General features: G+C 62.8%; 52 protein-coding genes and 1 pseudogene (1 of these 53 running past the window's edge). 36 read left to right on the top strand and 17 right to left on the bottom strand.

Annotated elements, in window-relative coordinates; genetic code table 11:
- The 3 genes in view from ACFOKF_RS24495 to ACFOKF_RS24485 are tightly spaced (at most 14 nt apart) and all read right to left on the bottom strand, a layout consistent with a single transcriptional unit that may run on beyond the window.
- Positions 1-275, bottom strand: the beginning of a protein-coding gene (locus ACFOKF_RS24495) for an SDR family NAD(P)-dependent oxidoreductase (RefSeq protein WP_380799180.1). It extends 580 nt beyond the left edge of the window; 275 of the gene's 855 nt are visible here — the first part of the coding sequence; it begins with the start codon at positions 273-275; the stop codon falls past the left edge of the window.
- Between the two features lie 14 nt (positions 276-289).
- On the bottom strand, positions 290-1,066 hold the full coding sequence (locus tag ACFOKF_RS24490) for an SDR family oxidoreductase (protein WP_380799179.1): 777 nt from the start codon (positions 1,064-1,066) through the stop codon (positions 290-292).
- Positions 1,063-2,064: a quinone oxidoreductase family protein gene (locus ACFOKF_RS24485; protein WP_099232531.1), complete on the bottom strand. Its 1,002-nt coding sequence runs from the start codon at positions 2,062-2,064 to the stop codon at positions 1,063-1,065. The genes ACFOKF_RS24490 and ACFOKF_RS24485 overlap by 4 nt, the downstream gene beginning before the upstream one ends.
- Positions 2,065-2,385: 321 nt before the next feature.
- Here ACFOKF_RS24485 and ACFOKF_RS24480 point away from each other — a divergent pair, with 321 nt between their 5' ends.
- The 12 genes from ACFOKF_RS24480 to ACFOKF_RS24425 all read left to right on the top strand — a co-directional run bounded on the left by ACFOKF_RS24480 (position 2,386) and on the right by ACFOKF_RS24425 (position 18,795).
- Entirely contained in the window at positions 2,386-4,965 is a 2,580-nt protein-coding gene (locus ACFOKF_RS24480) for a LuxR C-terminal-related transcriptional regulator (protein ID WP_380799178.1), read from the top strand.
- Between the two features lie 83 nt (positions 4,966-5,048).
- Positions 5,049-5,978 (top strand): BKACE family enzyme, encoded by a 930-nt coding sequence (locus ACFOKF_RS24475; RefSeq protein WP_099232530.1) that lies wholly within the window; start codon positions 5,049-5,051, stop codon positions 5,976-5,978.
- Positions 5,978-7,072, top strand: a complete 1,095-nt coding sequence (locus tag ACFOKF_RS24470; protein WP_380799177.1) for a CaiB/BaiF CoA transferase family protein — start codon at positions 5,978-5,980, stop codon at positions 7,070-7,072. Before ACFOKF_RS24475 ends, ACFOKF_RS24470 begins: the two co-directional genes overlap by 1 nt.
- 202 nt (positions 7,073-7,274) lie before the next feature.
- On the top strand, positions 7,275-9,659 hold the full coding sequence (locus tag ACFOKF_RS24465) for a TonB-dependent receptor (protein ID WP_380799175.1): 2,385 nt from the start codon (positions 7,275-7,277) through the stop codon (positions 9,657-9,659).
- A 5-nt stretch (positions 9,660-9,664) separates the two neighbouring features.
- Entirely contained in the window at positions 9,665-10,774 is a 1,110-nt protein-coding gene (locus ACFOKF_RS24460) for an LLM class flavin-dependent oxidoreductase (RefSeq protein ID WP_380799174.1), read from the top strand.
- A complete protein-coding gene (cofH, locus tag ACFOKF_RS24455) occupies positions 10,771-13,110 on the top strand; it encodes a 5-amino-6-(D-ribitylamino)uracil--L-tyrosine 4-hydroxyphenyl transferase CofH (protein WP_380799173.1) in 2,340 nt (779 codons plus the stop codon). The genes ACFOKF_RS24460 and cofH overlap by 4 nt, the downstream gene beginning before the upstream one ends.
- Before the next feature lie 43 nt (positions 13,111-13,153).
- Positions 13,154-13,810, top strand: coding sequence for an NADPH-dependent F420 reductase (gene npdG, locus ACFOKF_RS24450; RefSeq protein ID WP_099232525.1), 657 nt, complete (start codon positions 13,154-13,156; stop codon positions 13,808-13,810).
- Between the two features lie 10 nt (positions 13,811-13,820).
- Positions 13,821-14,558, top strand: a complete 738-nt coding sequence (cofE, locus tag ACFOKF_RS24445; RefSeq protein ID WP_099232560.1) for a coenzyme F420-0:L-glutamate ligase — start codon at positions 13,821-13,823, stop codon at positions 14,556-14,558.
- The gene (gene cofD / locus ACFOKF_RS24440; protein WP_380799170.1) at positions 14,555-15,481 is read left to right on the top strand and encodes a 2-phospho-L-lactate transferase; all 927 of its coding nucleotides are present in this window, start codon (positions 14,555-14,557) and stop codon (positions 15,479-15,481) included. Before cofE ends, cofD begins: the two co-directional genes overlap by 4 nt.
- A complete protein-coding gene (gene cofC, locus ACFOKF_RS24435) occupies positions 15,478-16,212 on the top strand; it encodes a 2-phospho-L-lactate guanylyltransferase (RefSeq protein ID WP_380799169.1) in 735 nt (244 codons plus the stop codon). The genes cofD and cofC overlap by 4 nt, the downstream gene beginning before the upstream one ends.
- Positions 16,145-17,065: a TIGR03619 family F420-dependent LLM class oxidoreductase gene (locus ACFOKF_RS24430; RefSeq protein WP_180275673.1), complete on the top strand. Its 921-nt coding sequence runs from the start codon at positions 16,145-16,147 to the stop codon at positions 17,063-17,065. Before cofC ends, ACFOKF_RS24430 begins: the two co-directional genes overlap by 68 nt.
- A gap of 74 nt (positions 17,066-17,139) precedes the next feature.
- Entirely contained in the window at positions 17,140-18,795 is a 1,656-nt protein-coding gene (locus ACFOKF_RS24425; protein WP_380799168.1) for an FAD-dependent oxidoreductase, read from the top strand.
- A 95-nt stretch (positions 18,796-18,890) separates the two neighbouring features.
- On the opposite strand, the gene ACFOKF_RS24420 is transcribed toward ACFOKF_RS24425, so the two are convergent.
- From ACFOKF_RS24420 to ACFOKF_RS24410, 3 genes are read right to left on the bottom strand one after another with little or no spacing between them, the layout of a single operon-like run.
- Positions 18,891-19,967 (bottom strand): LLM class flavin-dependent oxidoreductase, encoded by a 1,077-nt coding sequence (locus ACFOKF_RS24420; protein WP_380799167.1) that lies wholly within the window; start codon positions 19,965-19,967, stop codon positions 18,891-18,893.
- Positions 19,968-20,025: 58 nt separating this feature from the next.
- Positions 20,026-21,099 carry an aromatic ring-hydroxylating dioxygenase subunit alpha gene (locus tag ACFOKF_RS24415; protein ID WP_099231912.1) on the bottom strand — a complete coding sequence of 358 codons (1,074 nt, stop codon included), beginning with the start codon at positions 21,097-21,099 and terminating at the stop codon, positions 20,026-20,028.
- A 14-nt stretch (positions 21,100-21,113) separates the two neighbouring features.
- Positions 21,114-22,052 carry a Rieske 2Fe-2S domain-containing protein gene (locus tag ACFOKF_RS24410; protein ID WP_099231913.1) on the bottom strand — a complete coding sequence of 313 codons (939 nt, stop codon included), beginning with the start codon at positions 22,050-22,052 and terminating at the stop codon, positions 21,114-21,116.
- Positions 22,053-22,130: 78 nt separating this feature from the next.
- Here ACFOKF_RS24410 and ACFOKF_RS24405 point away from each other — a divergent pair, with 78 nt between their 5' ends.
- Positions 22,131-22,784: a TetR/AcrR family transcriptional regulator gene (locus ACFOKF_RS24405; protein ID WP_380799166.1), complete on the top strand. Its 654-nt coding sequence runs from the start codon at positions 22,131-22,133 to the stop codon at positions 22,782-22,784.
- A gap of 32 nt (positions 22,785-22,816) precedes the next feature.
- Here the strand turns inward: ACFOKF_RS24405 and ACFOKF_RS24400 are convergent, their stop codons facing one another.
- The 3 genes from ACFOKF_RS24400 to ACFOKF_RS24390 form a co-directional block, all read right to left on the bottom strand.
- On the bottom strand, positions 22,817-23,320 hold the full coding sequence (locus ACFOKF_RS24400; RefSeq protein ID WP_099231915.1) for an ester cyclase: 504 nt from the start codon (positions 23,318-23,320) through the stop codon (positions 22,817-22,819).
- A 41-nt stretch (positions 23,321-23,361) separates the two neighbouring features.
- Positions 23,362-23,679: a 2Fe-2S iron-sulfur cluster-binding protein gene (locus ACFOKF_RS24395; RefSeq protein WP_099231916.1), complete on the bottom strand. Its 318-nt coding sequence runs from the start codon at positions 23,677-23,679 to the stop codon at positions 23,362-23,364.
- A 90-nt stretch (positions 23,680-23,769) separates the two neighbouring features.
- Entirely contained in the window at positions 23,770-25,059 is a 1,290-nt protein-coding gene (locus tag ACFOKF_RS24390; protein WP_380799165.1) for a sulfotransferase family protein, read from the bottom strand.
- Between the two features lie 152 nt (positions 25,060-25,211).
- Here ACFOKF_RS24390 and ACFOKF_RS24385 point away from each other — a divergent pair, with 152 nt between their 5' ends.
- From ACFOKF_RS24385 to ACFOKF_RS24330, 12 genes are all read left to right on the top strand, one after another.
- Positions 25,212-26,090 (top strand): helix-turn-helix domain-containing protein, encoded by an 879-nt coding sequence (locus tag ACFOKF_RS24385; RefSeq protein WP_375284155.1) that lies wholly within the window; start codon positions 25,212-25,214, stop codon positions 26,088-26,090.
- 121 nt (positions 26,091-26,211) lie between these two features.
- Complete coding sequence (locus tag ACFOKF_RS24380; protein WP_099231919.1) at positions 26,212-27,003, top strand: SDR family NAD(P)-dependent oxidoreductase; 792 nt, start codon at positions 26,212-26,214, stop codon at positions 27,001-27,003.
- A gap of 62 nt (positions 27,004-27,065) precedes the next feature.
- A complete protein-coding gene (locus ACFOKF_RS24375; RefSeq protein ID WP_099231920.1) occupies positions 27,066-27,578 on the top strand; it encodes a VOC family protein in 513 nt (170 codons plus the stop codon).
- A 4-nt stretch (positions 27,579-27,582) separates the two neighbouring features.
- On the top strand, positions 27,583-28,347 hold the full coding sequence (locus ACFOKF_RS24370) for a tyrosine-protein phosphatase (protein ID WP_099231921.1): 765 nt from the start codon (positions 27,583-27,585) through the stop codon (positions 28,345-28,347).
- Positions 28,348-28,452: 105 nt separating this feature from the next.
- A complete protein-coding gene (locus ACFOKF_RS24365; protein ID WP_380799164.1) occupies positions 28,453-29,646 on the top strand; it encodes a DUF1214 domain-containing protein in 1,194 nt (397 codons plus the stop codon).
- A gap of 11 nt (positions 29,647-29,657) precedes the next feature.
- The gene (locus tag ACFOKF_RS24360; RefSeq protein ID WP_099231923.1) at positions 29,658-30,113 is read left to right on the top strand and encodes a nuclear transport factor 2 family protein; all 456 of its coding nucleotides are present in this window, start codon (positions 29,658-29,660) and stop codon (positions 30,111-30,113) included.
- Positions 30,114-30,174: 61 nt separating this feature from the next.
- The gene (locus ACFOKF_RS24355) at positions 30,175-31,257 is read left to right on the top strand and encodes a TIGR03857 family LLM class F420-dependent oxidoreductase (protein WP_380799163.1); all 1,083 of its coding nucleotides are present in this window, start codon (positions 30,175-30,177) and stop codon (positions 31,255-31,257) included.
- Between the two features lie 2 nt (positions 31,258-31,259).
- Positions 31,260-32,390 carry a phosphotransferase family protein gene (locus ACFOKF_RS24350; RefSeq protein ID WP_380799162.1) on the top strand — a complete coding sequence of 377 codons (1,131 nt, stop codon included), beginning with the start codon at positions 31,260-31,262 and terminating at the stop codon, positions 32,388-32,390.
- 123 nt (positions 32,391-32,513) lie between these two features.
- The gene (locus ACFOKF_RS24345; protein ID WP_380799161.1) at positions 32,514-33,701 is read left to right on the top strand and encodes a sulfotransferase family protein; all 1,188 of its coding nucleotides are present in this window, start codon (positions 32,514-32,516) and stop codon (positions 33,699-33,701) included.
- Between the two features lie 24 nt (positions 33,702-33,725).
- Positions 33,726-34,502 (top strand): SDR family NAD(P)-dependent oxidoreductase, encoded by a 777-nt coding sequence (locus ACFOKF_RS24340; protein WP_099231927.1) that lies wholly within the window; start codon positions 33,726-33,728, stop codon positions 34,500-34,502.
- Positions 34,499-35,767: a hypothetical protein gene (locus ACFOKF_RS24335; protein ID WP_380799160.1), complete on the top strand. Its 1,269-nt coding sequence runs from the start codon at positions 34,499-34,501 to the stop codon at positions 35,765-35,767. Before ACFOKF_RS24340 ends, ACFOKF_RS24335 begins: the two co-directional genes overlap by 4 nt.
- Positions 35,767-36,297, top strand: coding sequence for a VOC family protein (locus ACFOKF_RS24330; RefSeq protein ID WP_380799159.1), 531 nt, complete (start codon positions 35,767-35,769; stop codon positions 36,295-36,297). Before ACFOKF_RS24335 ends, ACFOKF_RS24330 begins: the two co-directional genes overlap by 1 nt.
- Positions 36,298-36,306: 9 nt before the next feature.
- Here the strand turns inward: ACFOKF_RS24330 and ACFOKF_RS24325 are convergent, their stop codons facing one another.
- Positions 36,307-36,936: a TetR family transcriptional regulator gene (locus ACFOKF_RS24325; protein WP_380799158.1), complete on the bottom strand. Its 630-nt coding sequence runs from the start codon at positions 36,934-36,936 to the stop codon at positions 36,307-36,309.
- 70 nt (positions 36,937-37,006) lie between these two features.
- Positions 37,007-37,279: a PRC-barrel domain-containing protein gene (locus ACFOKF_RS24320; RefSeq protein WP_380799157.1), complete on the bottom strand. Its 273-nt coding sequence runs from the start codon at positions 37,277-37,279 to the stop codon at positions 37,007-37,009.
- A gap of 145 nt (positions 37,280-37,424) precedes the next feature.
- On the opposite strand from ACFOKF_RS24320, the gene ACFOKF_RS24315 reads away from it, so the two are divergent.
- The 3 genes from ACFOKF_RS24315 to ACFOKF_RS24305 all read left to right on the top strand — a co-directional run bounded on the left by ACFOKF_RS24315 (position 37,425) and on the right by ACFOKF_RS24305 (position 40,118).
- Positions 37,425-38,753, top strand: coding sequence for a spinster family MFS transporter (locus ACFOKF_RS24315; RefSeq protein ID WP_380799155.1), 1,329 nt, complete (start codon positions 37,425-37,427; stop codon positions 38,751-38,753).
- Positions 38,754-38,871: 118 nt separating this feature from the next.
- Positions 38,872-39,729 (top strand): NAD(P)-dependent oxidoreductase, encoded by an 858-nt coding sequence (locus tag ACFOKF_RS24310; protein ID WP_380799154.1) that lies wholly within the window; start codon positions 38,872-38,874, stop codon positions 39,727-39,729.
- Positions 39,726-40,118: a carboxymuconolactone decarboxylase family protein gene (locus ACFOKF_RS24305; protein ID WP_099231932.1), complete on the top strand. Its 393-nt coding sequence runs from the start codon at positions 39,726-39,728 to the stop codon at positions 40,116-40,118. The genes ACFOKF_RS24310 and ACFOKF_RS24305 overlap by 4 nt, the downstream gene beginning before the upstream one ends.
- 53 nt (positions 40,119-40,171) lie before the next feature.
- Here the strand turns inward: ACFOKF_RS24305 and ACFOKF_RS24300 are convergent, their stop codons facing one another.
- On the bottom strand, positions 40,172-41,461 hold the full coding sequence (locus ACFOKF_RS24300; RefSeq protein ID WP_380799153.1) for an MFS transporter: 1,290 nt from the start codon (positions 41,459-41,461) through the stop codon (positions 40,172-40,174).
- A gap of 231 nt (positions 41,462-41,692) precedes the next feature.
- Between ACFOKF_RS24300 and ACFOKF_RS24295 the strand changes: the two genes are divergently transcribed.
- From ACFOKF_RS24295 to ACFOKF_RS24285, 3 genes are all read left to right on the top strand, one after another.
- Positions 41,693-42,571 carry an AraC family transcriptional regulator gene (locus ACFOKF_RS24295; protein WP_380799152.1) on the top strand — a complete coding sequence of 293 codons (879 nt, stop codon included), beginning with the start codon at positions 41,693-41,695 and terminating at the stop codon, positions 42,569-42,571.
- 147 nt (positions 42,572-42,718) lie between these two features.
- Positions 42,719-45,112 carry a TonB-dependent receptor gene (locus tag ACFOKF_RS24290; RefSeq protein WP_099231935.1) on the top strand — a complete coding sequence of 798 codons (2,394 nt, stop codon included), beginning with the start codon at positions 42,719-42,721 and terminating at the stop codon, positions 45,110-45,112.
- 74 nt (positions 45,113-45,186) lie between these two features.
- On the top strand, positions 45,187-45,990 hold the full coding sequence (locus ACFOKF_RS24285; RefSeq protein WP_099231936.1) for an SDR family NAD(P)-dependent oxidoreductase: 804 nt from the start codon (positions 45,187-45,189) through the stop codon (positions 45,988-45,990).
- A gap of 36 nt (positions 45,991-46,026) precedes the next feature.
- On the opposite strand, the gene ACFOKF_RS24280 is transcribed toward ACFOKF_RS24285, so the two are convergent.
- A complete protein-coding gene (locus ACFOKF_RS24280) occupies positions 46,027-46,392 on the bottom strand; it encodes a hypothetical protein (RefSeq protein ID WP_380799150.1) in 366 nt (121 codons plus the stop codon).
- Positions 46,393-46,508: 116 nt separating this feature from the next.
- Between ACFOKF_RS24280 and ACFOKF_RS24275 the strand changes: the two genes are divergently transcribed.
- Positions 46,509-47,732 (top strand): cytochrome P450, encoded by a 1,224-nt coding sequence (locus ACFOKF_RS24275; protein WP_380799149.1) that lies wholly within the window; start codon positions 46,509-46,511, stop codon positions 47,730-47,732.
- A 103-nt stretch (positions 47,733-47,835) separates the two neighbouring features.
- Here ACFOKF_RS24275 and ACFOKF_RS24270 read toward each other — a convergent pair whose 3' ends face one another.
- Positions 47,836-48,741: a helix-turn-helix domain-containing protein gene (locus ACFOKF_RS24270; protein ID WP_380799148.1), complete on the bottom strand. Its 906-nt coding sequence runs from the start codon at positions 48,739-48,741 to the stop codon at positions 47,836-47,838.
- A 314-nt stretch (positions 48,742-49,055) separates the two neighbouring features.
- On the opposite strand from ACFOKF_RS24270, the gene ACFOKF_RS24265 reads away from it, so the two are divergent.
- The 3 genes from ACFOKF_RS24265 to ACFOKF_RS24255 all read left to right on the top strand — a co-directional run bounded on the left by ACFOKF_RS24265 (position 49,056) and on the right by ACFOKF_RS24255 (position 52,487).
- Positions 49,056-50,027, top strand: coding sequence for a TonB-dependent receptor (locus ACFOKF_RS24265; protein WP_380799146.1), 972 nt, complete (start codon positions 49,056-49,058; stop codon positions 50,025-50,027).
- Between the two features lie 60 nt (positions 50,028-50,087).
- On the top strand, positions 50,088-51,515 hold the full coding sequence (locus ACFOKF_RS24260; protein WP_380799145.1) for a TonB-dependent receptor domain-containing protein: 1,428 nt from the start codon (positions 50,088-50,090) through the stop codon (positions 51,513-51,515).
- Between the two features lie 129 nt (positions 51,516-51,644).
- On the top strand, positions 51,645-52,487 hold the full coding sequence (locus ACFOKF_RS24255; RefSeq protein ID WP_099231941.1) for an NAD(P)-dependent oxidoreductase: 843 nt from the start codon (positions 51,645-51,647) through the stop codon (positions 52,485-52,487).
- Positions 52,488-52,860: 373 nt separating this feature from the next.
- Here ACFOKF_RS24255 and ACFOKF_RS24250 read toward each other — a convergent pair.
- Positions 52,861-54,810: pseudogene (locus tag ACFOKF_RS24250) on the bottom strand (helix-hairpin-helix domain-containing protein); the annotation flags it as partial.
- A 32-nt stretch (positions 54,811-54,842) separates the two neighbouring features.
- On the opposite strand from ACFOKF_RS24250, the gene ACFOKF_RS24245 reads away from it, so the two are divergent.
- Entirely contained in the window at positions 54,843-55,064 is a 222-nt protein-coding gene (locus ACFOKF_RS24245) for a hypothetical protein (RefSeq protein ID WP_180275675.1), read from the top strand.
- Between the two features lie 450 nt (positions 55,065-55,514).
- On the opposite strand, the gene ACFOKF_RS24240 is transcribed toward ACFOKF_RS24245, so the two are convergent.
- Positions 55,515-56,054, bottom strand: coding sequence for a phosphoribosyltransferase (locus tag ACFOKF_RS24240; RefSeq protein ID WP_099231943.1), 540 nt, complete (start codon positions 56,052-56,054; stop codon positions 55,515-55,517).
- Between the two features lie 107 nt (positions 56,055-56,161).
- Entirely contained in the window at positions 56,162-57,079 is a 918-nt protein-coding gene (locus tag ACFOKF_RS24235) for a LysR family transcriptional regulator (protein WP_223308132.1), read from the bottom strand.
- Positions 57,080-57,201: the final 122 nt, after the last annotated feature.

Genomic DNA, 57,201 nt, shown 5'->3' with positions numbered 1-57,201 from the left:
CTCATCGCGCTATGCATCAGACCATCGATCGTGGAGCGCCAGAGGTTGATGCCCTGCGCGGCGGCGGCTGCCCCCGCGATCGTCGAGAGGTCGGCCTTGAGAAAGGCGGCGTCCCGCGCGCCCGCATCCAGCATTGCATCGACCGCAGCCGCGCCGCGATCCTCGTTTCGCGCGACGAGGAGGATGGATGAGCCGTGCCGCGCCACGTTCAGCGCCGCGGCGCGACCAATGCCGTCCGTGCCGCCGACGAAAACGAAATTGCCGTTTCTCGCCATGGCGGCCCCCTCCCTCAGCCGCAGCCGACGACCCCGCCGTCGACCGGGATTTCCGCGCCGGTGACATAGGCTCCGGCGCGCGAGCACAGGAAAATGACGATGCCGGCGATATCGTCCGGCGACCCCAGCCGTTTGAGCGGAATATGCGCCAGCAGGGCAGGATCGACCTGATCCTCGTCCCGCATATGCGCCGTCATCTTGGTCGGGAAGAAGCCGGGAATGACCGCGTTGACGGTAATGTTCCGTTCGGCGAGATCGCCGGCCAGATCGCGCGTCATCATATGGACCGCGGCCTTGCTCGCGGCATAGCTGTAGGCGCTGAGCCGGGCCGTCTTCATCCCCGCGACCGAACCGATGTTGATGACCCGGGCCGGATCGCCCGGCGTTCCGGCCGCGCCGAGTTCGGGCAGCAGTTCGCGGACCATGGTGAACGGCGTCTGGACATTCACCGCCATCACGCCGGGCCAGGCCTTGTCGGGGAAGCTGTCGATCGGTCCGCCCCAGGTCTTGCCCGCATTGTTGACCAATATATGGCATTCGCCGACCGCATCGCGATACCGGGCGACGAGGTCCACCGCCGCCTCGGGCGTGGACAGGTCGGCGGGGAGCGGGATGCATGATCCCAGCGCCGCCATGTCGCGGGCGGCTTCTTCGCAAATGTCGGCCCTGCGCGATGTGATCGCGACCGTCGCCCCGGCCCGCAGCAGACCTTCGGCGATCATGCGGCCCAGGCCTTGCGCGCCGCCGGTGACCAGCGCTTTCTTGCCGGCCAGGCTGAACAGATCGCTCACATCGTCACCACGACTTTGCCGAATTTATGCTGGTCGCGCAGATGCAGCAGCGCTTCCTTCGCCTGGGCAAGCGGATAGGTCGCCTCGATCACCGGCTTGATTTCATGTTGTCCGGCAAAGGCGAGCATTTCCTTGAAGTCCTGCGGATCGCCGACCTGGCTGCCGACGATACTCGCGCTCTTCAGGAAGATGTCGGTGGCGTTGAACTTGATCTCATTGCCGGCGGTAGACCCATAGATGACGATGCGCGCGCCCGGATTGATGGCGCGGACATAGTTGGCGAAGCTGGGCGAGGGCGCGCCGTCCAGCACGACGTCGATGCCGCCGGTCAGCTTGCCGACCTGCTTGCGCCAGTCGGGATCGGTGTAGAGCAGGCCGCCCTTGGCCCCCATCGCAATGGCCCGATCAATCACGTCCTGACTTTCGCCGGTGACATAGACATTGGCGCCCTTGGCCACGGCGAAGGCCAGGCCGAATGTCGCCACGCCGCCACCCACGCCACTGATGAGCAGCGTCTCGCCCGCTTCCAGCCGCCCCTTGAACATCAGCGCGCGCCAGGAGGTCAGCGCCGTCAGCGGCATGGCGCCGGCTTCCTCGAAACTCATGAAGGCCGGCTTGGGCGCCAGATTGTCGACCGGCACGCAGATATATTCGGCGATCGTGCCGGCAAAGGGCATGCCGAGCAGGCCGAAATCGGCGGCCGGCGCATGGCGGTTGGGACCCCAGTTGCGCGCGGGATAGAGGACGACCTCGTCCCCCTCGCTGACGCCGGTCACGCCCTCGCCGATCATGTCGACAACGCCCGCGCCGTCGCAGCCCAGCGTGATCGGCACAGTCATGCCGGGATATTGGCCCTGCGTGATGAACAGTTCGCGATGGTTGATCGATGCCGCCCGCAGCGCGACGCGCACCTCTCCCGGACCAGGAACCGGGGTGTCGACATCCGTCACCACCACGGAGTCAGGGCCGTCGATCCGTTCGAGATAAAGGGCCTTCATGGTCAACCTTTCCTAATATCCTGCTCTGTGCCGCAGTCTGTATGGCAACGCTGGTTGCAGAGCGACCTTGGCTTGTTCGCTTGGAAGCTGGACAATTTTCTGCCTCACTGGGAACCTATCTGCCGATAGGAAAAAGGGATTGCGTTATAGATTCATCGCGCAGAATATATTTCGCATAACAAAACGAATCGCGCCAAGCGCGCGTCAGGAGAGAACAGCATGACTGTCGTGCCTACAGCTATCTTGCCGCCCCGTTCGACTCATAGGCCTATCCGCCGCGCTGCGTTGGTGGCGTTGACGGAGAGGGTGGCGCAGTCGCGCATGACCGCGGTGTCGGCCCCGGCTGGCAGCGGGAAAACGACCGCGATGCTGTTCTGGGCGGACGAACTCAGGTCGCAGGGGCGTCCCGTCATCTGGCTCGCGGCCAGGGCGGGCATAGAAAGCAAACGGTCCTTTCTCCAGGCGCTCAAGGCGGCCGGTATTGCGGCCGGCATGGCGTGGGATGCACTGGACAGCGACGCGTCCGACGCCAACTGGCTGTCCGTCCTCGCGACGATGGGCAGCGTAAGGCCGGTCATCATTGTGGATGACGCGCAGTTTCTGGCGAAGCCGATCCTGGAATTTCTGGCCCAATTATCCTCGAGCGCGCGCGACGCATTGACCATCATCATCGCTGCGCGCGGTACGGTCGGCCTGTCGCTGGCGCGTATGCGGGCGCTCGGATTTCTGGTCGAAGTGGGCGTCGCGGATCTGTCCTTCACCTTGGCGGAAGCGACGGAACTGGTCACGCGGTCCATCGGAACGCCGGTGGATTCGCGCGACCTTCAGGACATTGTGGGCGATACCCAAGGCTGGGTTTCCGGTATCGTCATTGCATGCGATCTCTATCGCCGCACCAGCGACAGCGCGGTCAAGCTTCGGCTGACTGGCCTGCGCCCCGAATTTGCCGAATATTTCCATGACGAAGTGGTGAGTTTGCAACCGGACGATGTTCGCCGCTTCCTTGTCGACACGTCGATCCTCGATGAACTGACGCCCTCGGCCTGCGCGGCGGTAACCGGCGACGAGAATGCCCGCGCGATGCTGGACCATGTCTTTCGCGAAGGCCTGTTTCTGAACGCGATTGACCAGGAACATAGTCGTTATGCCTATCATCGGCTGTTTCGTGAGATGGTGCTGGGCCGGCTGATCGATCGGGCGCCCGACCGCGCTGCCGTCATGCATCGGCGGGCGAGCGAATATTTTGCCGAAACCGGCCAGCTTGCCCTGGCGATCGAACATGCGCGGCTGAGCGGGGAAAAGGCGTTCCTCGCCGACCAGTTGGATCGTCTGGCTGAAGGACTGACCTATTCGGGCTATCTCTATCGCATCGACGAACTGGGCGCGGAACTGCCCTGGCCGATCCTGGCCGAACGGCCCAATCTGCTCCTGGCGCTGGCCTGGAGGCGCATCCGCCAACTGGCCTTTTCATCGGCCGACAGACTGATTTCCGCCGCGCGGCAAGCCTGTGACGCGAAGCGGGAGGCGCAGTCCCTGCCCGCGCATGAAATCGAGCAACTGGACCTGCTGATCCGCCATCGCTTCGTCATGCTGGCGGCGGCGCGCGACGACATGATCAGGGTCGAGGCCGATTCGGAGCCGCTGCTTGCCGAATTGGCCGACAGTCATGCCTATCTTAGCTGCACCTTGTTGGCGCAGCTCATGTCGGCGCGGCGCGAGCTGTATCATTTTCAGGACATGCTCAAGCTGGAGGCGGAAACGAGCCGCGCTCTGTCGCGTCCCGGTTCGGCCTTCGCATCCATCGCCCTGAAGGCATCGGTCGCGCCGACCATGATGGCGCAGGGCAAGATTCCCTTGGCGCAACGTTTTCTGGAAGAGGCCTTCGCGTTAGCCGTTGAAATCCATGGCGCGGGTTCCGGTCTGGCCGCGCTTCCCGCGCTGCCGCTGGCCGAACTGCTCTATGATGCGGGCGATCTTGAACAGGCGGCGGAGCTGGCGGAACAATATCTGCCAGTCGTGCGGCAATGGGGCTTTTCCGATCAGATGGCGTCGGGCTATCTGGTCAGCGCGCGCCTGCGGGCGGCAAGGGGCGATCTGCCCAGCGCGCTTTCTACGCTTAACGATGCGCATCTCGTGGCGATCGAATGTGGGCTTGATCGCCTGCGCTCCTTCATCGTGGCCGAAGAGGTGCGGCTTTTGATCAAGGCGGGGCAGATCGACGAGGCCGAGCAGCATTTCCTGGCGGGCGATCCGCAACTGGACGGCGAACCCATTCCCACCCTGCACCCGACGCGGCGCAATGAGAATATCGCGATCGCCTGGCTCAGGATCGAAATGCAGCGCCATCGGCTGGGCCGTGCGCGCAAGGTCGCCTATCGGTGGCTGGAATTCGTCAAGCGCGCCGGAGCGGTCCGGTCCGCCGTGATCTTCGAATTACTGCTGGCGGAAATCGCGGTGCTTCAGGGCAACCGGTCCGAGGCGCGCAGGGCCGTTCGCGCTGCCGTGGAGATGGCCGAACCGGCCGGCTGGGTGCGGGTCTTCGTCGATGAGGGACAAGTCATCGCGTCTCTGATCCTCGAAGCCTATTCGCAGGGACCGGAACTGGAAACGCCGGCCGATCGCTTCGCCGTCCGCCTTGTGTCGATGTTGCGGCGGGGGCCGCAGATCGAAGCGGAGGAAGAAGAGGAGGATGATTTCGGCCTGACCGGGCGCCTCGCCAACCGGGAAGTCGATATTTTGACGATGGTGAGCGGAGGCCTGCGCAACCGGGAAATTGGCGATCGCCTCGGCCTGACCGAAGGCACGGTCAAATGGTATATGCAGCAAATATACGACAAGCTGGGCGTGCGCCGTCGGCCGCAGGCGGTTCTGCGGGCGCGGCAGCTCGGCATTTTGCCCTGAAGCGCGCGCCGCTTCCTATCGAAGGATAGATTGCGCCGTTCGCGCAACCTGCGACCGGCGCAATCTGCGCGAAAGGAAATATTATGGCAAAACGCAAGGTCATCATCAGCTGCGCGATTACAGGCGCAATCCACACGCCCTCCATGTCGCCCTATCTGCCCGTGACGGCGGAAGAGATTGCGGAATCGGCGGTCGGCGCGGCGGAGGCGGGTGCCGCCATCATCCATCTGCATGCGCGCAATCCCGTCGATGGGCGGCCGGACCAGAATCCCGACCTGTTCGAACCCTTCCTCAAGGTCATCAAGCAGCGTACCGACGCCGTGCTGAACCTGACCACCGGCGGGCACCCCTCCATGACGGTGCAGGAACGCATCCGTCCCGCCCAGACTTTCGCGCCCGAAGTAGCCAGCCTCAATATGGGGACGATGGGCTTTGGCCTGTTTCCGATGCTGGACCGGTTCAAGACGTTCAAGCATGACTGGGAGCCGGCGGCGCTCGAAGCTTCGCGCGATCTGGTGTTCAAGAACACCTATGCCGACATCGAACATCTGCTGACCACCTTGTCGCCGCTGGGCACGCGTTTCGAATTCGAATGCTATGACACCAGCCATCTCTACAATCTGAAATATTTTCTCGATCGCGGCCTCGTAAAGGCGCCGCTGTTCATCCAGACATGCTTCGGCATATTGGGCGGCATCGGCAGTCATCCCGACGATATCATGCATATGAAGCGGACGGCCGACCGGCTGTTCGGCGACCAATATGAATGGTCCGTGCTGGGAGCGGGCGCGCGCCAGATGAGCATCGTCGCCATGGCGGCGTCGATGGGCGGCAACGTCCGCATCGGTCTGGAAGATTCGCTGTGGGGCGGTCCGGGGCGGCTGGCCGAGACCAATGCGGAGCAGGTGAAGACCGCGCGGCAGATCGTTGAGGGCATGGGGCTTGAAATCGCCACGCCGGACGAGGCGCGCGCCATGCTGGACCTCAAGGGCGCGGACCGGACGAACATCTGATGATGGAAAAAAGCGGGCCGCTGGCCGGTATTCGCCTGCTGGAGATCGACGCGATCGGCCCCGTGCCGCTCGCGGCGATGCTGCTGGCGGATATGGGTGCAGAGATCGTCCGGATCGCCCGGCCGCCATCGGCTACGGCGGGGGATTGGGACGATGTCGGTGGTGACATCCTGCACCGCAGCCGGGCGGTGACCTATCTCGATCTCAAGCAGGACGCCGATCGCGAACATCTGCTCGCACTGGTCGAGCGGGCGGACGGGCTCATCGAGGGATACAGGCCCGGCGTCATGGAACGCCTCGGCGTCGGTCCCGATGTCTGCCTTGCGCACAATCCACGGTTCGTGTTCGGTCGGATGACGGGCTGGGGCCAGTCCGGGCCGCTGGCTCTGCGGGCGGGCCATGACATCAACTATCTGTCGATCACCGGCGCGCTCCACGCGATGGGAGAGCGGCAGGGAACGCCTCCGGTGCCGCTCAATCTGGTGGGCGATTATGGCGGCGGCGCCATGTTCCTGATCTTCGGCCTGTTGAGTGCGCTGCTGGCGGCGCAACGGACGGGCCGGGGGCAGGTTGTCGACGCCTGCATCACCGACGGCGTCGCGTCGTTGATGAGCCTTTTCTACGCATGGCAGCCCAAGGGTTTGTGGGAAGATGCGCCGGGCTCCAATCTGCTGGACGGCGCGGCGCCCTTCTACCGCTGTTACGAATGCGCCGATGGGCGGCATGTTGCGGTGGGGTGTCTGGAACCCAAATTCTTTGCCCAGATGGTGGACGGACTGGGTCTTTCCGATCGGCGCTATGACCAGAACGACCGTGAAGGCTGGCCCGTGATGCAGGCTGATTTCGCTACCGCCTTCGCCAGGCGAACGCGCGACGAGTGGGCTGAAAAATTTGCGGAGACCGACGCTTGCGTGTCACCGGTACTTTCCATGGCGGAGGCGCCGGAGCACGCGCATAATCAAGTCCGGGGTACTTTCGTGACACGGAATGGCGTGGTCCAGCCCGCGCCTGCGCCACGGCTGTCGGCTACAGAAGGGAGCTTTGCCGAGCCGAGAAGGATTGAAGTTGGCGATTTGATCGCAGACTGGTCCTGACACAGGATTCCATCACTTTCGTCGCTGCCCGCTACGCATCACATGATGGGTGCGGCACAATTGCCACGATCGAAATCTTAGCGCGATATGATCGTCTGACCCTGCCGATCGATAGGTTATAACGGTACCCCAACCCTCTTTTGCTGACGGCATGTTTCGACCTGCGACGAATAGCAGGCTTGTCTACAGAGAGGATAGAGCGATGAAGTCCTACATAGTTAAGGTTGTGCTGCTTTCGACGGCCGCCACTGTCGCAACGCCCCTGTGGGGCCAGACCAACGTCGCCGAAACGCCGCAAGCCGAGCAAAGCTATCCCACCAGCGATATCGTCGTTACCGCCCGCCGCCGCGAAGAGCGGCTGCAGGATGTCCCGGTGTCGGTCACCGCCTTCTCTGCTGCGGGGCTGGAGCGAAGCAATGTCCAGACAGCCACCGACCTGAAGACCATTACGCCAGGTTTCACCTTCGCCTCCGAGGGCGGCAAGGATACGATGGCCCTGACGCTGCGTGGCATCGGTAACCTGCCACTTGGCGAGGGTACGCCCGGCGTCGTCATGTATGTCAACAACGTGGCGTTGCCTGCGGTCGGATCGAATATTCCTGCCTACGACGTGGCCGGCATCCAGGTATTGAAGGGGCCGCAGGGCACCTTGTTCGGAAAGAACACGCTTGGCGGCGCCGTCTTGATCAACACGCAGGAACCGACCTACGATTTTAGCGGCTATATCCAGGGAATATACGGCCGGTTCGATCATCGCGAGCTGGAAGGCGCCATCAATGTGCCCATCGTGGACGGCAAAGTCGCCTTGCGGGTCGCCGGCCAGATACGCCGTCAGGATCCGCGTATCCCGGCGCTCGACAGTGGTCCCGGCTTTGATGATATCCATCAGGACAGTTTCCGCGCCAGCCTGCTGCTGGAACCGACTGACTGGATCAAGAGCCTGACCATCTATGAATATAGCAAGGCGAACGAACTGGCTGGCGGCCTTAATCTCATTCGCCAGAATTTCCCTTTCGGCGTATTTTTCGGCCCGGAACTGGGCGCCGCGCTTGATGCGCAGGTTCAGGCAAATCTGCAAACGCAACGCAACAACGAATATGGTTCATTCGACGGCGGGATCAACGGTGGCTATGCCGACCGCAAGGCGCAGTCGATCATCAATAACACGTCCTTGACTTTCGGGGATATCACCGTCCGCAATATCATCGGCTATCGCAGGAATTACAGCAATCAGTTGATCAATACCGGAGCGGTTAGTCCGCTGACGCTCCCCGTCGCGCCCGGCGTCAACGTGCCTTTCACGCTCTTCTATGCATCGCAATTGGGACGGCGCGAATATTTGAGCAACGAGTTCCAGGTGCTTGGCGACTTTGGCGACCTGAACTTCATCGTCGGCGCCTATTACAACAAGGATAACAGCTATGGTGCGGCTGGATCGCAGTTCACGGCCTTCTCGGTAGGCGGCATCCCGGCCTCGCCGATCACTGCCCATGTGACCAACAGGAATAAGGCGCTGTTCGGTCAGATCGGGTACAAGATCACAGACACGCTTACGCTGAACGCCGGTATCCGGTATAGCTGGGACAAGGTCAGCGCCTGCGGCGGGGCCATTGGCACCTCTTATGTCACGGACGAAGAATGCCGTGACGTGGCGGCTCTCGGCCTGATCGATGGCGTCGGCACGGTCAGTAACAGCGGCAAGGCGCCGAGCTGGACCGTCGGCCTTGATTACAAGGTGAAGCCTGACTGGCTGCTCTATGTGGTCTCCCGCCGCGGCTATCGCGGTGCGAACGTGAATACGCCCTTCTTTGAATCGAAGTTCACAACTGGCGGCACCGATCCCAGTTGCATCTTCGGCGGCGGTATCTGTCCTGACCTGCGGCCGTTCCAGAAGACTGGCAAGGAAACCATCACCGACGTCGAGGTGGGTTCGAAAATCAATTTCGAGGCAGGCGGCGCGCGAGGCCATTTGAACCTGTCGGCCTATTATGCCAAATATAAGAATGCGCTACAGTTTCTGAACGTGACCGGGGTCGTGCCAAACGGCGCACCCGATACGCCGTCGAACACCGCTTTCGGCGCGAACATCTCCGATCAGACGATTACCGGCATTGAGTTCGAAGCGAGTGTCAGCCCGTCGCGCAACTTAACTGCGTCTTTCAACGGCGCCTTCACGAAGGTGAAGATCGACAAGGTGACGCTGCCAGCCAACCTGCCGACCGGGATCGTTTTCTCGCCGGAGAATATCAACAAATTCTCGCCGACCTTCTCGGGCACTTTCGCCATCAGCTGGACGCTGCCGTTCAAACCGGCCGATGGGGACGTCGTTTTCGATTCCGACCTGTTCACGACGGCCGATTTCGGTGGCCAGAATGGAGAGAAGCTGCCGGGCTACAATCTCGTCAATGCTCAACTTAGCTGGAAGGGCGTCGGGGGCACCGGTCTCGACCTGTCCGTCTTCCTGAAGAATGCTTTCAACGAGAAATATTATTCTGCGGCCAGCGTCCTGCTCCTGTCTTTCCCGATCAGTTCCGCATATCGGGGCGAACAGCGAACCTGGGGCATCAAGGGGCGCTACAGTTTTTAAGGCGCATGAGGGGGAGGACGACAACCTCCCCTTTACCTGCATATCGACAGGGTGGCGGCGCTCCATCTTCTTCTATGCAGGCAATTATTGAAATGGGGGAGCCTAGGTGCACGATGAAATTCGGCATTTGCAGCATGTGGGGTTCCAGCCTCGATAGCTTTCGCGAAGAAGTGAAACTGGCTTCCGACCTTGGCTTCGATCTCGTCACCGTCGGTGATTCGCCGGCGGGCTGGCGCGACCTCTATGTTTCCCTCACGCTCGCCGCGATCGAGGCGCCCAATGTCACGTTGGCGCCGCTGGTTACCTCGCCTTTCATGCGGCATCCTTTGGTGACGGCCTCCGCCCTCAGCACGATCGACGATCTTTCCGGCGGGCGCGTGGCGCTGGGTCTGGCCACGGGCGGCAGCACGGTCCTCGCGATCGGGCGTCCTCCCGCGACGCAAAGGGAAATTCGGGCGGAATTGGCGGCGCTCAGGGATTTGTTCGCCGGAAGGCCGACGGCGTGGAACGGCGTGGCTGTCAAGCCGCTCCGTTTCGCCCGCCCGATTCCCATCTATTATTCCGCCTTCGGTCCCAAGGCGCTGGCGCTGGCGGGCGAGCAGGCCGACGGCGTCATATTGTTCGCGGGCGAACGCCATCTCGACGCGCTGAAGGACCGGATCGATACCGTCCGGGCCGCGGCGCAGGCGGCGGGGCGCGATCCCCTGTCGATCGATATCTGGGTCGTTTCCTTCGCCTCGATCCGTCCCACACGGGCCGAGGCTATCGACGATCTCAAGGCGTTCATCGTCGTCAACGGCATGGCCTTCCGCACACCTGAAACCCTGGCGCGTGTCCCGACGCAGTTTCGCGGCAAGATCGATGCATTGCACGCGCGCTATGATCCGACCGAGCATGTGGTTGTGGGCGGCAGGAATGTGGCCCTGATGGAGGAATTGGGTCTGACCGAGTTCCTGGCGGACTTCGATACGCTGGCGGGGCCTGTCGATGCGGCCGTCGACATGCTGCGGCGCGTGAAGGCGATGGGTGTCTCCACCTTCATCGCGGCCTTGCCCGGGCATGCTGCGCCGCTAGAAACCATTAGCGGGCTTGCCCGAGCGCGGAGTATGATGTGACACTGGATCTACTGCATCTGAGCGAAGAAGAAGCAGCGGGCATCGCGGCGGTGCTGCGATCCCGGTCGCTGGGCGACATGATGGCGGCGGCGGAGGCGATGACGGTGGCGGCGCATGGCCGTCGCCTGACCTATTCCCGCAAGGTCTTCATTCCCCTCACCAAATTATGCCGTGACGTGTGCCACTATTGCACCTTCGCCACCACGCCGGCCCGCGCGGGTGACGCCTATCTCAGTCGGGATGAGGTGCTGGCCATCGCCCGTGCGGGCGCGGCGGCCGGTTGCCGGGAAGCCCTTTTCACCCTCGGCGATCGACCCGAGGCCCGCTATGCCGCTGCGCGCGAGGCTCTCGCGGGGCTTGGGCATGACTCGACCTTGTCCTATCTGGCCGAAATGGCGGAACTGGTGTTTCGTGAGACGGGCTTGCTGCCGCATCTCAATCCCGGTCTGATGAACGGCGAGGATTATGCGCAGTTGCGGCCGCATGCCGCTTCCATGGGCATCATGCTGGAAAGCAGCTCGGATCGCCTGTGCGCGCGGGGCGGCCCGCATTTCGGCTCGCCCGACAAGCAGCCGGCCCTGCGATTGGCCGCCATCGAGGAAGCCGGACGGGCGCGCGTGCCGTTCACGACCGGCCTGCTGATAGGCATCGGCGAAACTCGCGAGGATCAGGTGGAGGCGCTGGTCGCCATTCGCGATCTGCATCGCCGCTACGGCCATGTGCAGGAAGTCATCATCCAGAATTTCCGGGCAAAGCCGGGAACGCGCATGGCGGATCATGCCGAACCGTCGCTCAACGATCATCTCTGGGCCATCGCCGCCGCGCGGATCATACTGGGGCCCGAGATGACGATCCAGGCGCCGCCCAATCTACACGATCGCGTCGATCTGGCGCCGCTGATCCGGGCCGGCGTCAATGACTGGGGCGGGGTGTCGCCCGTGACGCCCGACCATGTGAACCCGGAGGCGCCCTGGCCGCATCTGGAGATATTGGAGGACGCCACCCGGTCCGCAGGTCGCCTGTTGATGCAGCGGCTCGCCATCGGCCCGCGCTATGCCCTTGCCGCGCGGGATTGGGCGGCGCCGGCCATCGCCACCCAGATCCTGCGCGCCATTGACGGGCGGGGATTGCCCAAGGTCGACGACTGGTCCGCAGGGCATGGCGATCCAGCGCCCGACATCATGGCGGTGGAGCCCGTTTCGGCCTCCCGATTGATCCGGTCCATCCTCGCTGCGGCGGAGCAGGGCGAACGGCTAAGCGAAGCGGATATCGTCACCCTGTTCGATGCCGAGCAGGAAGATTGTGCCGCCATCGTCGACCGGGCCGACCGGTTGCGGCGGCAGGCCGTGGGCGACACGCTGACCTATGCGGTCAACCGCAATATCAACTATACCAATATCTGCCTCTATAAATGCGGCTTCTGCGCCTTTTCCAAGGGCAGCACCAAGGCCATGCGCGGGCCTGCCTACAGGCTCGACATGGAAGAGGTCGGACGCCGCGCCGCCGAGGCCTGGGATCGCGGCGCGACCGAAGTCTGCCTTCAGGGCGGGATCCATCCCGACTATGACGGGCATACCTATCTCAATGTCCTCAAGACGGTGCGTGAGGCTGCGCCGGATATCCATATCCATGCCTTCTCGCCGCTGGAGGTGACGCATGGCGCCCGCACGCTCGGCCTGCCGCTGGAGGATTATCTGGCGCGACTGAAGGAGGCGGGGCTCTCCACCTTGCCCGGTACGGCGGCGGAGATACTGGACCCTGAAGTTCGCGATATCATCTGCCCGGACAAGGTGACGGCGGACGAATGGATCGAGGTGATGCGCGTGGCGCACGGGGTGGGCCTGCGCAGCACGGCCACGATCATGTTCGGCCATGTCGAAGAATATAAGCATTGGGCGCGCCATCTGCTCCGGATTCGCGGATTGCAGGAGGAGACGGGCGGCTTCACCGAATTCGTGCCGCTGCCCTTCGTGCATATGGAATCGCCGATCTGGCGAAAGGGGCTGGCGCGATCGGGCCCCAGCTATCGCGAAGCGGTGCTGATGCATGCGATCGCGCGCATCGTGCTGCATCCGGTGATCCCGAATATTCAGGTATCCTGGGTAAAGATGGGGCCGGAGGGGGCCGCGGCGATCCTGAATGCGGGCGCCAACGATATGGGTGGCACGCTGATGGATGAATCGATTACCCGGGCCGCTGGTGGCGTCAACGGGCAGGAATTCGGCCCCAGGGAAATGCAGGCCCTGGCGGCATCCGTCGGGCGACCTGTGCGCCAACGCACCACGCTTTACGAACCGGTGCGACCGCGTCGCGCCGTCTTGGCTGAACCATCGTGAACGATCTGCAACATCGTTCGCCAGCTCCATTGAAGGACAATATATGACTCTTCCCGCCATTGCCGTCGTCGGCGGCACCGGTAATCTGGGCGCTGCGATCGCCTGGCGCCTGGCGCGTGCCGGCTATTCCGTGACGATCGGATCGCGCAACGCCGAAAGTGCGGAAAAAGCCGCCGCGGAATTGGGGCATGGCCTGCGGGCTGGCGCCAATGTGGATGTCGTCGCGAATGCGGACATCATCATCGTGACGGTGCCCTTTGCCGCTCAGGAGGCGACGCTTCGCGACATCGCGCCGCATGTCGTTGGCAAGTTGGTCGTGGATACGACCGTTCCCCTCGTTCCGCCCAAGGTGATGCGGGTCCAATTGCCCGATGAAGGCTCCGCCGCCCAAAAGGCGCAGGCGGTTCTGGGAGAAGGCGTGACGCTCGTGTCCGCGTTCCACAATGTCGCCGCGCATAAACTGGCCAAGGACATCGATGTCGGCTGCGACGTGCTGGTCTTCGGCGACGACAAGGATGCGCGCGGTCGCATCGTGGCGCTGGCCGATGCCATGGGATTGCGGGGGCTTCACGGCGGCGCGCTGGTCAACTCGGCGGCCGCCGAAGCGCTCACGTCGATCCTCATTTTCATGAACAAGACCTATAAGGTTGACGGCGCGGGCATTCGTATCACAGGAGATTTGATCCCGCCCGAGGCTTGAGGTGTATTCGATGATCGAGATCGTACCGTTGACCGGAATTGGGGAGGTCAGACCGGGCGATGATCTGGCGGACATTCTGCATGTGGCGCTTGATCGGTGCGGCATTGAACCCCGCGCCGGCGACCTTCTGGTCGTGACGCAAAAGATCGTGTCCAAGGCCGAGGGGCGTTTCGTGTCGCTGGCTGATGTGGAGCCGGGGGAAGAGGCGCGGCGCCTGGCCGATATCACGCGCAAGGATGCGCGGCTGGTGCAACTGGTGCTGGATGAATCGAGCGCCATCCTGCGCGCTGTGCCCCACGTCCTGATCGCGCGGCACCGGCTGGGCCATGTCATGGCCAATGCCGGGATTGATCGGTCCAACATCGGGGCGGGGGAGGGCGATCGCGCCTTGCTCCTGCCGGTCGATCCCGATGGAACGGCATCGCACCTGCACGCCCGACTGGGCCTGCCCGTCGTCATCTCGGACAGTTTTGGCCGACCCTGGCGGATGGGCGTGGTGGCGGTCGCTATCGGCGCTGCCGGATTGCCGGCGTTGCTGGATCGCAGGGGCGAACTGGATCGCGACGGGCGGACGCTGGAAGTCACCCAGGTCGCCCTGGCCGATATCGTCGCGACGGCCGCCTGCCTCGCCACCGGGGAAGGCGCGGAAGGCATACCGGCGGCCCTGGTGCGGGGCTGCCTGCTGACCGGCCCGGAACGTCCCGCCGCCGATCTGGTGCGTCCCGTTCATGAAGATCTGTTCGCATGAAGCGCGTCGTTGTTCTGACCGGCGGCGTGGGCGGCGCGAAGCTGGTTCTGGGTCTGTCGCGCATTATGGCGGGCGATGGGTTGACGGCGATCGTCAATACCGGGGATGACTTCCGGCATCTGGGGCTGCATATATCGCCCGACATCGACACCCTGCTCTATACGCTGTCCGGCAAGGCGAATGGCGCGCAGGGGTGGGGGCGGGAAGGCGAAAGCTGGAGCTTCATGGCGGCCCTTCGCGAATTGGGCGGGGAGGACTGGTTTCAACTCGGCGACGGCGACCTGGCGCTTCATGTGGCGCGGACCCATGCGCTGGCGCAGGGGCGAAGTCTGTCGCAGATCACGGCGCGTTTTGCCGACCAGTGGGGCATCGCCACCCGGATACTGCCCATGAGCGACCAGACGGTAGCCACGATATTGGATACGGATCAGGGCCGGCTGGAATTTCAACGCTATTTCGTCGAACAGCGTTGCGCGCCGGCCGTGCGACACATCATGTTCGAAGGCGCGACGCATGCCGTCCCGGCCCCCGCCGTCATCGAGGCGATCCAGTCGGCCGACGCGGTGTTGATCGCCCCATCCAATCCATTTCTCAGTGTCGATCCGTTGCTGGCCGTGCCCGGCATAGGCTCGGCGATCGAACGGACCAAGGCGCCCGTCATCGCCGTGTCTCCGCTCGTCGGCGGCACGGCGGTCAAGGGCCCGACCGCCAAGCTGATGCAGGAATTGCGCATGGCGGTCGATAATGACAGCATCGCCCGGCATTATGCCGGGCTGATCGACGGCATCCTGATCGATAGCGGAGACCGTTGCGAGGCGCCGGACATCGTCGTTGGGCGTTGCGCGACCCTGATGACGACCCTGGATGACAAGATACGCGTGGCGCAGGCGGCGCTCGATCTCGCGATCGCCCTTCGTCCGTGACGGACTGGGCTGCTCTCGTCCCTTTAAAACAGGGAGTGGAAAGTAAATCGCGGCTTCGGGACGCGCTGGAACCAGCCGAGCGCATGGCGCTGGCGTCGGCGATGGCCGCACGGGTCATGACCTGTCTGTCCAAAGTGGATGCGATCAATTCCCTATATTGTCTTGCGCCGACGGTCGTGCCTGAATGGCCGTCGCATTGGTTGCCCGACAGCGGTGGGGGCCTCAATCCAGAGTTGGAGGGCGCGCGCGCACAATTGGGCAACCGCCCCTTGCTCGTGATCCATGCCGATTTGCCGCATCTCACGGTGGAAGATGTCCAGGTCTTGCTGGCGGCCGCAAACGACTGCGGCTGTGCCTTCGCGCCGGATCGGCACGGACGCGGTACAAATGCGGTGGCAATCCGGGATGCCGACCCCTTCCGCTTCGCTTTCGGGCAGGATAGTCTGATGTCCCACAGGCAGCAGCGTCCGGCAGCCGCGATCGTGGAACGGGCCAGCCTTGGCTTCGATGTCGATACGCCCGCCGATTTGGCTGAACTTCAGGATATATCTCGGCAAGGCAAGACTGAAATCTTGACCTGCGCTTTCCTTCCCAAGGAAAGGTGTGGTCGAAACGATCCCGGCCATTCTGCCCGCCAATCTGAAAATCAGGGAGGATCGGTCGATGAAACTGAACGTGGGCGTGCCCAACAGCATGCATGTTGCGGCGATGACGCAAGCCTGGGAATATAGCCTGACCGGGGACGACATCGGACAGGCGATGGCGACGGCCGATCAGCTTGGCTTCAACAAGTGCATGTTGGGCGAACATTTCATCATTCCGCAGGAGCATATTGGCCTGTCGGGCGACCATTATGTCCATGGCACGGTTGCCCTCTCCTTCCTGGCCGGCCGCACCAAGACGATGAAATTAAGCTCCTCGGTGTCGATCCTGCCGCTACAGAGCCCGATCGTCCAGGCCAAGGCCTGGTCGACGCTCGACTGGCTGAGCGGGGGGCGGGCCACGGCCCTGTTCGGCGTCGGCTGGCTGAAGGAAGAGTTCGACATGCTGAATGTCGACTTTCACCAGCGCGGACGCATGGCCGACGAATATATCGCTGCGATCATCGAATTATGGACGTCGGAAAAGCCTGAATTCGAGGGTGAATTCGTTCAGTTCAGGAATGTCGGTTTCGCGCCCAAGCCTGTGCAGCAACCGCGCTTGCCGATCTGGCTCGGGGGAGACGCCGAACCGGTGCTCAGGCGCGTGGCGAAATTTGGCGACGGCTGGTCGCCCTTCCGCACGCCGCCGGAGAAATTTCCCGAATGCCTCGACTTCATCCGTTCACAACCGGAATATGACGGACGGCCGATCGACCTGTTCTTTGCGCTGGAAATGCTCAATGTCGGCGCGCATCATGAGATCATGGACGACCCGCGCGCGCCTGGAACGCGGGACGCGCAAAAGGTCATTGATCAGGTGGGTTGGCTGAAGGAACTGGGGGTCAATGAAACCATCGTTCCGCTGCCGCCGGGCATATCCGGGCTGACCGAATATCTCGATCGGCTCCAGTGGGTGGCCGAGGAAATCATGCCTAAAATCTGAAACCTGCCGGGGGAAAGGCGCGGGCGGCTGCGATTTTCCCCCATGGATATCGAAAGAAGGATCGGGAGGACGTGATGGCCCAATATGATGTTGTGGTGGTAGGATCGGGTGCTGCGGGCATGACGGCGGCGATCAGGGCCGCGTCTGCCGGGCTGTCGGTCCTGGTGCTGGAAAAGGCCGAACATTTCGGCGGCACGACATCGGTTTCGGGCGGCGGCATCTGGATCCCCGGCAGCCCGCAGGCCATAGCCGCCGGTGTTGAGGACAGCCGCGCCGTGGCGCGGCAATATGTGCTGGACGTGATCGGACCGACGGCCGACCCCGCGCTGATCGATGCCTATCTCGACGCCGGTCCGGAAATGGTGGAATGGCTGGACCAGAACAGCCAGGTGCATTTCCTGCTCTCGCCGCCCAGCAGCGACTGGTATCCGGAAATCGTCGGCGCAGCCGATCATGGCCGATTGCTGTCGCCGCAGGAATATGATGGCAAGAAGCTGGGCGATCATTTCGCCGAGCTCCGTCCCGCGCGCGAGGAGTTCAACGCGCCCGGCGGCTTCATGATCGATCTGTTCGATCTCCCCTATCTGGCCGACATGCCCTCGCCAAAGTCGCTGTTCCATTTCGGAAAGCTGGCCGCGAAGTTCGGCCTGGACAAGGTTCGTCGCTATCCGCGCGGCACACGGCTGACCATGGGTAATGCGCTCGCGGCGCGGCTGATCCGCTCGGCGATCGATGCCGGCGTCACGCTGCGCAAGGACGCCGCCGTCGATCGGCTGCTGGTGAAGGCCGGCCGCGTGACCGGCGTGCGCGTCAATGGTGAGGATATTCCGGCCAAGCTGGGCGTCCTGTTGGCGTCGGGCGGCTTTTCCGCCAGCGAGCAACTGCGCAAGGCCTATATCCCTTATGCCGAGGAGCATGTCTCGATCCTGCCCTATGAAAATACCGGCGACGGGATGAATATGGGGCTGGAGGCTGGCGCGTCGTTGGACGGCGAAAACCTGGTCAACGCCGTGTGGGCCGTGGTGTCGAAGATGACGCGGCCGGACGGCTATGTCGCGCGCTATGCCCATCTGATCGACATGTCGAAGCCCGGCTGCATCGCGGTCGATGCCAGGGGCGAGCGGTTCGGAAACGAGGCGTCCGTCCATTTCGTCGAGGCCATGCACAAGAGCGGCACCGTGCCCGCCCACATCATCGGCGACGCCGCCTTCATCAAGAAATATGGCATGGGCATGGTCTATCCCGGCGGTGGCGGCCTCAAGAAACTGATCGCGGCGGGCTATGTCACGGAAGCGCCCAGCCTGCGCGAACTGGCCGGCAAGATCGGGGTGGACGCCGATGGCCTGATGGCGACGGTCGCGAAGATGAACCGCTATGCCGAGACCGGCAAGGATCCCGATTTCGGCAAGGGCGACACGCAGATCGACATCGAGATCGGCGATCCCAAGCATAAGCCCAATCCATGTTTGGGCCGGGTGGAGACGGCGCCCTTCTACGCCATCAAAATCTATCCGGGCGACGGGTCGACGACGGTCGGCCTCAAGATCGACGCGCAGTGCCGCGTGATCGGCACCGACGGCGCGCCTGTGGAGGGACTGTTTGCAGCAGGGCTCGACGCCAATTCCATCTGGCGCGGCAAATCGCCGGCCCATGGCTGCAATGTCGGCCCGGCCATGGTGACCGGCTTCATCGCGGGCAAAGCCATGGCCGAGGCACTGGTGCCGGCCTGATCCTTTTTGGGTGGGGCGAAACAGCGGAAGCCGGGATCAGGGATAATCCCCGATCCCGGCTTCCGCCGTTTCAACGCTTGAGAGGACCGTGGCTGCTATGCCGGTTCGGCAACCATCCCCGCGCGCGCCCGGGCGGTCGCCACCAGTTTGAACAGGCCCGCATTATAGTCGGTCAGTTGCTCCATGGTCAGGTCCCGATAGGGCGTCATCGGACAGAGCGAGTCCACCACGTCCCAGAAGGGTTCGATCTTTTCGAGCACTTCGTCCACTGGCCCGCAGGTCACGAAGGCTTCGACCATCTCGTCGGAGACATTACCGATGACCTTGCCGATGTCGCCATGTTCGCCCAGGCTGAGCTGGCAGGCGCGCGCCTGATCGCCAAAGCCGATCGCCTCGAAGAAGGGCTCATATTCCTTGTAGCCGGAATAGGCCGCGACGGTGGCGCGGCTGTCGTCGATCGCCTTCTGCTTGTCGTCATTGACCGCGATCCACGGCCAGGCGTTGATTTCGATATCCTCGCGCTTGCGGCCATATTTGGCCAAATTGTCGGTGATGAAGGGCAGGCGGCTCCTGGTATAGGCGGCCGACCAGAGGGCATGGACCATCAGGCCGTCGCCGACCTCCAGCGCCAGCGCGGTCATCTTGTCCTGTAGCGCGGCGATCCAGATCGGAATCTCCTCCCGCACCGGCGGCGCGGTCAGCATCATCTCCTCGAAATCGGTGGAGAAATATTCCCCCTTGATCGGATCGAGCCCCTTATGGGCGTTGGCGATGACATAGCGGATCACCTTGACGCTTTCGCGCAGGTGAGACAGCAGCTTGCGTTCCGGCTCGCCATACATGCCCGTGACGCAGCTCTTGATGCTGGATCCCAGCCCCAGCACGAAGCGGCCATTGGAAATGCGATCGACGTCCATCGCCGCATAGGCGGTTTCGACCGGACTGCGCGTTCCGGCGATGGCGACGCCCGTGCCCACTTTCAGGCTGCTGGTCAGCGCGGCCGTGGCGGCCATCGGTACGAAGGGCGGGCCGTAGATTTGCAGGGAAAAGCAGCCTTCGAAACCCGCCTGTTCCATTTGCTGGCCAATACCTCCCATGGCGGGGGCGGGCAGGGTAGGCATCACGGCCCACCAGCGGCGTTCGCCGCCGACGGCATTGACGAGCTTGGGCATGGCGTCTCCGGAAAAGAAAAAGAGCGGACGTTGCCGTCCGCTCATGGGGAAGATCAGATCAGAATTGGAACAGTTCCTTGCGCAGGCCAATGATGTCGCTGCAATCGGCGCTGACATTGTCGCGATAGGCGAAATCGCCCTTCGCCTGCCGGTCGGCGATGTCCATCATCGCCATGCGATAGCGCTGCCCGGCCTGGTCGAACTTGCTGTGCAGGTCCTTGCGGTCGGTATGGCGCATATAGCGCGGGCTTTGCGGGGACGTCATATAGCTGTCCTGCCGCGACACCTTGTAGCCCGCCTTGGGCATGACATGGCGGAACATCAGGCCCGCATTGGACGTGTTCATGACCATTTCCATCCGCGTGCGGTCCCGCGTTTCGGGCGTGCAGGGGTGGAACAGCGGCACGTCGTCGCCGGGGCTGAAACGGCCATAGGCGATCGCGCAGTGCGAGCGCAGATAGATGCGGATCACCTGCCGCACATTCTGGGTCGGCTGCTTGATGCCGCTGAAGAATTTCATCACCGGCGCGACCGACTTGTTGACGCAGGTGCGGACCATGGTGACGGTCTCGCTATCGTAGAAGGTTTCCACCGTCTCGCTGTCCGACCGTTCGTCGCCGACGACGTCGGCGTGCAGGAAGTCGGCATGGGTGAGGTCGATCAGATTTTCCAGGCTGATCGGCGCTGCGCTCTCGAACCGGACGGTCGCGGTCATGTGGCGGGGCAGGCCGCCCTTGGGCGGGAGGAAGGGCAGGCTGGGCAAGTGGCGGGGATCGGCGGCTAGCGGATTGCCGAACCACACCCAGACCACGCCATAATGTTCCATGACCGGATAGCGGCCCTGGGCGTTGGTGAACTCGCTCTTATCGCGGGCGATCCGTTCATTGGGATGAAATTCGCTGGCGACGGCGACGCCATTGTCGCGCCACAGGAAGATGGGGTGCGAATAGATGGCGCGACGAACAGGCTTGCCGGTCACGGAATAATTGTGCGCCACCGGGAACCAGCTATCGCGCATCACCAGATTATGCGGCACCCAGCGATTGATCGCGTTCAGCGCGATCGGGCTGCCACCCGATGGCGCGGCGGAATTATCGTCGTGCGAGACGGGACGATCGGCGGTTTCGAGCATCTTCAAATCCTCCTTCAGGCCGCTACGGTCTGATCATGGGTCGCGGGCGTGGTTTCCAGCATCACCTTGCGCAAATCCTCGCCATGCAGCGAGACGGTGGGCTTGGTGGCGCGCAATTTCGATCCGTCGACCGACGCGAGCACCGACAGCGGATTGATCCCGCGCAGCACGGCGCCGCGCACGCCGGGATGGCGCACGCCCATCTCGGCGCGCCAGCGCACCGCTGTCACGCCCCGCGCCGAGGGCACGGGTGAAAGAACGGCATGGAGCAGGTCGTTGAACTGGTCGTCGCGCAGCGTCAGTTGCGTCTCGCCGGTCAGCGGATGGGTGCGCGTCAGCAGGGTGAGCGGAAATTCGGCCACGAAATGCGACGGCCAGTGCAGCGGATGCCACTGGCAGTTGCGCTCCATCACCAGCAGGCCGTCTTCCTCGTGCAGTTCCGACATCAGATAGGGGCTGAAGCGGACGCCGCGGATCGACAGGATCAGGCCTGGATCGTCATAGAGCGCGTTCAGATATTCCTGATGGCTGCAACTGACGTTGACGGTGCCGACATAGGTATATTTGGGGTCCGCGCTGAGCGGTGCCTGCGCCTTGGGATTGAGGCAGACCCGCACGAAACCGGCCTGTTCGGTCACCGCGAAGGCATTGGCCTTGTAGATCGGCGGGAATTTCTGCTGATCCTTCATGTTCGGGATTTCTTTGAGGCGTCCCGTCTCGCCGTCATAGCTCCAGCCATGATAGCCACACTGGATCAGGCCATTGTCCCGGATGCAGCCGAGCGACAGCGGCGCGCGACGATGCGGGCAACGATCCTCCAGCGCGCGGGCGATGCCCTGATTATCGCGCCACAGCACGACCGGCTGATCGCCGATATCGACGGACAGGGGCTTTTGAGAGGTCACTTCCTCGGACCGTGCGACAGCCCACCAAAGATCAGAATCGAGACTCATAGCGCTATCCACTCTCCTTTCCATTAAATTGACGGATGACAATTTATATGTCAACGTCTTTTCACTATGGATATGCTGATGCTCGATCGTCCCCAGCGCACCCGTGGCCGTCCCGCCCTGAATGCCGCCCATGCCGTGGACGAGGACAAGCTGCTGGCGCTCGCGTTCGCGACCTTCGCGGCGCGCGGCTACGAGGCTACGACATTGCGGGACCTGTCTAAACGCCTGGGGGTCAGCCACAATTTGCTGAATGTCCGGTTCGGCCGGAAAGAGGATTTGTGGATACGCGCGGTCGACTGGCGCATGGCGCAGGCCTCGCCCTTCGTCGAAGCCGCCTTTGACGAGCCCGCCGATCCGGAAGTGCGGCTGCGTCATCTGATCCAGCGCTTCTGCCTGTGGGCGACCAGCAATGGCGACATCGTGTCGCTGACCAATGTGGAAGGATGCCGTTCGACCTGGCGCCTTGACCATATCGTCGAGCATTTCGTGTTGCCGTTCCAGCGGCGGCTCGACGGGCTGCTCGACGCGGTGCGGCTCCAGCGGCCGGTTCATGGCCTGTCGACGGCGGCGCTGATGGCGCTGCTGGTGCAGGGGGTCGGTTATTATTTCTGCGCCGTTCCGATGCAGGAACGGCTGGGGGCCGGGCGGGAAGTGGATGATGTCCATGCCGCCGAACATGCGGACAGGCTGGCCGCCTTCCTGCTCGCTGCCCTCCTTCCGCCGGTCGCCTGACCAGGGCGGAAGAAGGGCAATGGCGCTTCCGTTTACTTGTAGGGATCAACCGGCTGCGGGACTTCCACCACGCCGATATCCTTCAGCATGGTCAGCACGTCGGAAATGCTGAAGATGCTGATGATCTTGTCGTCCTTGAACTTGACGATCGAGAACCAGTTGACCTGAAACTCGTTGCCGGTCGGCTGCACGCCCATATAGGGTCCGCCGACATGCTTGCAGTAGTGGGTGGCGTAGATCCAGATCTCGTCCTCGCCCTTGCCGACCGCGTCGATGGTCTTGTAGGCGGCGGGGAAGAAGGTCTTGTAGAGGGCGACCGGCGACGTCTTCCACTGTTCATAGGTGCCCAGATCCGGCCGGTTGGGATTGCCGTATCGGAAATCGGGATGGAAAAACCGATCCATGCCGTCAAAGTCGCCGGCATTCAGGGTTTCCTGCAGGTCGGTCCAATGTTTGACCATCTGCTTCTGCTTGTCGGTCAGAACGGTCGAATCCGACACATCGAGCTGTTCACGAATATCTTCTTTCCAGGCCACGATAATCCTCTCTCATGCATTCAGGGGGTGGTGCGTTGGGCTCAGTCTTCAGGGGCGATGGTGATCGTGAGGCCTGACAGGGCATCCGTCATCATGACCTGACAGGACAGGCGCGAATGGTCGTTGCGGTGCGGTGATCCATCCAGCAGATCGCTTTCATCGTCCGATACCGGGGGCAGGGATCCAGCGAAAGCCGGGTCGACATAGACATGGCATGTCGCGCAGGAACAGCAACCGCCACACAGCGCCAGCAATTCATCGAAACCGGAATCACGGATGGCTTCCATCACGGACGTATCGGCGGATGCGTTGATCGTCTGCTGTGCGCCGTCACGGGTAATGACATTCAATTCGGGCATGGCATTCCTCTGCTTGGATCGGAATCGATGTCCCCTCCTAATCAGGGTGCGCTGATTTCCCGCCTGTCGAAAGGCAGGTCGTGAACGCTGCTACTTCACCTCGACCTGCACCGGGAACCGATCGAAATAGAAAGCGAAGGGGCGGCGCAACGCCTCGCCGGTCACATGAAAATCGCGTTCCAGATCATAGACGATCTTGCCCTTGGCCTGCTCGCCATGCTCGGCCAGATAGTTGTGCAGATGGGCCAGGGCCTCATCGGTCAGCGGGATGTCGGCGATGCGGTAAATCTCTTTCAGGATCGGATCGGGATTTCTGATCCAGTCATGGAAATAGACGTCGATCGTCTGGTCGGGGGGCAGGATGTCGCGATCCCGCACGCAGGCGCGGAGCAGCTTTTCATAGCGGTCGGGCCAGTAGCCGAGCGGCTCCTGGATATCGACCGTCTTGCGCAACATCCGCGCGGCATAGCTGTACATGGTGAGCTGCGACCGGATCGACCCGACCGGATCGCGATGGGTCAGGACGAAGGTGGCGTCGGGAAAGGTCTTATAGAGGACGGGCAACTGTTCCATATGCTGCGGGCATTTGATGACCCAGCGATTTGGCCCGTTCAGGAAGGTCAGGACCTGGAGGCCCTTCTTCAGATAGGCATAGGTGCCCGACTGGTCGTGGCTCAGATAATAGTCGCGCCAGCGCGGTACATGCGCCAGCCACTCGATCAGATAGGAGGAGAAGTCGACCGCCTGAAGCTCGATATCCTCGCTGATATGATCGGGCGAAAATTCGTGCATGATCGCCATATAGGGCAGGATGGATTCCATCATGCGCCAGCCCTGTTCCGCCTTGGTCCAGCGTGGATTGCTATCCTCGCCCGTCGGGGTTTCGTCCGGGGCGGGAACCGGTGCGATCGCTTCCCACCAGGGCAGCGAGCGGAACCGGCGGTCGGCCGACAGCAGGCCGAGCAGATGCGTCGTGCCCGATCGGGGAAGGCCCGCGACGATGATCGGCCGATCGATCTGGATGTCCAATATCTCCGGGTGCCGCTTCACCATGTCCTCGATCCGCAGGCGGGTCGCGGCAAATCGGATCATCATCTGGAACAGATTGGCGCGCGTGACCGCAGAGGCGTTGGCATCCTCGTCCACCGCCTGGCACCAGACGGCCAGCCGCTCGCGAAAATCCTCCGCGCCGAAATCCGACAGCCCGGTCTGCGCCTGCGCGGCGGCCAGGATGACCTCCGGCTTCAGGACGATCTGATCGGCCGCCGCTTCGGCCCCGGCCATCACCTGCTTCTGGACATCTGTCAGCACGGGGTGATGCAGGTCGGTAATGTCGATGATGTTACGGCGCGCGGCCTCTTCCTGCACGGCACTGCCCATGTCGCTCTCCTCTTTTCGATGCGCCCAACTAAAAGCGCGGACCCTTTCTTCCGCAAGGTGCGCAGCCATCGCCGCCGCGCCAAATGCTCCGCAAAAGCGCCATGCCATGCAGCGACGGCGTCGCGGCAGGCGAAACTGTCCGGAGAGGTTGGATGAACGCTGTTTCCCAGGTCTATGATCTGCCCGTCACACCAGCCATGGAATGCACGGTCCGGGGCCGGATCGCGCTGCCCGGCGTGGTGATGGAATTGCATCATTACCGCTTCCGCGGCCAGCAGGGCGGGGTCTTTTCTTCGCCGCGCAGCTTTCTCGATCTTGCGCTTTCCCCTCGCCCCGGTCGTCCCTGCGGCGGCTATGGCGGGATGGAGGAGGGCAGGACCAGCGTCCTGGGCGACGTGCTGTTCGTTCCGGCGCGAAGCGAACTGCATACCGAGTGGGGCGAGGGCGAGCAGACATCCATATGTTGCGGCTTCGATGGGATGGGCTTCGATCATGACGGGCCGGACCTGTCGAACGACGCCTTGCAGGCCTCGCTCGACGTGCGCAGTCCCGCCGTGCGCGAGGCGTTGCGGCGCATTGCTGGCGAGATTGCGCAGCCCGGCTTTTGCAGCGAGATGCTGACACAAGCTATATGGCTTCAGGCCGCGATCGAATTGCAGCGCTATCTGCGCGGTTCGGCGCGCGCTGGCGATGCGGGGGGAGGCGGCATGTCGCGAACCCAGCTTCAACGCATCGGCGATCGCGTCGAGCAGCCGGGCAAACCCCCATCCGTCGCCGAGCTGGCGGCTGAATGCGGCCTGTCCACCCGCCATTTCTTCCGACAGTTCAAGATCGCCACGGGCCAGACGCTCACCCGCTATGTCGCCGATCGCAAGATCGACCGGGCGAAGCAGTTGCTGCGCCAGGCCAGTCCCGCGATCAAGGTCATCGCCTGGGATTGCGGCTTCGACAGCGCGGCCGCCTTTTCGGCCGCCTTCCGCAAGGCCACCGGACTGACGCCCCGGCAATTCCGCGAGGGCATGATGCATTGAAGGCAGGGCCGTTTCGCGATGGCATTGGCACGATCGCGAAACTGGGGCCGCTTGTTCATCGGCCCGGTCGCCAGCAATGTTGCGCCAAAGCGCTGCCGTCGTTCGAGCGGCCATCGGGAGAATGGACGTGCCGGAAAATCTGTTCGATCTGAGCGGCAAGGTGGCGCTGGTCACGGGCGCCAATTCGGGTCTCGGCTTTGGCTTTGCCCGCGGCCTTGCCCGTGCTGGCAGCGACGTCATCCTCTGGGGGCGGCGCGCCGACAAGAATGAAGAGGCGGCCGCCGCGTTGCGCGCGCATGGGGTGCGGGTCTTCGCCGATGTCGTCGACGTATCCAGCGAGCCCGCGATCGTCGCTGGCTTCGCCCGCGCGCTCGATGCCATGGGCCGGGTCGACACGGTCGTCGCCAATGCCGGCATCGCCAGCCGGGTGCCGTTCACGGACATGGACGTCGCCACCTACCGCAAGCTGATCGACGTCAATCTCGACGGCGCCGTCTTCACCCTGCGGGAGGGTGCGCGGCATATGAAGGCCCGCGCCGAGGCGGGCGACTCGGGCGGTTCGCTGATCATCTGCGGCAGCGGTTCGATCTTCCAGGGCGTGCCCACCATGGCGCATTACGGCATTGCCAAGGGCGCGCTCAACGCCCTTGCCAAGGCGCTGGCGGCCGAACTCGGTCCGATCGGCGTGCGCTGCAACGTCATCGCGCCGGGGTTCATCGAAACCGAAATGACATTTGCCGATCCGGAAGTGGGGAAGGCGATCGCGGACATCGTCGCCACGAAGGCGCCGCTCGGGCGGGCCGGCAAGCCGGCCGACCTGGAGGGCGCGGTCGTCTATCTCGCAAGCGACATGGCGGCCTACCACACTGGCGACACGCTCGTCGTGGACGGCGGCAAGATGTCTGCCAACTGACCGAGCGGCAGGTGCAACGCCGGGTTTTACGACCTGACTGTCGATAATAGCAGGAGATATGCATGTTCGCCCGGCCCAACAGCCAGCATTGTCAGGTCGCTTATGTCACCAACGATCTCGACGCGGCGATGGCCGCGCTCAAGGACGCTTATGGCACGCCCGGCTTTTTCGAATTGTCGAACATCCAGCCCGGCGAAGACCCGAACGGCAAGCCCGTGCTGAAGATCGCGCTTGCGGTGGTCGGCGGCGTCGAGGTCGAACTGATTGAACCGGTGGGCGACACGGCCCCCTTGTTCAGCGATTTTCTGCCCGATGGCGACGCCCTGGCCATTCGCTTTCATCATGTCGCGACCCGGATCGACGGACCGCTTGGCCATTGGGAGGCCCATGTCGCCTCGCTCGACCTGACCCGGCATCCGGTCGTGTTCGAAGGCGCGCTGGGCGACATGCTGCGCTATATCTACACCGACGAGCGCGCGACGCTGGGTCATTATGTCGAGCATGTCTGGATGGCGCCTGACCTTCTGGCGCAGATGCGCGCCGTCGTCCCCACCTATCCGCCCGTGAAGGACTGACTGCATGACCATCGCCCTGTCCCGCCTCAATTTCCGCGATATTGGCGGCCTGCCGACCGCTGACGGAGGGCGGGTCCGGTCCGGCATCCTGTTCCGGTCCGAAGGTCCGGCCAGTTTCTTCGAGGATCATCATGCGGAATTGTCGGACCTGGGCTTTCGCTCGGTGGCGGACCTCCGATCGACGATCGAAAGGGACGCCGCGCCGCATGGCTGGTGCGGTCCGGATTGCCGGATGCTCGACCTCGACATGAACACCGACCTGCGCGCGCAGGGGGAGGAGATGTGGATGTCGCTCGGCCGCGAGCCGACCGCCGCGCGCGCGATCGAGGTGATGACACATAATTATGGGCTCATGCCGCAGGCCTTTCTCCCACATCTGTCGCGGATGGTCGATGCGCTGCTGGCGCAGGACACGCCGATGCTGGTCCATTGCACCGCCGGCAAGGATCGAACCGGCGTCGTCGTCGCCCTGTTCCTGGAGCTGCTCGCCGTGCCGCGTCCCGTGATCATCGAGGATTATCGCAAATCCGACATATTCGGTCAGAATCTGCGCGTGTCGGGGCATCTCAAGCGCGATCTGCAAAAGACCTTCGGCTTCGTGCCGCCCGACGACATGGTGGCGATCCTGATCGGCGTGCAGGATGATTTCCTCCTGAGCGCGCTTGATATGGTCGCGACTCGCTGGGGCGGCATCGAGGGCTATTTCGAGGCGGGAGGGGTCGACGCCGAGCGGCGCGCGGCGCTGAAGCAATTGCTTGCCACAGACTAGGCGGGAAATCTGCGCGGGCCTCTCCGCCACCGTGGCCGGGCTCTGCTTCCGGGCGTGGTGGCCAGGGCGTCCGCCGCCAACCGGAAGCACATGATGGAGAATGAGATGAGCGACAACGGCATTTTCGAATGGGAAGATTTGCTCGACCAGCTTCGTCCGCTGGGCCAGTTGATGCGCGATCGTATCCCGGAAAGGCTGCGCAGCGATCCGCGCGTCATGCAGGAATCGATGCGGCTGCTGCTGTCGGGCGTGCTGCGGACGACCAACGACGCGATCATGCATGATCGCAGTCACCCGATCTTCGTCCCCGAACTCAATATCTGCCAGAATATCTTTCAGCCCAATGCCGACACCATCTACAAGGCGGCGCTGATCGAAAAGGGCGGGACCTATCGCATCCGGGGCGATCGCGGCACGACGCGGATGATGATCCTGGCCCAGCTCGGCCCGGACACGCTGCGCACCGGCCAGCATCATCCCGCGCAGGACGCGAATGATTTCAACGATCTTCATATCGGTGCCGACGGGGCCTTCGATGTCATCCTCTCGCCGACCCGGCCCGCCGGCCATGAGGGCGACTGGTGGGAACTGAAACCCGCGACCGAGAAGCTGATGATCCGCATCGTCGCCTGCGACTGGGGCGTCGAGCGCGAACCGCGCTTCGGCATCGTGCGCCTGGACGCCGATCACGCCGCCAAGGGGCGCCCTACGCTGGCGCAACTGGCGCATCGTTTCGCCGAAATTCCCGCCACGGCGACCGTCTGCGCGCTGGCCTTCCCTGACAAGGTGCAGAAGCTGCGCGACGAAGGGCTGATCAATACGCTCAAGGTCGTCGACTTCTCGCAGATGACCGGCCTTGCCCGGCAGTCCTACTATGAGGGCGCCTATGATCTGGCCGATGACGAGGCGCTGATCACCGAGGTGCAGATCCCTAAGGAGGTCGACTATTGGTCGCTGATCCTGACCAACGAGCTTTATGAAACGATCGACTGGTATCACAACCAGTCCAGCCTCAATGCGGCGCAGGCCGTGGTCGACGGCGACGGCTTTTTCCGTGCCGTCATTTCCGCGCGCGATCCGGGCGTCCACAACTGGGTCGACACATCGGGCTATGCCAGCGGCGCGGTGCAGGGGCGCTGGTTCAACACCGACGAGCGGCCCACGCCGACGATGAAGAAGGTCAAGCTGGCCGAGGTGCGCAGCCATCTGCCCACCGACACCGTGCTGGTGACTCCGGACGCGCGCGCACAAGCGATCCGCGAGCGCACGCTTCGCGCGCATACGCGCATCATCTGGTGACGGAGGGAGCGATGAGCGACGAACTGGCCAGGCTGCTCGACTATGAGGCGATCCGCAACGTGAAGGCGCGCTATTGCCGCTTTCTCGACACCAAGGACTGGGACGGCTTCCTCTCTCTGTTCACGCCCGATGCGGTGCTGGACGTCCAGGAGGATACCGGCAATCCTCCGATGAGCGGGCACGCCGCCATATTGGAGCAGGTGCGCTCCGCGGTCATCGATGCGCGCTCGGCGCATCAGATCCACTCGTCGGAGATCGACCTGCGCGGCGACGAGGCGGAGATGATCACGGCGATGCAGGACCGGGTCGTCTGGGCGCCGGGCAAATGCCCTATCCCCGGCGGCCAGTCGATCACCGGTTTCGGCCACTATACCGAACGCTATGTGCGCCGGGACGGGCAGTGGAAAATCGCCGCGCTCAAGCTCACGCGCCTCTATGTCGAGGTGCATCCCGAGCCTGCCGTTTGACAGGTTGCCAATGCTCCTCCCAATGGCAATGCAGTGGCATATATTTGAGAGGACTTGAGGAATGACGGAAGCTGTGGAACCGGGCGCACAGGCACTTTTCGACAAGTTCGGCACCTATATCCTGCCCGGTCGCGTCAACGATCCGCGACGCGGCATCGACGAAGCGAAGGAAGCGGAACGGATCGGCCTTGGCTGCGTGTGGATTTCCGAACGCTATGGGCTGAAGGAACCGGCGGTGCTGGCGGGCGCGGTGGCCGAGGCGACGTCGAAGATTCGCATCACCGGCACCATGTACGCGACAATGCGCCATCCGCTCGTCACCGCCAGCGTCGCCGACATGATGCAGGCGATGAGCGGAGAACGGTTTCGCCTGATGTTCGCGCGGGCGGTTCCGGCCTATATGAAGATGCTGGGGTCGCCGCCGATCACGATGGAGCGGCTTGCCGATCTGATCTCTATCTGCCGACGCCTTTGGGCGGGCGAGAAGATCGATTATGAGGGCGTGCTTGGTAAATTCCCCGCCATCAACCTGACCGATCGCCATGGCGGCACGCCCCCGCCGATCATCTTCACCGCGATCGGGCCCAAGAGCCTGGAATTTGCCGGCGAACATTGCGACGGCGTGCTGCTGCACCCCTTCGTGTCGGCGCAGGGTGTGAAGAACAGCGCGAAGATCGTGCGCGACGCGGCGGAAAAGGCCGGGCGCGATCCCATGTCCGTGCGCATCTATCACAATATCATCGTCGCCCCGGACCTGCCTAAGGACGAGGAAGAGGCCGTCGTCGGCGGCCGCGCCATCACCTATTTCGAACTGCCCGGCTTTGGCGACCTGATCGTCGACATCAACGGCTGGGACAAGAAGGTGCTGGAGGATATCCGCGCTCATCCCAAGATTGCCGGCCTCAACGGCAAGCCGGCGGATCAGGCCTATACGCGGCAGGAACTGGTCGATGTCAGCCGCCTCATTCCGCAGCAATGGCTGGATGAGGGTGCGGCGGTGGGAACCGCGGCCCAGTGCGCCGACCAGTTGATGGCCTTCCTGGACGCCGGCGCCGATGAAATCCTGCTGCACGGCTCGTCTCCCAAGGATATGGGGCCGCTCACCACCGAACTGAAGCGCGCGCTGGCGGCGAAGGGGCTGTAAACATGGAATTGCTGACCCCCGATCATATCACCGTCCAGTTGCAGGACTGGCTGGCGAACGAAAAGCCCGAATGGCACGACATCCGCGTTCGTCCGCTCGATGTCACGCTGGGCGCGGGTTTTTCCGCCGACATCTTCTTCGTCGACGTCGATTATGCCGATCCGGATGGTCCACAGAGCCAGACGCTCGTGGTCCGCCGTCAGCCGATGGATCTGGAAGTGGTGTTCGGCAGCAGCCTGGCGCTGCAGGGCAAGATGATGGCGGCGCTCGACGCGCGCGGCGACCTGCCCGTGCCGCCCTGGATCGGCATGCATCTCGACCCCGACATTCTCGGCCTGCCCTTCCTCGTGATGGGCAAGGTGGAAGGGGAATGCGCCAAGCAGAAGCCCAACTATAATCTGGAGGGCTGGCTGGTCGAGATGACCCCGGCGCAGCGGCGGCAAAGCTTCACGAACGCCATCAACGCATTCGCCAGCCTGGCGACGATTGACTGGCGCGACGGCTTCGAATTTCTCGCCCAGCCGGAGAACGGGCAACCGGGTCTCGATCAATATGTCGGCGCGCTCGAAGCGTGGCACAAGGCGGCCGGCCGGGGTCGCACCATGCCCATCGTCGACGCCGCCATGGCCTATGTGCGCGCCAACATGCCGACCGATGCGGGCGTGAATGTGTTGTGGGGCGATCCCACGCCGTCGAACGTCATGTTTTCCGCCGATGGAGAGGTCAACGCGCTGATCGACTGGGAACTCGCGGCCTTGGGACCGGCGGAGCTTGACCTCGCCTGGTGGCTCTATTTCGACGATCTGTTCGGCCGCCGCTTCGGCGTCACCCGGCTGGAAGGCCTGCCGAGCAAGGACGAGACGATCGCCATCTGGGAAGCGGCCAGCGGCCAGAAGGCCGGGCATCTCGACTATTATGATATCGTCGCGGCGTTGCGGATGGCGCTGGTCGCGGTGGGCGCCTTCGACCGGCAGGTCGGCATCGGCAATATCCCCGCCACCAACAAGTCGCTCAACGATAATTTCATGACCCTGTATCTGGCGGAAAAACTGGGGTTGCCTATCCCCGAATTCGGACCCGATTTCGTGGCCTTCATGAAGAATCTGACGCCGGTGGAAGACAAGGCGGCCTGAAGCGGCGCGCACCGTGCAAAAATGCATTGCGCGCTTGACCAACGCCTCATCCAATAAATATACAGTGTGGAATAATAAAATGGAGAGGTGAGTCATGCGACAGCGGACGGTCGAGGGGAATCGATGAACGGCGCTGTCGCAGAGCGCGCGCCGCTCGCCGCCGATGCGCTGATCGCGGAGGCGCGCGCCGCGACCGGACTGTCGGATTTCGGACCGGACCTGTCCTTCATGAGCGGTTTTCGCCGCCTGGTTGACGCGGTCGAGGCGATGGACCCGCCCGCCCAGTTGCGCGAGACCGCGCATCACAAGATCGTCGGCCTGCTCGCCACCCGGCTGCGTTTCGCCGAAGACGAACGGCTGCATCCGGACATCGTCGCGCAGGGTGTGGGCGACCCGCTGATCGTCTGCGGCCTGCCGCGCACCGGGACGACGATCACCTACGATCTACTCTGCCTCGATCCGGCAGCCCGCGCGCCGCGCGAATGGGAATGGTATATCCCCTGGCCGGCCCCGGAAGAGGCGCGTTTCGACAGCGATCCGCGCATCGCGCAGGTGCAGGCCATCTATGAAAACTGGCTGAAGCACGCGCCGCAACTGGCCGATATCCAGCGGATGGACTGCACCCAGCCGGGCGAGTGCAACCATGGCATGATGCTGCATTTCGCCAGCACCAATTTCCCGGCGGAACTGGGCGTCCCTGCCTTCGCCCGCTGGCTGCAGGACGTCGTGCCGGACGGGCAATATCGCACCCATAAGCGGATGCTCCAGCATTTCCAGTGGAAAGGGCCCAGGGGCCGCTGGACATTGAAATCGCCGCAGCACCTCATGGACCTGCCGGGTCTGGTGGAGGCCTATCCGGGCGCGATGCTGGTGTGGACGCATCGCGATCCAGTGCTGACCCTGTCTTCGCTGTCCAGCATGATCGCCGGCTTCCTGGCGGCGGTGGGCGGCGCCAATGATCTGAAGGCGATCGGCCGGTCGGTGGTCGATACCTGGTGCGCGGCGATGGCGCGGGCGACGCAGGCGCGCGTGAGCGATCCGGCGATCGAGGGGCGCATCATCGACCTCGCCCATCGCGATATCGTCGCCGATCCGATGGCGACGATCGGCCGCATCTACGACCGCTTCGACTTACCCTTCACCGACAGGCATCGCGCCCGCATCGCCGCCTTCCTGACGGACAATCCCGCCGCCAGCCGCCTCGGTAAGCACAGGCACAGCCCCGACCAGTTCGGCATCGATCCGGGCGAGGTGCATGAGCGGCTCGCCGGCTATTATGCGCGCTACGGCCATCTGTTCGACCGCGCCTGACCCCGATCTTCCGGAGTATCCAGCATGAGTGTTCTCGATCGTTTCCGCCTCGACGGGCGCACCGCCATCCTGACCGGGGTAGGGCCGGGCGTGGGCGAACATGTCGCCAGGGCCTATGCCGAACTGGGGGCCAATGTCGTCCTCTCCGCCCGTTCGCAGGACCGGCTCGACCGGATCGCGGCGGACATCAACGCGGCCGATGGCGGCCGGGCGATCGCCATCGCCGCCGACGCGGGCGAGAAGGCCGATCTGGAACGGCTGGTGGCGGGCGCGCGCGCCGCATTCGGTCCGATCCATATCGTCTTCAACAATGCGGCGGCCGGCGTGGTCTATGCCGCCGACGGCGGGCTCTGGGCGAACACGGACGAGGTCTGGAAGACGGCGATGGACGTCAACGTCATGGCGACCTGGCGTCTGACCGAACTGACCGAGGCGGATATGAAGGCGCATGGCAAGGGCAGCATCATATCGGTTCAGAGCTGCGGCGGCTTCACGCCGATCCCGCCCGCCGTCGCCTATGGCGTGTCGAAGGCGGCGCTGCTCTTCCTAGTGCGCGAGCTGGCCAAGACGCAGGCGCCGCACACAAGGATCAATTGCCTGTGTGTCGGATCGATGAGCCCGGACGGGCAGGAGGCCGCGATCCACAAGGGGCTGGGCCTTGCCGAGCGCAACGCGATCAAGCGCTTTGGCGCGGCGGATGAGGCGGTCGGCGCGGCGATCTTGCTGGCGGGGGATGGCTCCAGCTACACGACCGGCAGCACCATCTTTGCCGAAGGCGGCCGGGTGGGGACGATTTCATGATCGCCAACCCCCTCTGGACCGACGATCAGGCCGCGGCGGAAAAGCTGGCGCTGCGCCTGATCGAACGCGCCGACATCCGCGCCGCGCGCGAGCAGGCGCGCCGCCTGCTGCTCGCCGACCCGCTCGCGGCGACGCTCGATGGACGGCTGGGGCTGGACCGGGCGCTCGACCAGTGGGTGCTGGGCCTCGCCATGCGCGAAGCCAATGGCAATCCGGCCGACCCCAGGGTCGTCTGGAATATCAGCAATGCCCCGCGGCGCTGGTTCGGCCACATCTATGCGGGTGCGGCGGTGGCGATCGACAATCCCGACAATTTCAACCGCGAAATTCCGGTCGATGGCGACGGACATTATGCCGTCGACATCCGTTTTTCCGCCGATCCGCCGCAGTTCAGCATCGTCGCCGAGGTCGAGCCGCCGCATCATGCGGGACTGGGCCGCAATCTGGGCGCGCTGACGCTCCAGCAACTTTTGCCCTTCTGCGACGCCGAGGGGCGGGTGACGGTGACGGTCGGCCCGCAGGAAGGCGGCACGACCCATTTGCGGACCGAACCGGGTGCACGGATTCAGGTCTATACCCGCGACAGCCAGCGCGACTGGCGGCAGGTGCCGGCGCAGGTCAGCGTCCGTCGCCTCGATCCGCCACCCAGCCCCCGCCCGCGCGACGAGGAGGATATCGCCCGCTCCGTCATCGCCGATCTGCCGGCCTGGGTGGCCTTCTGGTCGGGGTTCAAGAATGATTTTCTCGGCCATCCAGAGCCCAACCGGCTGATCGGGCCCAATGGCCGCGACGGCGGCTGGGGCTATCTGGCCGGCGGGCGCTTTGCCTTGGGGGAAGGGCAGGGGCTGCTGCTGACGATCGATCCGGCGGGCAGCTATTATACCGGCATCCAGATCGCCGATCCGTGGACCATCTCGCCCGATCCGATGCTGCGCCTGGTCAGCCTCAACAGCGCCCAGGTCACGCCAGCGGCCGACGGTACGATCAGCTATGTGGTGGCGGGCGTCGATCCGGACATCGCCAACTGGATCGACACGGCGGGCCTTGAGGAAGGCTGGGTGCTGCTGCGCTGGCAGGGCGTGCCCGACGGCGCCGACCCCGCCCGCTTCATTCGTGACGTGCGCGTCGTCGATCTGGCCGCCATCGAACGCGAGGTGGACGCTGGGGTGCCCCGGATCGATCGCGCCGCGCGGGGACAGCAGTTGCGCGACCGCGCGCGCCAGCATGGCCTGCGGACCCGTGCAGCGATTTGGGGAGACGCCTGATGCAGCCCAAGGGCTCGATACTGGAATTGTGCCAGGTGGTGCGCGACATGGACCGCGCCCTGGATCACTGGACGCGGATCATTGGCGCGGGGCCGTTCTTCGTCTTCGACGTGCCTGTGCTGCCGGGCCAGATCTATCGCGGCGAACCGACGCAGGTGGCAATGAAGGTCGCGTTCGGCTTTTCCGACGGCCTGCTGATCGAACTGCTCCAGCAGACCAATGACGGGCCTTCGGCCTTCACCGAAATGCTCGACCGGCATGGCGAGGGCTATCATCATGTCATGCTGCGCATTCCCTATGATGAGGGTGTGGCGCGGCTGTCGGGCGAAGGCTATGCCATGGCCTTCAGCGGCCGGATGCCGTCTGGCGAACGCTTCGCGCTGTTCGATACCCGTGCGGGCAATGGCGGCTATGTCGAACTGATGGAGATTTCGCCCGCGATGGAGGCCTCGCTCGACCGGATGCACGCCGCCCATCGCGCTTGGGACGGGATCGACCGCCCCGTCCGATCCATCGCCGACCTCGGCTGAGACTGAGGATTAGACCGCGCCCGCGATGGCGCGGACAGCGGTCAGCAGCATGTCGGTCGCCCGGGTGAGGGCGGCTTCCACGACGTTGCGCTGCATCGCCAGCCGGTCGTCATTGTCGTCCAGGCTTTCCGCCACGACGATATTGCCCAGCACGATGACGGAGAAGATCACCAGCATCTCTTCGCTTTGCTCTTGCGTCAGCCCGGCTTCGGCCAGCGCCGCGAAGATGGCGCGCCGGATCGCCAGCGCGTTGGGCAAATCCAGCCGGTTGGCGCTGCGCGACAGGATGAAGGCGGCGGAGCCCGGGAAATCCCGATAGGCCATGTGCACCGCGCGGGCGATGCTGCGCAGGCGGCTTTCCCAGTCGGGCGCCGACAGGTCGGGCATCCGGCCGCGCAATATCTCGTCGGTCAGCAGGGCGAGCATCGCCTCCTTGTCGCGGACATGATGGTAGAGCAGTCGCGGCGACACGCCCAGCCGCTGTGCGACCGGGCGGATATTGAGCGCCTCGATCCCGCCGGACCGGGCCATGTCGAGCAGCGTCGCGACCAGCCGCGCGCGGTCGAGCGCGGGCCCGTCGGATTGCGGTGGTCTGCCGCGTCGCGAAATCCGTGCGCGCTGCTGCTGGTCTGCCCTCATGCCCCCGCTTTAGGCGCAGGCGCGACTCGGGTCCATGCCCCACGGTTCTGCAAGACCGTGGGGCATGGAATTACAGCTTCTTCAGCTCGGCATTCGACAGGCTGGTCGTCACGCCCTTCTCGCCCGCGCTCAGCGTGGCGGCGGGGATGGCGATGAACTTGCCACGATAGATGATGCGAACGGCGGATACGGCGCCGTCGGCAGCCGTCAGCACGCGATCAACCTTGCCGATCTTGGTGCCGTCGGCCGAGTAGATCGTCTCGTTGCGATCCAACGCAGGCGCCTGGGCAAAGGCAGGGGCGGTCAGGCCCAGAGCCGCAAGCGCGATGATGATCGTCTTCATATCCTGAAATTCCTTTGTCGAAGATGGCGATCTGTTGGCGCAGTCCCAGGATGGTTTCAAGAGAAAACCGATACACATCGAAAAGAATCTGTTCTATCTGTCCCACATGCAGAATGAAAACAGCCGGATGGCCGTAGGAGGGGCAATGAAGGGCGGAGACGGGTTTCGGCCGCGAGACAGATGGTTCCTGCTGCTGCTGGGCGCGATCTACATGTTCAATTTCATCGATCGCACGATCATCGCCGTGGTTGGCGAGGCGATTCGCCACGACCTTCGCCTGAGCGATCTCCAGCTCGGCATGTTGGGTGGCCTCGCCTTCTCGATCTTCTATGCCGTGCTGGGCATCCCGCTGGCGCGACTCGCCGAACGCTACAGCCGGGTGCGAATCATCGCCGTGGTGACCATGCTCTGGTCGCTGATGACGGCGCTGTCCGGCGCGGCGGGGAGCTATGTTCAGCTCCTGCTATGCCGCATGGGCGTCGGCGTCGGCGAAGCGGGCTTCACCCCCGCGCTCGTCTCGATGATTTCCGACCGGTTCGATGCCGGGCGCCGTGCCGTCGTCTTCTCGCTGATCGCGATGGGGGTGCCCCTGGGCGGCGCCATCGCCGCGATCGCGGGCGGCGCGGTGGCGCAGGCCTTTGGCTGGCGGCTTGCGCTCGTGGCGGTTGGCGCGCCGGGCCTGTTGCTGGCGCTGCTGCTGGTCGCCACGATTCCCGAACCCGAACGGAAGGATGCGGGGCAAAGTGCGGATACGCCCCCCTTCGCCATGGTGCTGCGGCGGCTCGCCCGTTCGCCTTCCTTCCTGCACCTGACCTTCGGCAGCGGCTTCGTCGGGCTGGTGGGATTTGGCACCAACCTGTTCCTGATTCCCTTGCTGGTTCGCCGCTTCGATCTGCCGCTCGCGCAGGCGGGCCTTGTGTTCGCGCTGTCGTTCAGTCTGGCGACGATGGTCGGGCAGGTCAGCGGCGGCTATCTGATCGGGCGGCTGATCCGGCGCGATATCCGCTGGGGCGGCTGGGCGCCCGCGATCGCGGTGGGCGTGGCGCTGCCCTTCTATCTGCTGGCCATCCATCAGTCGGACTGGCGATGGCTGGTCGCCTTTCTCTTCGTCGCCACGACCCTGCTCTACGCCTTCACGCCCGCGATCATGACCATCACCCAGTCACTGGTCGAACCGCGCATGCGGGCGTCGGCCGCGGCGCTTCATTCCTTCGGCCAGACCGTCGCCGGGCTGGGACTGGGATCGGTAGTACTGGGCTATCTCAGCGATCGACTCGCTGTCTTTCTCTACAAGGGCAATTATGCCGCCGACTGCCTCGTTTCGGGTCAGGCATCGCCGCCAGCCGCATGTCTCTCGGCAGCGGCCAGCGGTCTGCAACTGAGCATGCAGCTTTCGGCATCCGTGCTCCTGCTCGCAGTTCTCCATTATGGCCTGGCCGCGAAAAATCTGCCGCTGGAGGCAAATGCGTCGTGAAGGACGGTAAAGCTGTCGAGGTTCGGCCACGCGGCGCCAGACGGGATGACGGCGCAGGCCCGGCTATGCCACCCTTGCGGCCTGGCCATGACAGGACCGCGAGCAAGCGGCGGAAAGGATGATGAGGATGGGAAGAGCAGGGGTTATCGGCTTGGGGCAAATCGGCGCGGGTGTCGCCATATGTCTTGCGCGGACACAGCAATTGGCCGCAGTCTACGACATTCGTGCGGATGCTGCCGACACGCTGGAGGGCGTGCCGCCCGTCGTCGCCAGCCCGGCTGAACTGGCCGCACAGTCCGATGTCGTCATCATCGCCGTCGTCAACGCAAAGCAGACGATCGACGTGCTGTCGGGGCCCGACGGCGTGCTGGCGCGCGCACGGCCGGGCATGATCGTGGTGCTGGTCGCGACCGTCTCGATCGAGGATTTGGACGCCATTCGCGCCCTGACCGATGCGGCGGGCGTGGAACTGGTCGATTGCGGCGTGACGGGCGGCCCCAAATCCCGCGAACATGGCCTCGTCTGCCTGGTCGGCGGTACGGATGAGACCGTTGCGAATGTGCGCCCGGTGCTGGACGGCTTTGCCAGGCTGGTGGCGCATATGGGTGGTCCCGGCGCGGGCATGGCGGCGAAGATCGCTCGCAACGTCATCGTCTTCGGCTGCTTGCGCGCGGGCTATGAAGCGTCCGTATTGTGCCGCAATGCCGGGGTGGATGTCCGCCAGCTTGCGCACGCGATCGACGCCACTTCGGACAGCGTGGGTGGCCCATTGATGCTGGCGGTGCGCGACGATCCGTCGTCCAGCGCGCAGGAAGCGGCGGTGCGCGAATATACGCGCGGCCTGATGGTCAAGGATCTGGACGCCGCCATCGATCTGGCGCGCAGCTACGGCATTGCGCTGCCCTTGGTCGAATTGACGCGGCGGACCGATCAGACGGTCGTGGGTCTGGAAAATGTAATGGGAGAAAAGGCATGAGCATCGACGAAGCACAGTGGCAGAAGGGACTGGAAGTCTTCGACAAGGTCTACGGTCCTGGGTCGTCGGAAATGACGCGGCCCTATCGCGAATCGTCCTTCAACCAGGAAATCGTGGGCAACCAGTTCGCCAATCTATGGGCGAGCGACATCTTCTCGATGCGGGAAAAGCGGCTGCTCGTTCTGGGCGCCACGGCCATGCTGGGCCGCGCCGACCTGGTCGAGATCCAGATGAACGGCGCTCTCATCAACGAGGAATTCACCGACGAGGAACTGGATTTCCTGCCGCTCTTCGTGCTCTTCTATGCCGGGGCGGGCAATACGACCACCGTATTCCGGGGGATCGAAGCGGCCAAGGCACGGCGCAAGGAACGCAACGCCGCGAAGTGATGGGGCGTGCGGGATGAAGGGCGGCCTGGTCGAAGGACCGGGCCGCCCTTTTCTTATGCTTCGCCGCTGGCCTTGGCGCGACGGATCGCGCGGGACGCCAGCAGCAGCAATATGCCCCCGGCGAATGTGAACAGCATGGCAGTGCCGATTCCCCAGGCGACACCGGCCGTTCCCCCGACAAAGTCGCTGACCGCGCCGATCAGATAGGTGCCCGCGCCCACGCCGATCAGGTTCGCGCCCAACTGCACCAGCGATACCGCAAGGCCCCGCAGGCGCGGCCCGGCGATCGTCACGATGACGGCGTAGATCGGGCCGTTATAGGACGCGCTGAGGAAGCCGCAGGCCATGAGCAGCGCCAGCATCAGGTCGACGTCGTGGAACAGGACCGTGCCCACACCGGTCACTGCCGTCAGCAAGGGGATCACTGCGCCGAACAGGGATGTCCTTGCCGGATCGAAGCCGCCCCGCCGCCGGTTGACGAGGTCGATCACCCAGCCCGCGAGGAAGCCGCCCAGCGAACCGAGACCGCCATAGGCGATGGCGATGAGGATGCCCGCCTTCGCGATGGGCATGCCATGGACCCGGATCAGGAAAGTGGTGAGCCAAGTGCTCATGCCATAGATGCCCGCCGCGATCAGGACGATGGCGAAGATGCAGTACAACAGTCCCGGCCGCGCCGCGAGCAGGCAGATGCGTTGCACCAGCCTCAGCGTTTCCTCCTGCTGCGGGGCCGGGCCGTCATGGGCCCCGCGCACGGGTTCCCTGACCGTGAGCAGCAGCAGCGGCGCCAGCACCAGTCCCGGCACGCCGGCGGCCACGAACGCCCAGCGCCATCCGGCGCTCTGCACGATCGCGCCGCCCACGATGAAGGCGATGGCGAGCCCGATCCCCGAACTCAGATACCAGATGCCGATCGCGGTGGCGCGCCGGTCTTCGCCGAAATAATCGCTCAGCAGCGACATGCCGGTCGGCGATCCCCCCGCTTCGGCTGTCCCTACCGCGGCCCGGCCGATGAGCAACGTCCAGAATCCTGTCGCGAGGCTGCACAAGGCGGTCGCGCCGCTCCACAGCGTCAACGCGGCCGCCATCAGGTTGCGTCGGTTCCAGCTATCCACGGCCACGCCAAAGGGCAGGGCGGCGAGCGCGAAGAATATGCCATAGGCGAAGCCCGCCAATATCCCCAACTGTCCGTCGGAGAGCGCAAATTCATGTCCGACCGGCGCCAGCACCAGTCCGATGATGGCGCGGTCGATGCCATGGCAGGTCTGCGCCAGCGTCAATATGCCCAGCACATACCAGGGATAATGGCTGGCGGCGGCAGGTTTTTCCGATGGCGCTCTCATGGCGTCCACTGCTGCAAGAGCGGTGCGATGGACATTGAGCGCCTCCTGTTTGAACATAAAAACGGGGGCACGACAAATATATCGCTCATGCTCCCATGCCGCGCCTCGATCGGGCACGCGCCATGGACGTGCCTGCAGGCGGGGTCTTGACCACCTATCCGAAGATAGAGGTAAAAGCGGGTGGTGCGCCTATCTGGCTCACAGACAAAATATAAAATGACAGAGGTAGAGATGTTTCGTCCGGAGAGCGATTGGACCGGCCAGGGAAGGTTCGGCGTCCAGAATTTCTACATTGAAGCGGCGGCGACCGTTCGCGACGCCCATGTGGATGTGCGGCATTTCGACTGGGTTCAGCCCAGCAGCGGTGTCTTCAGTCCCGAAAAACATTATCTGGACTATTCGCTCGACGGCCAGCCGCGCCGCAGCATGGTCAGCATGGGGCGTCCGGACCGGCGCGCCGCGTCGGGCGACATTCTCTACATGCCCCCGCACCGCCAATATTTCGGCGAGCCTGCGCTTCAGGAGCGCCATCTCGTCTGTGTGGCGCTCGGGGACGAATTTCTGGAGGAGCTGTTCGACGGAGAGCAGCCGCTGAACAAGATGGAGCCTTGCGCCGACGTCCAGAATATTTCCATGCGTCGGCTCTTTGCGGGACTGGCTGCGGAACTGCGGACGCCCGGCTTCGCCAGCCAGACGCTCGTCGAATCGATGCTGATGGGTCTTGCGGTCGAGCTAGCCCGGCATATGGGTCCGCGCGAAAGGGGCGGCCTGCAATCGCGCAGCACGCGACAGGTCCAGAACATCATCGATTATGTAATGGAGAATCTCTCCGCGCCGCTCGGCGTCGCCGACATCGCGCGCGACTGCAACATGAGCGTGCGGCATGTCGCGCGCGTCTTCAAGGAGGGAACGGGCGTCAGCCTGGGTGAATTCGTCGCGCGCAGCCGGATCGCGCTGGCAAAGGAACTGCTGCGCAACGACGGCTCCCGCATCAAGGAAATCAGTTGGCGATGCGGCTTCAACAGCACGTCGGCCTTCTCGGCCGCCTTCCGGTCCGCAACTGGCCAGACGCCGAAGGATTTCCGGTGCCAGCCGCCGCAGGTCCATTGAGTGGGACGGCGGAAACTATCGATGAGCGGCCAAATTCTATCGCCGCACAGTCAATCTGGAGCTGGCCACTATGGAGCAAATCGGCTCCGGGCTAGACGGGCTTCATACGTACAAATCGAAACAAGATAAAATGAAGGGGAGGAAGACATGAACAAGGCCGTCACCCTGGGCGCGATCGGCATGAGCGCGTTCGTCGTTGCCATGGCGCAGCCCGTCTATGCGCAGCAGGCGCAGTCGGGTGCTAGCGAAGGCATCCAGGATATCGTCGTCACCGCGCGTCGTACCGAGGAAAGTCTTCAGACGACGCCGATCGCGGTTACGGCGCTGACCCCCGAAGCGCTGGCGACGGCCAAGGTGGAAAATGTCGTCGATCTTCAGCGCACCGCGCCGGGCCTTGTCATCGGCCGTGGTTCCGCGGGTGGCGACGGCATCGTCTTCGTGGCCATCCGTGGCCAAGGCAATCTCCAGCCCATCCTTGCCAACGATCCGGCCGTGGCCACCTATATTGACGGCATCTATATCCCTCGGCCCTCGACGGGCATGACCGATATTCAGGACGTGCAGCGGCTGGAGGTGCTGCGCGGGCCGCAGGGTACGCTCTTCGGCCGCAACACGACCGGCGGCGCGATCAACATCGTCACCAATGATCCCAATGACCAGCTCAGCGGCGCGTTCAAGGCGGAATTGGGCAATTACAGCACGCTGGGCGCGCAGGCCAATATCAATGTGCCGCTCGCGGAGGGCTTGGCCATCCGTCTGAGCGGCGCGGTCAATGAGCGGGATGGCTATGGCGACAATCTTGTCACCAACCGCGACTTTTCCGACAACAGCAGCAAGTTTGTGCGCGGCAAGCTCAAATATGAGGGCAATGGCTGGGATCTGACCCTTTCGGGCGACTGGAACCGCCAGTCCAACCATGGTCAGCAGATCGCGCTCTGGGCCTTCAATCCGGCGATCATCCCCGCCGCCTTCCAGCCGGGCCTCACGGCGGGCCTGCTGACCAAGGATAATTGGTGGGGCAATACGGCGGCCGGAACATCGACCCCGGCCACGATCGGTACACTGACGCCCGAAGCGCAGGCCCTCTACGGCGTGAAGCCGTTCAATACGCTGGAAGTATATGGGTTTTCCGGTACGCTCAACGTCGAGCTGGGCGGTCTGAACTTCAAGTCGATCACCGGCTATCGCCACTCGATGAACTATGGCCAGAATGACACGGATGGCACCGCCGTTCCGTTGCTGGCGACCTTTGCGGGGTCCGGATCCTATTATATTTCGCAGGAATTCCAGCTTTCCGGGAATATTACCGAAAGCCTCAGCTTCATCACGGGCGCCTATGCCGGCAAGGAAAGCGGCTATGAATTCAGCCGGTCGCAGATTTTCGGCGGTCTCATCCGCGATTCCAATGCCGACGTCACCAACAAGACCTTCGGCCTGTTCGCGCAGGCCTATTATGAACTGACTCCGGCCCTGCGTGCGGTGGGTGGCTTCCGCTATACCTGGGACACCCGCGACAGCGTGCTGCATAATGCGCAGGTATATGGCCTGCCCTATGACGTCGCCGTGGCGGGCACGCCGACCGGCATCAACTGCACCGTGACGCCAACGAGCCCCGTGACGGCCACCACCTGCAACCAGGAACAGAATGCCAAGTTCAACTATCCGGCCTGGAACCTGGGTCTCGACTGGCAGGCGAGCGACAATCTCTTCCTCTATGTCGCGACCCGCGGCGCGGCCAAGGCTGGGGGCTGGAACCTGCGCGCCGGCGGTCTGCCTGCCTTCTCTCCCGAAAAGGTGAAGGACGTCGAGGCAGGTTTGAAGGTTGATCTGTTCGATCGCCGCCTGCGTTTCAACACGGCGGTCTTCCATACCTGGAAGGATGACAATCAGGCGATCGTCAACAGTTTCGTGACCGGCATCGGCGTCACCCAATATATCCAGAACAACGGCAAGGTCCGCATCTGGGGCATGGAAAATGAAATCACGGCCGTGCCATGGGAAGGCATGACCCTCAGCGTCAATGGCTCGCTGCAAGACGGCAAATATGTGAAGGGGAGCTTCAGCGAAATCCAGGTGGTGGCCGGCAGCGGCTGCACCAACAGCGCCGGGGTCGCCAATGGCTGCGTCGTCGACCTGAGCGGCTTGCCGCTGCTGCAATTGCCCAAGAAGCAGTTGAACATCAGCGCCACGCAGAAATTCCCGGTGGGCGGGGGCACGCTCGCCGTGACCGGCGCCTATTCCTATGTCGGCGGTCAGCATTTCGATGCGGTCCGGGCCGCGGAACAGGCCTCGGCGGCGACCAAGGCTGCTTATGAGACGGAAAACCGCCTCGGTTTCGTGCCCGGCTATGGCATTTTCAACGGACGTATCGCGTTCCAGCTTGAAAATCCCGATATCGAAATCGCGCTTTACGGCCGCAACATCACGAACAAGAAATATCTGCTGCGTCGCTTCCCCGACCTCTATCGGACCTTGGGCATCGCGGCCGCCTATGTTGGCCAACCGGCTACCTATGGCGTTGAGACGACGTTTAAATTCTGATCGGCCAAGCGGCTGGCGGGAGAAGCTGCGATTGATGCAGCTTTCTCTCGCCAGCCCATCACGGGGACGCGCGCATGATGACGAGGTTGGTAGACAGGGTGGCGATCGTCACGGGCGGCGGTGGCGGTATCGGCGCCGCGGTTGCGCGACGCCTGGTCGCGGAGGGCGCGCGCGTCGTGGTCGCCGACCTGTTCGAGGCCGTTGCCGTTCGTGCAGCCGAACCGCTGGGCGACAAGGCGCTGCCGCTCCAGTTCGACGCCGCCGATCCGCAGTCGGTGAAGGCGATGGTCGATCGTGCCGTCGACCATTTCGGCAGGCTGGACATATTGCATAACAATGCGGCGATGACCGATCCGGACAAGAGCCCGCAGGACACCACGGCCGTCGATATCCCGATCGGCATCTGGCGCGAAATTCTCGACGTCAATCTCACCGGCTATCTGCTCGGATGCAAATATGCCATCCCGCATATGGTCGCTGGCGGCGGCGGCGCGATCATCAACACCGCGTCCAATTCGGGCAGCGCGGGAGATCTCGCACGTATCGCCTATGGTTCGTCGAAGGCGGCGATTATCGGGCTCACCAAATATGTGGCGACCCAGCATGGGCGGCAGAATATCCGCTGCAACAGCATCGCGCCGGGCGTCGTGCTGACCGAAGCCCTTGAGAAGACAGTGCCGGGGCTGAAGGAAATCATCCAGCGTCATATATTGACGCCGGAATTCGGCACGCCGGATGATATTGCCGGGCTGGTCGCCTTTCTCGCTTCGGACGAAGCGCGCTATATCACGGGTGAGAATATCTCCATTTCGGGCGGTGGCCTCGTCCACCAGCCCCATTATGCCGATCTGCTCGCCTTCATGCAGGCGAAGGACTGAACCGTGTCCAGCGCCTGCACTTCGGGGCTTGGAGGATTAGTGGGCGGTCCGATGAAAATAGCGGATCGTCAGCCTGCCGTCGGCGACCTTGTAGGTTTCCAGGCTCGGCAGGGTCACGATGCCGTCCGGGGTCTGCAGGCGATTGGCCACATAGGCCGCGCCATCGGATCCGTTGACGATCACCTCCAGCGGGTCGGTCGTGCATTTGCCGCCATATTCCGCCCACATGTCGGCCATCGCGGCGTCGCCGTCCATGGCGGGCGAGCCGACATATTCGATCGTGAAGCCTTCAGGCCCCAGGATCCGGAAAAGTCGGTCGAGCTCGTCGCGCTTCCCTTCGTTCCACAGCCGGTAATTGTCCCGGATCGCCTGTTCCAGATCCAGTATGTCTGCCTCGCTCATGTGCATCGCCTCCTGTCATTGCGGATCGTCCGCATGGTCGCCAGTCTCGGACGGACGGCCATGATCGCACCTGTGTTTGGCAAGGGTGGAATTTATCTCTTTTTGCTTCGGAGACTATGATGACCCAAATCGCACAAAAGCCCCTGCCGGATCATGTGCCGCCCGAACTGGCGATGGCGCTGCCGCTCTTTTCGCGGACGGTGATCTATGATAACCCGCAGGAAGTGCTGATCCCCGCGATGCACGCGGATCTGCCGCCGATCACCTATGTCACCAACATCTTCCCGGGCGATCAGCCCGGCTGGCTGCTCAAAAATGCCGAGGATGTCCAGGCGATGCTGCGCGACGCCGACAATTTCACCAAGAACGGCATGGGCAAATGGGCCCAGAATATCGGCGAGAACTGGCTGGTCATTCCGACCGAGGCCGACCCGCCGGTCCACACCGGCTATCGCAAGGCGCTGGACAGTCATTTCGCGCCGCAGAAGATGTTCGCGATGAAGGAACAGGTGCGCGAGCGGGCGCAGGCCTTGATCAACGCCTTCAAGGATCGCGGACAGTGCGACTTCATCGATGAGTTTTCGGAAAAATTCCCGATCTTCATCGTCCTCGATCTGCTCGGCCTGCCGCAGGAAAGAATGACGCAATTCCTGAAATGGGAAAAGGAAATGCTCCATTCCAACGACTGGCAAGTGCGCGGCAACGCCGTGCGCTGCGTGAAGGACTATCTGCTCGAAGAGATCGAGGCGCGCCGCCAGCAGCCGCGCGACGACTATATCAGCAAGGTGCTGACCTTCGAGGTTGATGGCCGTTTGTGGAATGAGGACGAGGTGTTAGGCCATTGCTTCAATCTCTATATCGGCGGCCTCGACACGGTCACCTCCCTGCTCGGCAACATCTTCAACTATCTGGCGGCTCATCCGGACAAGCAGAATGAACTGCGCGCCAACCCGTCGCTGATCGTCCTGGCGGTCGAAGAATTCCTGCGCGCCTTCGCCCCGGTCACCGCCTTCCGCATCGCGACCAAGGTCATCGAGATTCAGGGCCAGACGATCATGCCCGGGGATTATGTGGCGTTCAGTTCCCCCGTGGTGGGCCGCGATCCGGCATTCTACGAGGATCCCCAGGCCATCCGTTTCGATCGCAAGGCGCCGCACATGTCGCTGGGCAGCGGCATTCACAAATGCCTGGGAATGCATCTGGCGCGGCTGGAACTCCAGATTGCGGTCGAGGAATTCGTCAAGGCCATACCGGAATTCCGGATCAAGGACGGCTTCCAGGTGCCCTATTATGTGGGGAATATCCTGCATGTGCCGGATCTCCACCTGCAATGGGGCTGAACAGGGTCGGCGATCCTGTCGCGCCGCGACATCGGGTGTGAACGCCTGAAACCTGGTTCTGGAGCGGGTGTCCGATGGCGTCGGGCACTCGCTCCGGCGCCATCTACCCGCGCAGCATCTCCTGCCGGAACCCCCGGGGGCTGAGGCCGGTCGCCTTCCGGAAGGCGGCACTGAAGGCTGCGACGCTCTGGAAGCCGCAATTCCCCGCGATGATCTTGATGAGGGCGTCGTCCTGCACCAGTTCCCGTTTGGCCCGCTCAATCCGGGCATCGGCGATGTAACTGCCGAGCGTCTTGCCGACCGTATTCTTGAAGGTCCGCATCAGATGCCGGGAACTGACGCCGCAGTCGTTCGCCAGGTCGACGATCGACAATGGTCCCGCCAGCCCCGCCTCGATCCGCTCCTGAAGACGGCGCAGCCACCAGTCCGTCATGCGGGAATCGGGTCCGGCATCGGATTTGCAGGGGATTTGAAGATGGCGACACAGGTCGATGACCATCGACAGCGCAATGGTCTCGACCATGATGGCTGGCGCGAAGCCGGGATCGCTTACTTCCTGGGCAAGGCGGGCCAAGCCGTGCAGGATCCATGGCTCCTTCACGTCGAAACAGGGGGGCAATGACCAAGGCGGCGCATCATTCTGGAAGAGGTGATCCGCTGCGTGATCTTCGAAGGTCAAACAGAATATGCGATATTCGCTGGGCTCGCAGCGCGTTGCAAATTGGCTTCCATTAGGCAGGTAGGACACCTCACCAAAGGGCGGCGCGTGGCGACGACCGTTGGGGAGCAGGCGTGAGCCGCGTGCACGTGGGCCAAGCGAATAGTCGAGATAGTGACTGTTCGGCTCAAAGATGGCGTCACAGCTACGATCCCAGGCAAAATGCCGGATATCGGCACGAATGCCGTTTGCGATGACGCTGTTCTCAACACGGAAATAGGCCGTTGTGAGCGGCTGGCACGGGAGGATGGCACCAGTCGGCTGAATCATGGATTGCGCCACACCCGACATTGTCATTGTCCATCCCATTCCCATGCGGGCCGCTAGCCGCTTCTATAAGCGATATTATGGCGGCTCAGCCATGGTAGGTCGATGCTCAATCATATCGCGCAAACCGGACATCCCATCGCGAAACCGTCATTGCGTTCATGGCCGACTGGTCGGAAAATCTCCAAAGCATCGCGAAGAGGACATTAGTTTGATCGCCGGCGCGACATGGCGCTCAAGCCGGTTCTCCGCGCCCGTTCCTGATGTTAGCGCTCTGTCGCATGGGCATGAGGTGAAAAAACATCCTGCCCGAATTCAACGCTCAGGGAGGGGATAAAATGGCTTCAGGTAAATGGTTCCAGACGACCGCATTGGCGAGCTTGTCGGTTTTCGCGGCCAGCGTGCCGACAATGGCGGCGGACCAGACCGGACCTGTGGGAATCGAGGACATTGTGGTCACCGCCAGGCGGACCGAAGAGAATATCCAGACCACGCCAGTCGCCGTCACCGCACTGTCGACCGAAATGATCAAACAGGCGCAGGTCGGCGACGTAGCGGGCCTGCAGCGCACCGCGCCGAGCTTATCGATCGCGACCGGCGCCCCGGGCGGTTCGGGCTTCGTCTATATCTCCATCCGCGGCATGCCGGCGTTGAATCCGGGCGTCGCCAATGATCCTTCCGTCGCAACCTATGTCGACGGCGTTTATATTCCGCGTCCCTCGCAGGGTTCGGCCGATCTCATCGACCTGCAGCGGGTCGAGGTTCTGCGTGGCCCTCAGGGCACATTGTTCGGTCGCAACACCACCGGCGGCGCGCTCAACATCGTCACGGCCAATCCTACAGGCGATTTCGAAGGGCAGTTCCGCATTCAGGGCGGCATATATGATTATCGAAATGTCGACGCTGTTCTCAACGTGCCGTTAATAGGCGATGAGCTGGCGGCGCGTTTCGTCTATGATTTCGTGGATCACGACGGCTATGCTCGGAATTTGACCTCGAACAGCGAACTCAAGGACCGCAACAGCCATTATGCCCGCGCCAAATTGCGTTGGGCGCCCGCCGGCAGCAACTGGTCGGCCACGCTCAGCGGCGATTATAACATCATCAAGGATCATGGCCAGTTCGCCGGCCTTGCAGCGGTCAACCCGGGCGCCAGCGCGGCGATCGGCGCGATCAACGCGGCAACGCCCCTTGCGCCCTATCTGCACAGCAAGGCCCATTGGTACGATGCCTATGGCATTCCGTTCAGCACCAATCCGCCAGTCGGATCCAATTACGGTTTTCTGACCGCAGGCGGCCGAAACGCCTAAAACAGGCTGGAAGCCTACGGCGGCAATCTCACGATCGATGGCGAAATCGGTTCCGTCACGGTGAAATCCATCTCCGCCTATCGCTACAGCAACGCCATCGGCCTGAACGAACTCGATGGCACTCCTGCCCAGATTCTGGCGGCCGAAAGCGCCTACAAATCCGATCAATATTCGCAGGAACTTCAGTTCTCCGGGGAATTGGGCGACCGTTTCAGCTATATTCTGGGCGGCTACTATTCGACGGAAAGCGGTCGTGAATCGTCTGTATCGCAGACCTTCGGGTCGTTTGCGCCCGCTGCCCCCGCACCCAATTTCGGTTTCGGCCTGAATTACGGCACAGTGAAGAATGTCTCGGTCGGCCTGTTCAGCCAGGGCTATTACCGTCTGACCGACAAGATCCGCCTTACCGGCGGCGTCCGCTGGACATGGGATAAGCGAGAGGTTGTTCTGCTGAACAGAACGAACCTTGCCGCCAACACCTGCGGGGCCGAGCTGGTCTCGAATCCTGGTTTTGTTGCGCCCTGCAGCCTGCCACGTTCGGTCAGATATAATTACCCCGCCTGGACGGCGGGTGTCGATATGGAAATCACCGAGAGCCTTTTTGCTTATGTGAAGACGAGCGCCGCGTCCAAGGCCGGCGGCTTCAATATGCGCAATGGTTCGGCTGCGACACCGCCGTTCAAGCCTGAGAAGGTCAGGGACGTTGAACTCGGTGTCAAGTTCAGCACATTGGATAATCGGTTGCGCATCAATGCCGCCGCCTTCCATTCTTGGCAGTCGGACGTTCAGCGCAATGCTTCCGACTGCATCACCCCACCGGGCGCGCTTGCCTGTGCAACCACGCAATTCCTCCGCAACTCGGGCGATGCGCGCGTCTATGGCGGCGAACTTGAAATAAGCGCCGTTCCCTGGGAAGGGATGCTGCTCTCCGGCAATCTCGCCCTGCTCGACGGCAAATATGTCTCCGGCACTTTCGTCGAACAGCAGCAGTTCGTTCCCGTCCCCGGTGCCAACGTGTCGGATTGCGTCGCCGGCACCGCCGCAGGTTCGGTCCGCTGTTCGGTCGATCGCAGCGACGAGGCTCTGCCGCAAATGCCCAAGAAGCAATTCGGCATATCGGCCACGCAGAAGGTGCCGACCCCATTTGGCGAACTATCGATCTATGCAAACTACGCCTATATTGGCAAACAGAATTTCGGTCTGTTCACCGCCGATCCGCGGCGCGCGCAAGCTTATCGTGATGCGATTGCAATCGCCAACCGGATCAATAGCATACCGGAATATGGGCTTTTGAGCGGGCGTATTGCTTTGCAGATCGAAGATCCCAATCTTGAGCTGTCGATCTTCGGCCGCAATATCGGCGGAAAGAAATATGTAACTCGTGCCTTCGCCGATCAGTTGCCGACACTGGGCACGGCGATCGATTATATCGGCGATCCCTTCACGTGGGGCATCGGCGCGACTTTTCGTTTCGGACCGAAAAGCTAGGCCCGGAGCGACCGGCTTTGGCGCTCCCGCAATGGTTTGGCATTCGTGCAGGCCCCGTTTGGGATTTACTAAGGGCGTTTGGAGTGATTACCTCATTCGCGAACTTGGAGAAGGCCTGAAGGATATTTCATGACAGATACTATCAGGAAAATCGGTTTCATCGGCCTCGGCAGCATGGGCGGCGATCAGGCGCGGGAACTTGCCAAACTGCCGCTAGACCTTACCGTCTACGACGTGTTTCCCGATGCACTGGCGAAATTCGAAGGCCGTGCGAGGCTCGCCGCTTCCATGGCGGAGGTTGGCGTGGATGCCGACGTTGTCGGCATCTGCGTGCGGGACGACACACAGGTACTGGAATGCGTCGATGCACTGCTGCCCGCGATGAAGCGGGGAGCGATCCTGCTTATCCACAGCACGATCAAGCCGAAGACCGCGGAGCATATCGCCGAGCGCACTGCTCCCCAAGGTATCGACGTCATCGATGCTCCGGTTACACGGACCGAAATGACTAAGGACGGTCCCTTCGTCTTCTGCATGACCGGTGGCGAGGAATCCGTCGCCGCCAGCGTCCAGGTGGTGCTCAACGCCTTTTCGACGAACACGATGCATATCGGTCCGCTCGGGTCGGCAATGGCCCTCAAGATCTGCAACAACCTCGTTTCCTGGTGCGGCATCATGTTGGGTATAGAGGTTGCCAATGTAGCGGAGGCGTCGGGCGTGCCGATGGACAAGCTGCTGACCGTGATGAAGCGCAACGGCAATCTCACCCCGCCGATGGCCGGTTTCGTCGACTTCCGCAATAATCCGGGGGATGCAGCCCGGCGTGCCTTCTTCGCCGGCCAAGCCGGCATTGGCGAAAAGGATCTCGCGCTGGCTGAAGAACTGGCGGCGGGCGCCGATGCGGCATCGCCGATCACCAGCCATACCAAGACGCTGCTCAAGAAGACGCTGCTTGCAATCTGCGAGAGCTAGATTTTGACAAAATCGCCCGAAAATCCTGATGATGACCGTCTGTTGTGGAAACATTGACCAATGCGAATGCGTCGATCTATCCGGTGGCGAGCACGATCTCGCTTGGATTCTTGCGCAGTGTTTGCTGTCGGTTCGAGTAGCGGATCCATACAGTCATCACGCGGATTGGTTTGGTTAGCGGTAATTTAACATAATTCTTATTCACGAACTTTGCCCTCCTGCTGAGTAGCGGCAGAAGCGCACGAAGCACAGGTGAAATTTGGTTCATTGTGTGCTCCCGATTATGAGCGCCAGACCGCCTATTGTGCTGGCGCGGGTTGCTACGGCATAGATTCTGGAGCCAAAGCCGTGGATGCATAGCGCGAAGCGCGATCTAACGAAAATCATGGCTGCGAATGGGTAGGATATCGTCAGCTGTCGCGTGCGCGGCGCGATAGAGCAGTGAGCCAAGTGTCCGGCCGCTTGGGAAGGCGGGGTCTCGCGGATCGGGACCCCCGCCATGACTTGCACCATCACCCCGGCCAGGGGCGACACTGAAGTCCATTCTCCCCACCGAGCGGAGCATCTCGTCATGATCGATGATTCGATCGCAGATGACATGGATAACCTCGCCCTCCTTCTGCAGCCGTCCGCGCATCGCGATCATCGACGCGGACATGACCTGCCGGCGGTAGATTTCGAACCGGTCCGGCCAGAGGATGCCCTGCGCGACCCCGGTCTCGTCCTCGATCGTGACGAACAGCACGCCCTTTGCCGAGCCAGGGCGCTGGCGGACCAGGATGACGCCGGCCACTTCCACATTGCGGCCGTCGCGGATCGACTTGAGATCGGCGCAGCGCACGATCCGCATGGCGTCGAGCTCTGGGCGGAGGAAGCTCAGCGGATGGTTGCGGAGCGAGAGCTGAAGTGAGCGGTAATCCTCCACCACCTCCCGCCCTTGCGTCATCGGCTGGAGCGTGACCAACGCCTCTTCGCCTTCGGGTGAGAATTTTCCCTCGCGCGCATCTGCGGCGGCGAAGAGGGGAAGGGGCGCTTCGCCGAGGCCCTTGACCTTCCATAGCCCCTGTCGCCGGTCCTGTGCGATACAGGAGAAGGCGTCGGCCTCGGTCAGCCGCTCGATCGCGGCGCACGGCACGCCGGCGCGGCGCCAGACCTCCTCGACGCTTTCGAACGGCGCGGGGCCGCGCGCGCCGACGATCGCAGCGCCGTGAAGGTTGGCAAGCCCGCGTACCTGACGGAACCCCAAACGCACCGCCTTGTATCGACCGAGCGCCGGTTCGAGCGTGCAATCCCAATGGCTGTGGTTGATCGAGACCGGACGCACCTCGACGCCATGATTGCGCGCATCCCGCACGATCTAGGCGGGCGCATAGAAGCCCATGGGCTGAGCGTTCAGCAGCGCGGCGCAGAAGACGTCGGGATGATGATGCTTCATCCAGCAGGAGGCGTAGGCGATCTTGGCAAAGCTCGCCGCGTGGCTCTCGGGAAAGCCATAGCTGCCGAACCCCTCGATCTGCTTGAAGGTGCGCTCGGCAAAATCCTTGGGGTAGCCCCGCGCGATCATCCCGTTCACCAGCTTGTCGTAGAAATGGCTGACCCCGCCCGTCAGCTTGAATGTCGCCATGGCGCGGCGCAGCTGATCGGCCTCAGCCGGGGTAAAGCCTGCGCCGACGATTGCGACCTTCATCGCCTGTTCCTGGAAGAGCGGGACGCCGAGCGTCTTCTTGAGCACGGCTTCCAGCTCCGGCTTGGGATATTCGGGCGTCTCCTTGCCCTCGCGGCGGCGCAGATAGGGATGAACCATGTCGCCCTGAATGGGACCGGGCCGCACGATCGCGACCTCGATCACGAGGTCGTAAAATTCCTTCGGCTTGATCCGCGGCAGCATCGACATCTGCGCCCGGCTCTCGATCTGGAAGACGCCAAGCGTGTCGGCACGCTGGATCATGGCATAGACGGCCGGATCATCGTCCTGGAGGTCGGCCATGCCGACACGGATGCCCTTATGCTCTTCGAGCAGATTGAACGCTCGGTTCATGCAGCCCAGCATGCCAAGGCCCAGCACGTCGACCTTCATGAATTTCAACGCATCGATATCATCTTTATCCCATTCTATGATTTGGCGATCCTCCATCCGCGCCGGTTCGATCGGCACGAGATCATCGAGACGGTCCTGGGTCAGCACAAAGCCGCCGGGATGCTGGGAGAGGTGACGCGGCGTGCCGATGAGCTGCCGGGACAGTTCCAGGGTGAGCTTCAGCCGATGATCTTCGGCGTTCAAATTGGCGCTCGCAATCTGTTCGTCCGTGATGCCGTCCATCGACGGTTCAGGAATTCGTAATCAAGCATCATCTTGTGGTCGTGCCTTGGCTGGAAGATATGATGAGAGCGGGCGTTATTCACCAGATGCCGGTTCACTCCATGCTCTATTCGCTGGTCGGCATGGTGCAGGTTCCCCCGATGCTGACGAAAGAGGCCGACTTAGCAGGCCAAAAGGCGATGATGACTGAGGATTCCGTTGCGCGCCATGCGGAAAGCGTCCTTCAGTTTCTTCAACCTGGAACTCTGTCTGCTTGATCTCGCGTAGCAGCAATCAATTCCTTGGGGCATCTGCTGAAGGGGTTAGCGGCTCGCCGCGATTGGGGCAGGCTCACTCTGGTCCAGACTTTCATAGTCTCTGGGCCAGTCAGTGGGGGGTGCAGATCACGCTGCTCGACTTCTGCGGCGCCGAACCGGTCGCTCTGAGCGACCCACGCCGTTCTAGCTGGCCTATGACTCCGACTGCGCCTCTCCGGGCTGGCCGTCGACACCGTCACCGACGTCAAGCAGTTGCCCGACGGCAGCGATAGCCTCACCGTCTCTTTTTCCAAGATCGCCCAAAGGACGGAAATGAGGCGCTGGCCTGAGTCTCGCCGACCAGTGGTACTCAATTATGGCACGATGTGTGTCGGCGTACAGCCGTCATGGTCGCCGACTTTGGCAGCTAACATTAGGTATGCGGAAGTATATCTGTCATCTGAGGAGACTTCACTTTGTTAAACCAAGTCGCTCAGGATCTTCCCGCGCATCCCATTCTTGAGCGGCTCGGGACGCGACGGAACCCCAAGGGAATATGAACCAGCTCTTGTCGCTCTGCCGGTCGATTGTTTCAGATGCGTAATGGACCGTGGCCCGCGAACTGACATTGTTGATAAGCACGGAGAAGCGAAAGTTGGAGAGCTCTCCGTCATGCTCCTCTATCAGCGATCGAAACCGAGCCAGAGTTTTTCCGCTGTCGTTGATGTCATCGATAAAAAGGAAGCGCTCGCCACGCTGGGTGCAGGAGGCCAGGTGAACCAGCAGCGCATCGGAAAATACATGAACCTTGGAACTGTGGTCGATCGACAGCAATGGGATTTCGAGCCGATGCGAAAGATATGTGCCAGGCACGAGACCTCCGCGCCCTATTCCGACGATGTAATCCGGTTTCCAGCTGTCCTCTTCGACCTGATGCGCAATTGTTTCGACATGAGCGAGAAACTGATCATACGACATCTCGCGAAACTGGATTTTCCGATCGTTCGACATAGCAGCCTTTGGCAAAAAGCGCGCGCTTACCGATCTTGAATCGACTCTGCAATGCAGCTCGACGCTGCGCGGTGATTATTGTCCTGGAGATGCTCGTCATCTCGAATTTAAACGACAGGGACTCCGTGATCTTCCATCATGTAGGCAAGATGCTGGATCATCAAGGATGCGGGGACCGAGAGAGTGCGGCCTGCTGCACTGACGATGGATAAAGTGGAAAGGTCAACGCGCTCGTCCGACACCGGAAGGAATATGAGGGTTCCAGCCTCAATTTCACTGATGGCGTCCAAGGCGGTGAGGCATCCGATCCCAACACCGCGCCGCGCCAACGCCTTGATCACACCAATGCTGTTAACTTCGGCAACCGCCCGGGGCACGCCGCCGACATGCTTCGCCCAGGCGGTATCCAGCACCCGGCGAAGCGAAAGATTCTCTCCGGGGATGACGAGTGGATAGGTCGCGCACTCGGCCAGCGAAACGTCTTTCCTCTGCGCGAGCGGATGGCCGGGCTGGACCAGAAACCCAAGGCGGTAGATCATAGTCCGATCGAGCCGGATTGAAGGGTTGTCCGGCGGGTTGAAGGTAACACCCACGTCGATATCGCCTCGCAACACCTGATCGATCACGCCTTGGGCGCCGAATACGTCCATGCGGAACCTTATGGCGGGATATCGTTCTTGAAAGTGGGCGACAGCTGAAGCCACGAACTCGCTTGCACCTTCTACCATGCCGATGGTGACATGACCGCGGCGCAGCCCGACCAGATTGTCGATCTCGGAACGAATCCGCACAAGATCTCGCCGCCACCTGCGCACACCATCGATCAGAAGCTCCCCTGCTGCGGTCATCCTCATGCCCGTGGCGGTTCGTTCGAACAATTTGGTTCCCAATTCCTCCTCCAGCAGGATGATTTGGCGATCGACGGCGGATGGTGCGATGTGCAGCACATCGGCAGCGCGACGAAGCGCTCCGCGCTTTGCAACTTCATCGAAATAAATGGCGGCACGGCCAAAAAGCATGGTCATTCCCCGGTGTCTACATTTTTAGAACAGTGCTTGCTGTATTCTGCGATGGATCAGATCGCAGTTCAATGACAGATGATGTGCAAGAGCGAAAAAAAGGGGAGGGCGGGAAAACTGAGCGATTC

Source organism: Sphingobium rhizovicinum, from assembly GCF_042647625.1.
GTDB classification, from domain to species: domain Bacteria; phylum Pseudomonadota; class Alphaproteobacteria; order Sphingomonadales; family Sphingomonadaceae; genus Sphingobium; species Sphingobium rhizovicinum.
The sequence above is the reverse complement of the archived record's forward strand: the minus strand, read 5'-3'. Positions and strand labels throughout refer to the sequence as shown.

Coding starts and splice junctions, on each gene's coding strand:
- ACFOKF_RS24380 (WP_099231919.1), top strand. CDS start 26,212: ATGGACGTGCCGGAAAATCTGTTCGATCTGAGCGGCAAGGTGGCGCTG.
- ACFOKF_RS24305 (WP_099231932.1), top strand. CDS start 39,726: ATGAGCATCGACGAAGCACAGTGGCAGAAGGGACTGGAAGTCTTCGAC.
- ACFOKF_RS24325 (WP_380799158.1), bottom strand. CDS start 36,936: ATGAGGGCAGACCAGCAGCAGCGCGCACGGATTTCGCGACGCGGCAGA.
- ACFOKF_RS24385 (WP_375284155.1), top strand. CDS start 25,212: ATGAACGCTGTTTCCCAGGTCTATGATCTGCCCGTCACACCAGCCATG.
- ACFOKF_RS24480 (WP_380799178.1), top strand. CDS start 2,386: ATGACCGCGGTGTCGGCCCCGGCTGGCAGCGGGAAAACGACCGCGATG.
- ACFOKF_RS24330 (WP_380799159.1), top strand. CDS start 35,767: ATGCAGCCCAAGGGCTCGATACTGGAATTGTGCCAGGTGGTGCGCGAC.
- ACFOKF_RS24355 (WP_380799163.1), top strand. CDS start 30,175: ATGACGGAAGCTGTGGAACCGGGCGCACAGGCACTTTTCGACAAGTTC.
- cofE (WP_099232560.1), top strand. CDS start 13,821: ATGATCGAGATCGTACCGTTGACCGGAATTGGGGAGGTCAGACCGGGC.
- ACFOKF_RS24425 (WP_380799168.1), top strand. CDS start 17,140: ATGGCCCAATATGATGTTGTGGTGGTAGGATCGGGTGCTGCGGGCATG.
- ACFOKF_RS24300 (WP_380799153.1), bottom strand. CDS start 41,461: ATGAGAGCGCCATCGGAAAAACCTGCCGCCGCCAGCCATTATCCCTGG.
- ACFOKF_RS24310 (WP_380799154.1), top strand. CDS start 38,872: ATGATGAGGATGGGAAGAGCAGGGGTTATCGGCTTGGGGCAAATCGGC.
- ACFOKF_RS24285 (WP_099231936.1), top strand. CDS start 45,187: ATGATGACGAGGTTGGTAGACAGGGTGGCGATCGTCACGGGCGGCGGT.
- ACFOKF_RS24315 (WP_380799155.1), top strand. CDS start 37,425: ATGAAGGGCGGAGACGGGTTTCGGCCGCGAGACAGATGGTTCCTGCTG.
- ACFOKF_RS24265 (WP_380799146.1), top strand. CDS start 49,056: ATGGCTTCAGGTAAATGGTTCCAGACGACCGCATTGGCGAGCTTGTCG.
- ACFOKF_RS24320 (WP_380799157.1), bottom strand. CDS start 37,279: ATGAAGACGATCATCATCGCGCTTGCGGCTCTGGGCCTGACCGCCCCT.
- ACFOKF_RS24290 (WP_099231935.1), top strand. CDS start 42,719: ATGAACAAGGCCGTCACCCTGGGCGCGATCGGCATGAGCGCGTTCGTC.
- ACFOKF_RS24275 (WP_380799149.1), top strand. CDS start 46,509: ATGATGACCCAAATCGCACAAAAGCCCCTGCCGGATCATGTGCCGCCC.
- ACFOKF_RS24460 (WP_380799174.1), top strand. CDS start 9,665: ATGAGGGGGAGGACGACAACCTCCCCTTTACCTGCATATCGACAGGGT.
- ACFOKF_RS24405 (WP_380799166.1), top strand. CDS start 22,131: ATGCTCGATCGTCCCCAGCGCACCCGTGGCCGTCCCGCCCTGAATGCC.
- ACFOKF_RS24375 (WP_099231920.1), top strand. CDS start 27,066: ATGTTCGCCCGGCCCAACAGCCAGCATTGTCAGGTCGCTTATGTCACC.
- ACFOKF_RS24350 (WP_380799162.1), top strand. CDS start 31,260: ATGGAATTGCTGACCCCCGATCATATCACCGTCCAGTTGCAGGACTGG.
- ACFOKF_RS24255 (WP_099231941.1), top strand. CDS start 51,645: ATGACAGATACTATCAGGAAAATCGGTTTCATCGGCCTCGGCAGCATG.
- ACFOKF_RS24470 (WP_380799177.1), top strand. CDS start 5,978: ATGATGGAAAAAAGCGGGCCGCTGGCCGGTATTCGCCTGCTGGAGATC.
- ACFOKF_RS24465 (WP_380799175.1), top strand. CDS start 7,275: ATGAAGTCCTACATAGTTAAGGTTGTGCTGCTTTCGACGGCCGCCACT.
- ACFOKF_RS24420 (WP_380799167.1), bottom strand. CDS start 19,967: ATGCCCAAGCTCGTCAATGCCGTCGGCGGCGAACGCCGCTGGTGGGCC.
- ACFOKF_RS24360 (WP_099231923.1), top strand. CDS start 29,658: ATGAGCGACGAACTGGCCAGGCTGCTCGACTATGAGGCGATCCGCAAC.
- ACFOKF_RS24485 (WP_099232531.1), bottom strand. CDS start 2,064: ATGAAGGCCCTTTATCTCGAACGGATCGACGGCCCTGACTCCGTGGTG.
- ACFOKF_RS24395 (WP_099231916.1), bottom strand. CDS start 23,679: ATGCCCGAATTGAATGTCATTACCCGTGACGGCGCACAGCAGACGATC.
- ACFOKF_RS24235 (WP_223308132.1), bottom strand. CDS start 57,079: ATGACCATGCTTTTTGGCCGTGCCGCCATTTATTTCGATGAAGTTGCA.
- ACFOKF_RS24475 (WP_099232530.1), top strand. CDS start 5,049: ATGGCAAAACGCAAGGTCATCATCAGCTGCGCGATTACAGGCGCAATC.
- ACFOKF_RS24240 (WP_099231943.1), bottom strand. CDS start 56,054: ATGTCGAACGATCGGAAAATCCAGTTTCGCGAGATGTCGTATGATCAG.
- ACFOKF_RS24335 (WP_380799160.1), top strand. CDS start 34,499: ATGATCGCCAACCCCCTCTGGACCGACGATCAGGCCGCGGCGGAAAAG.
- ACFOKF_RS24410 (WP_099231913.1), bottom strand. CDS start 22,052: ATGAGTCTCGATTCTGATCTTTGGTGGGCTGTCGCACGGTCCGAGGAA.
- ACFOKF_RS24370 (WP_099231921.1), top strand. CDS start 27,583: ATGACCATCGCCCTGTCCCGCCTCAATTTCCGCGATATTGGCGGCCTG.
- ACFOKF_RS24280 (WP_380799150.1), bottom strand. CDS start 46,392: ATGAGCGAGGCAGACATACTGGATCTGGAACAGGCGATCCGGGACAAT.
- ACFOKF_RS24270 (WP_380799148.1), bottom strand. CDS start 48,741: ATGTCGGGTGTGGCGCAATCCATGATTCAGCCGACTGGTGCCATCCTC.
- ACFOKF_RS24430 (WP_180275673.1), top strand. CDS start 16,145: ATGAAACTGAACGTGGGCGTGCCCAACAGCATGCATGTTGCGGCGATG.
- npdG (WP_099232525.1), top strand. CDS start 13,154: ATGACTCTTCCCGCCATTGCCGTCGTCGGCGGCACCGGTAATCTGGGC.
- ACFOKF_RS24415 (WP_099231912.1), bottom strand. CDS start 21,099: ATGCTCGAAACCGCCGATCGTCCCGTCTCGCACGACGATAATTCCGCC.
- ACFOKF_RS24295 (WP_380799152.1), top strand. CDS start 41,693: ATGTTTCGTCCGGAGAGCGATTGGACCGGCCAGGGAAGGTTCGGCGTC.
- ACFOKF_RS24390 (WP_380799165.1), bottom strand. CDS start 25,059: ATGGGCAGTGCCGTGCAGGAAGAGGCCGCGCGCCGTAACATCATCGAC.
- cofD (WP_380799170.1), top strand. CDS start 14,555: ATGAAGCGCGTCGTTGTTCTGACCGGCGGCGTGGGCGGCGCGAAGCTG.
- ACFOKF_RS24340 (WP_099231927.1), top strand. CDS start 33,726: ATGAGTGTTCTCGATCGTTTCCGCCTCGACGGGCGCACCGCCATCCTG.
- ACFOKF_RS24365 (WP_380799164.1), top strand. CDS start 28,453: ATGAGCGACAACGGCATTTTCGAATGGGAAGATTTGCTCGACCAGCTT.
- ACFOKF_RS24345 (WP_380799161.1), top strand. CDS start 32,514: ATGAACGGCGCTGTCGCAGAGCGCGCGCCGCTCGCCGCCGATGCGCTG.